54 protein-coding genes, 2 tRNA genes and 1 pseudogene (2 of these 57 only partly in view) are annotated in these 57029 nt (G+C 55.0%); 28 read left to right on the plus strand and 29 right to left on the minus strand.

The features are described 5' to 3' along the window. On the plus strand, positions 1-1057 hold the 3' portion of the coding sequence (locus GCE01_RS08490) for an ABC transporter permease subunit (RefSeq protein ID WP_099212429.1). The gene continues 590 nt to the left of window position 1, outside the view; the window shows 1057 of its 1647 coding nt (coding positions 591-1647); its start codon lies off the left edge, out of view; the stop codon is at positions 1055-1057. Then, on the plus strand, positions 1054-2367 hold the full coding sequence (locus tag GCE01_RS08495; RefSeq protein ID WP_099212431.1) for an ABC transporter ATP-binding protein: 1314 nt from the start codon (positions 1054-1056) through the stop codon (positions 2365-2367). Before GCE01_RS08490 ends, GCE01_RS08495 begins: the two co-directional genes overlap by 4 nt. Before the next feature lie 37 nt (positions 2368-2404). Here the strand turns inward: GCE01_RS08495 and msrA are convergent, their stop codons facing one another. Together msrA and GCE01_RS08505 are read right to left on the minus strand one after the other, a co-directional pair. Beyond that, positions 2405-2947: a peptide-methionine (S)-S-oxide reductase MsrA gene (msrA, locus tag GCE01_RS08500; protein ID WP_099212433.1), complete on the minus strand. Its 543-nt coding sequence runs from the start codon at positions 2945-2947 to the stop codon at positions 2405-2407. Between the two features lie 50 nt (positions 2948-2997). Then, positions 2998-4929 (minus strand): CocE/NonD family hydrolase, encoded by a 1932-nt coding sequence (locus tag GCE01_RS08505; protein WP_064273462.1) that lies wholly within the window; start codon positions 4927-4929, stop codon positions 2998-3000. Positions 4930-5082: 153 nt separating this feature from the next. On the opposite strand from GCE01_RS08505, the gene ilvD reads away from it, so the two are divergent. Next, positions 5083-6939: a dihydroxy-acid dehydratase gene (ilvD, locus tag GCE01_RS08510; protein WP_099212435.1), complete on the plus strand. Its 1857-nt coding sequence runs from the start codon at positions 5083-5085 to the stop codon at positions 6937-6939. Here ilvD and GCE01_RS08515 read toward each other — a convergent pair. The 4 genes from GCE01_RS08515 to GCE01_RS08530 are packed head-to-tail and all read right to left on the minus strand — an operon-like array spanning position 6917 to position 12464. Further along, a complete protein-coding gene (locus tag GCE01_RS08515) occupies positions 6917-7831 on the minus strand; it encodes a hypothetical protein (RefSeq protein WP_244591135.1) in 915 nt (304 codons plus the stop codon). The genes ilvD and GCE01_RS08515 overlap by 23 nt on opposite strands. Next, positions 7788-10454, minus strand: coding sequence for a valine--tRNA ligase (locus GCE01_RS08520; RefSeq protein ID WP_099212437.1), 2667 nt, complete (start codon positions 10452-10454; stop codon positions 7788-7790). The genes GCE01_RS08515 and GCE01_RS08520 overlap by 44 nt, the downstream gene beginning before the upstream one ends. A 45-nt stretch (positions 10455-10499) precedes the next feature. Next, complete coding sequence (locus GCE01_RS08525) at positions 10500-10970, minus strand: DUF2497 domain-containing protein (protein WP_099212439.1); 471 nt, start codon at positions 10968-10970, stop codon at positions 10500-10502. Between the two features lie 36 nt (positions 10971-11006). Continuing rightward, on the minus strand, positions 11007-12464 hold the full coding sequence (locus tag GCE01_RS08530) for a TolC family outer membrane protein (protein WP_099212441.1): 1458 nt from the start codon (positions 12462-12464) through the stop codon (positions 11007-11009). Positions 12465-12617: 153 nt separating this feature from the next. On the opposite strand from GCE01_RS08530, the gene GCE01_RS08535 reads away from it, so the two are divergent. After that, positions 12618-12691, plus strand: a tRNA-Cys gene (locus GCE01_RS08535). 152 nt (positions 12692-12843) lie between these two features. Here GCE01_RS08535 and glk read toward each other — a convergent pair. Further along, positions 12844-13812, minus strand: coding sequence for a glucokinase (glk, locus tag GCE01_RS08540; RefSeq protein WP_046901518.1), 969 nt, complete (start codon positions 13810-13812; stop codon positions 12844-12846). A 93-nt stretch (positions 13813-13905) separates the two neighbouring features. After that, positions 13906-14709 (minus strand): SDR family NAD(P)-dependent oxidoreductase, encoded by an 804-nt coding sequence (locus GCE01_RS08545; protein WP_174694823.1) that lies wholly within the window; start codon positions 14707-14709, stop codon positions 13906-13908. Between the two features lie 150 nt (positions 14710-14859). Here GCE01_RS08545 and GCE01_RS08550 point away from each other — a divergent pair, with 150 nt between their 5' ends. Next, positions 14860-16029 (plus strand): hypothetical protein, encoded by a 1170-nt coding sequence (locus tag GCE01_RS08550; RefSeq protein WP_099212443.1) that lies wholly within the window; start codon positions 14860-14862, stop codon positions 16027-16029. 21 nt (positions 16030-16050) lie between these two features. Here GCE01_RS08550 and thiL read toward each other — a convergent pair whose 3' ends face one another. Genes thiL through nrdR form a run of 3 tightly spaced genes read right to left on the minus strand, consistent with a single transcriptional unit; the run spans position 16051 to position 17984 of the window. Continuing rightward, positions 16051-16998: a thiamine-phosphate kinase gene (gene thiL / locus GCE01_RS08555; protein ID WP_099212445.1), complete on the minus strand. Its 948-nt coding sequence runs from the start codon at positions 16996-16998 to the stop codon at positions 16051-16053. A gap of 3 nt (positions 16999-17001) precedes the next feature. Beyond that, positions 17002-17484, minus strand: a complete 483-nt coding sequence (gene nusB / locus GCE01_RS08560) for a transcription antitermination factor NusB (RefSeq protein WP_046901521.1) — start codon at positions 17482-17484, stop codon at positions 17002-17004. Then, entirely contained in the window at positions 17481-17984 is a 504-nt protein-coding gene (gene nrdR / locus GCE01_RS08565) for a transcriptional regulator NrdR (protein ID WP_046901522.1), read from the minus strand. Before nrdR ends, nusB begins: the two co-directional genes overlap by 4 nt. 107 nt (positions 17985-18091) lie before the next feature. Between nrdR and GCE01_RS08570 the strand changes: the two genes are divergently transcribed. Then, entirely contained in the window at positions 18092-18559 is a 468-nt protein-coding gene (locus tag GCE01_RS08570; protein WP_099212706.1) for a copper chaperone PCu(A)C, read from the plus strand. A gap of 15 nt (positions 18560-18574) precedes the next feature. Here GCE01_RS08570 and recQ read toward each other — a convergent pair whose 3' ends face one another. The 8 genes from recQ to GCE01_RS08605 all read right to left on the minus strand — a co-directional run bounded on the left by recQ (position 18575) and on the right by GCE01_RS08605 (position 27797). After that, entirely contained in the window at positions 18575-20425 is a 1851-nt protein-coding gene (gene recQ, locus GCE01_RS08575) for a DNA helicase RecQ (protein ID WP_099212447.1), read from the minus strand. A 13-nt stretch (positions 20426-20438) separates the two neighbouring features. Beyond that, positions 20439-20846 (minus strand): OmpA family protein, encoded by a 408-nt coding sequence (locus GCE01_RS08580; protein ID WP_046901524.1) that lies wholly within the window; start codon positions 20844-20846, stop codon positions 20439-20441. A 59-nt stretch (positions 20847-20905) separates the two neighbouring features. After that, positions 20906-22579, minus strand: a complete 1674-nt coding sequence (cydC, locus tag GCE01_RS08585) for a thiol reductant ABC exporter subunit CydC (RefSeq protein WP_099212449.1) — start codon at positions 22577-22579, stop codon at positions 20906-20908. Further along, positions 22576-24267: a thiol reductant ABC exporter subunit CydD gene (gene cydD / locus GCE01_RS08590; RefSeq protein WP_099212451.1), complete on the minus strand. Its 1692-nt coding sequence runs from the start codon at positions 24265-24267 to the stop codon at positions 22576-22578. Before cydD ends, cydC begins: the two co-directional genes overlap by 4 nt. Before the next feature lie 84 nt (positions 24268-24351). Continuing rightward, positions 24352-26157 carry a sensor histidine kinase gene (locus GCE01_RS08595; protein WP_244591136.1) on the minus strand — a complete coding sequence of 602 codons (1806 nt, stop codon included), beginning with the start codon at positions 26155-26157 and terminating at the stop codon, positions 24352-24354. 91 nt (positions 26158-26248) lie between these two features. Continuing rightward, positions 26249-26422 (minus strand): NepR family anti-sigma factor, encoded by a 174-nt coding sequence (locus GCE01_RS16855; RefSeq protein ID WP_160298815.1) that lies wholly within the window; start codon positions 26420-26422, stop codon positions 26249-26251. Positions 26423-26630: 208 nt separating this feature from the next. Then, entirely contained in the window at positions 26631-27206 is a 576-nt protein-coding gene (locus tag GCE01_RS08600) for a sigma-70 family RNA polymerase sigma factor (protein ID WP_046901528.1), read from the minus strand. 114 nt (positions 27207-27320) lie between these two features. After that, on the minus strand, positions 27321-27797 hold the full coding sequence (locus GCE01_RS08605) for a sigma-70 family RNA polymerase sigma factor (RefSeq protein WP_244591137.1): 477 nt from the start codon (positions 27795-27797) through the stop codon (positions 27321-27323). A 232-nt stretch (positions 27798-28029) separates the two neighbouring features. On the opposite strand from GCE01_RS08605, the gene GCE01_RS08610 reads away from it, so the two are divergent. Together GCE01_RS08610 and GCE01_RS08615 are read left to right on the plus strand one after the other, a co-directional pair. Beyond that, complete coding sequence (locus tag GCE01_RS08610; protein ID WP_099212458.1) at positions 28030-28761, plus strand: response regulator; 732 nt, start codon at positions 28030-28032, stop codon at positions 28759-28761. A gap of 58 nt (positions 28762-28819) precedes the next feature. Beyond that, complete coding sequence (locus GCE01_RS08615) at positions 28820-30631, plus strand: ABC-F family ATP-binding cassette domain-containing protein (RefSeq protein ID WP_099212460.1); 1812 nt, start codon at positions 28820-28822, stop codon at positions 30629-30631. 12 nt (positions 30632-30643) lie between these two features. On the opposite strand, the gene GCE01_RS08620 is transcribed toward GCE01_RS08615, so the two are convergent. Then, positions 30644-31639, minus strand: coding sequence for a Gfo/Idh/MocA family protein (locus tag GCE01_RS08620; RefSeq protein ID WP_099212707.1), 996 nt, complete (start codon positions 31637-31639; stop codon positions 30644-30646). Between the two features lie 151 nt (positions 31640-31790). Between GCE01_RS08620 and secD the strand changes: the two genes are divergently transcribed. Beyond that, positions 31791-33332, plus strand: a complete 1542-nt coding sequence (gene secD / locus GCE01_RS08625; RefSeq protein WP_064273473.1) for a protein translocase subunit SecD — start codon at positions 31791-31793, stop codon at positions 33330-33332. A gap of 5 nt (positions 33333-33337) precedes the next feature. Continuing rightward, entirely contained in the window at positions 33338-34282 is a 945-nt protein-coding gene (gene secF, locus GCE01_RS08630; protein ID WP_099212463.1) for a protein translocase subunit SecF, read from the plus strand. A 76-nt stretch (positions 34283-34358) separates the two neighbouring features. On the opposite strand, the gene GCE01_RS08635 is transcribed toward secF, so the two are convergent. Both GCE01_RS08635 and mscL read right to left on the minus strand, forming a co-directional pair. Further along, the gene (locus tag GCE01_RS08635; RefSeq protein ID WP_099212465.1) at positions 34359-34691 is read right to left on the minus strand and encodes a hypothetical protein; all 333 of its coding nucleotides are present in this window, start codon (positions 34689-34691) and stop codon (positions 34359-34361) included. Next, positions 34691-35149, minus strand: coding sequence for a large-conductance mechanosensitive channel protein MscL (gene mscL, locus GCE01_RS08640; RefSeq protein ID WP_099212467.1), 459 nt, complete (start codon positions 35147-35149; stop codon positions 34691-34693). The genes GCE01_RS08635 and mscL overlap by 1 nt, the downstream gene beginning before the upstream one ends. 194 nt (positions 35150-35343) lie before the next feature. Between mscL and rpmE the strand changes: the two genes are divergently transcribed. The 6 genes from rpmE (at position 35344) to GCE01_RS08670 (ending at position 39013) form a co-directional block, all read left to right on the plus strand. After that, positions 35344-35568, plus strand: a complete 225-nt coding sequence (rpmE, locus tag GCE01_RS08645; protein WP_046901535.1) for a 50S ribosomal protein L31 — start codon at positions 35344-35346, stop codon at positions 35566-35568. Positions 35569-35722: 154 nt separating this feature from the next. Beyond that, on the plus strand, positions 35723-36205 hold the full coding sequence (locus GCE01_RS08650) for an Hsp20 family protein (protein WP_167386140.1): 483 nt from the start codon (positions 35723-35725) through the stop codon (positions 36203-36205). A 210-nt stretch (positions 36206-36415) separates the two neighbouring features. Further along, entirely contained in the window at positions 36416-37000 is a 585-nt protein-coding gene (locus GCE01_RS08655; RefSeq protein WP_046901536.1) for a DUF1013 domain-containing protein, read from the plus strand. A 161-nt stretch (positions 37001-37161) separates the two neighbouring features. Next, entirely contained in the window at positions 37162-37362 is a 201-nt protein-coding gene (locus tag GCE01_RS08660; RefSeq protein ID WP_046901537.1) for a YdcH family protein, read from the plus strand. Then, on the plus strand, positions 37362-37886 hold the full coding sequence (purE, locus tag GCE01_RS08665) for a 5-(carboxyamino)imidazole ribonucleotide mutase (protein ID WP_064273283.1): 525 nt from the start codon (positions 37362-37364) through the stop codon (positions 37884-37886). The genes GCE01_RS08660 and purE overlap by 1 nt, the downstream gene beginning before the upstream one ends. Then, complete coding sequence (locus tag GCE01_RS08670; protein WP_099212469.1) at positions 37883-39013, plus strand: 5-(carboxyamino)imidazole ribonucleotide synthase; 1131 nt, start codon at positions 37883-37885, stop codon at positions 39011-39013. Before purE ends, GCE01_RS08670 begins: the two co-directional genes overlap by 4 nt. Before the next feature lie 12 nt (positions 39014-39025). On the opposite strand, the gene radC is transcribed toward GCE01_RS08670, so the two are convergent. Next, positions 39026-39784 carry a RadC family protein gene (gene radC / locus GCE01_RS08675; protein ID WP_099212471.1) on the minus strand — a complete coding sequence of 253 codons (759 nt, stop codon included), beginning with the start codon at positions 39782-39784 and terminating at the stop codon, positions 39026-39028. Positions 39785-39862: 78 nt separating this feature from the next. Continuing rightward, positions 39863-40558, minus strand: a complete 696-nt coding sequence (locus GCE01_RS08680) for a JAB domain-containing protein (protein ID WP_099212473.1) — start codon at positions 40556-40558, stop codon at positions 39863-39865. 27 nt (positions 40559-40585) lie between these two features. Between GCE01_RS08680 and GCE01_RS08685 the strand changes: the two genes are divergently transcribed. The 5 genes from GCE01_RS08685 to GCE01_RS08705 are packed head-to-tail and all read left to right on the plus strand — an operon-like array spanning position 40586 to position 46915. Beyond that, on the plus strand, positions 40586-42814 hold the full coding sequence (locus GCE01_RS08685; RefSeq protein WP_099212475.1) for an ATP-dependent helicase: 2229 nt from the start codon (positions 40586-40588) through the stop codon (positions 42812-42814). Continuing rightward, complete coding sequence (locus tag GCE01_RS08690) at positions 42814-43719, plus strand: 50S ribosomal protein L11 methyltransferase (protein WP_046901543.1); 906 nt, start codon at positions 42814-42816, stop codon at positions 43717-43719. The genes GCE01_RS08685 and GCE01_RS08690 overlap by 1 nt, the downstream gene beginning before the upstream one ends. Before the next feature lies 1 nt (position 43720). After that, on the plus strand, positions 43721-44251 hold the full coding sequence (locus GCE01_RS08695) for a GNAT family N-acetyltransferase (protein WP_099212477.1): 531 nt from the start codon (positions 43721-43723) through the stop codon (positions 44249-44251). Next, the gene (locus GCE01_RS08700) at positions 44248-46047 is read left to right on the plus strand and encodes an aminopeptidase P family protein (protein WP_099212479.1); all 1800 of its coding nucleotides are present in this window, start codon (positions 44248-44250) and stop codon (positions 46045-46047) included. The genes GCE01_RS08695 and GCE01_RS08700 overlap by 4 nt, the downstream gene beginning before the upstream one ends. A gap of 34 nt (positions 46048-46081) precedes the next feature. After that, complete coding sequence (locus GCE01_RS08705) at positions 46082-46915, plus strand: transglycosylase SLT domain-containing protein (protein ID WP_099212481.1); 834 nt, start codon at positions 46082-46084, stop codon at positions 46913-46915. Positions 46916-46924: 9 nt separating this feature from the next. Here GCE01_RS08705 and GCE01_RS16860 read toward each other — a convergent pair whose 3' ends face one another. After that, positions 46925-47092: a hypothetical protein gene (locus GCE01_RS16860; RefSeq protein ID WP_167386141.1), complete on the minus strand. Its 168-nt coding sequence runs from the start codon at positions 47090-47092 to the stop codon at positions 46925-46927. 562 nt (positions 47093-47654) lie between these two features. Between GCE01_RS16860 and GCE01_RS08710 the strand changes: the two genes are divergently transcribed. Both GCE01_RS08710 and gloA2 read left to right on the plus strand, forming a co-directional pair. Further along, complete coding sequence (locus tag GCE01_RS08710) at positions 47655-48164, plus strand: hypothetical protein (protein ID WP_099212483.1); 510 nt, start codon at positions 47655-47657, stop codon at positions 48162-48164. A gap of 226 nt (positions 48165-48390) precedes the next feature. Further along, positions 48391-48789 carry an SMU1112c/YaeR family gloxylase I-like metalloprotein gene (gene gloA2 / locus GCE01_RS08715; protein ID WP_174694824.1) on the plus strand — a complete coding sequence of 133 codons (399 nt, stop codon included), beginning with the start codon at positions 48391-48393 and terminating at the stop codon, positions 48787-48789. A gap of 240 nt (positions 48790-49029) precedes the next feature. Here gloA2 and GCE01_RS08720 read toward each other — a convergent pair. After that, a tRNA-Val gene (locus GCE01_RS08720) sits at positions 49030-49104 on the minus strand. Between the two features lie 78 nt (positions 49105-49182). Here GCE01_RS08720 and GCE01_RS08725 point away from each other — a divergent pair. The 4 genes from GCE01_RS08725 (at position 49183) to GCE01_RS08745 (ending at position 54239) form a co-directional block, all read left to right on the plus strand. Further along, positions 49183-50055 (plus strand): N-formylglutamate amidohydrolase, encoded by an 873-nt coding sequence (locus GCE01_RS08725; protein ID WP_099212485.1) that lies wholly within the window; start codon positions 49183-49185, stop codon positions 50053-50055. Positions 50056-50173: 118 nt separating this feature from the next. Continuing rightward, positions 50174-51634, plus strand: coding sequence for a xylulokinase (gene xylB / locus GCE01_RS08730; protein ID WP_099212487.1), 1461 nt, complete (start codon positions 50174-50176; stop codon positions 51632-51634). Between the two features lie 66 nt (positions 51635-51700). Continuing rightward, complete coding sequence (locus tag GCE01_RS08735; RefSeq protein ID WP_064275402.1) at positions 51701-52300, plus strand: nucleoside 2-deoxyribosyltransferase; 600 nt, start codon at positions 51701-51703, stop codon at positions 52298-52300. Positions 52301-53042: 742 nt separating this feature from the next. Beyond that, on the plus strand, positions 53043-54239 hold the full coding sequence (locus GCE01_RS08745) for a sensor domain-containing diguanylate cyclase (RefSeq protein ID WP_244591138.1): 1197 nt from the start codon (positions 53043-53045) through the stop codon (positions 54237-54239). A gap of 99 nt (positions 54240-54338) precedes the next feature. Here the strand turns inward: GCE01_RS08745 and GCE01_RS08750 are convergent, their stop codons facing one another. The 3 genes from GCE01_RS08750 to GCE01_RS17130 all read right to left on the minus strand — a co-directional run bounded on the left by GCE01_RS08750 (position 54339) and on the right by GCE01_RS17130 (position 56503). Further along, the gene (locus tag GCE01_RS08750; RefSeq protein WP_174694825.1) at positions 54339-54572 is read right to left on the minus strand and encodes a hypothetical protein; all 234 of its coding nucleotides are present in this window, start codon (positions 54570-54572) and stop codon (positions 54339-54341) included. Positions 54573-54761: 189 nt separating this feature from the next. Next, the gene (locus GCE01_RS08755) at positions 54762-55385 is read right to left on the minus strand and encodes a CatB-related O-acetyltransferase (protein WP_099212492.1); all 624 of its coding nucleotides are present in this window, start codon (positions 55383-55385) and stop codon (positions 54762-54764) included. Between the two features lie 536 nt (positions 55386-55921). Next, on the minus strand, positions 55922-56503 hold the full coding sequence (locus GCE01_RS17130; protein ID WP_244591139.1) for a LysR family transcriptional regulator: 582 nt from the start codon (positions 56501-56503) through the stop codon (positions 55922-55924). A gap of 251 nt (positions 56504-56754) precedes the next feature. On the opposite strand from GCE01_RS17130, the pseudogene GCE01_RS08765 reads away from it, so the two are divergent. Beyond that, a pseudogene (locus tag GCE01_RS08765) lies at positions 56755-57029 on the plus strand (SDR family NAD(P)-dependent oxidoreductase); it runs 461 nt beyond the window's last position.

Raw genomic sequence — 57029 nt, forward strand, 5'->3', positions numbered from 1 at the left:
GTGTGTGGAGGGTCTTATGACTCTTCTGATGCGGCGTGACGTCGGAGGGTGCGGGGCGCAGGCACTGGTGGCGCTTGAAACCCATCATCTGAGCTGGTTTCTGGAGGCTGGTGTCTGCGCGGTTCTTCTGATCGTAATCATGGACCAGTGTCTGATCAGGCCTATGACCGGATGGGCGCAGCGGTACAGGCTGGATGGTCCTCAGCCACAAAAAAAACGTACGCACTCCTGGATGCTTCAGTTCTGGAGAGAAACAGGTCTACTGAATGGTGTTAGCGTGAGCTTGCACACGCTCATTAGCGGGGTTGGTAACTGCCGGATCGGCCGGACGATGCGTTACGTTCAACCTTCCTCCCCGAAATCCCTGCCGGTGCCTGGCTGGCTTATTCCCGTGGCCTCCCTGATCTTTCTGGGTGTCGCCGTTGCGCAGAGCCATCTGGCGACACGTTTGCCGTATGATGTGCTTGAGAGTGTTTTGACGCTTCTGCATGTTTGCGGGGCTCTTATCCTCTGCATCGTGCTCTGGTTACCGCTGGCTCTATTTTTCTTTGATGCTGGAGCCGGTATTTTTCGGGGCAGTAGGATGATTATTCTGGCAGGCTCGCTTTTCCCGGCCGTTCTTCTTTATCCTGCCTTCCGTGGGCTGGATGTCGTTCCCACCGCTGTTCTTCTGTTCCTTGGTGCGCATTGGCTCACGGGTGGGACGGTACTGGATGCCATTCAGGCTATTCCGGCGCCGTTCAGGCAGGTTGCGCGCGGACTGCGGCTTAAAGGCGTTCTGCTGTGGAAGCGTCTGATCTTACCAGCAATTGCACCTGATCTGTGTGGAGGCCTGCTTTTGGCCGCTGTTCCGATCTGGGATGCCGTGATGGTGGCTGAGGCGTTTGTGCCTTCTGATAGCGGACTGGGTGCGACGCTGCTGGCCGATATGCTTCAGGGGCAAATCGGCGCACAGATCGTTATTCTTATGCTTCTCACGCTTCTTTCCATGCTGCTTGATCGTCTTGTCCTTCAGCCCCTCGCGGTTTACGCCGCACAGAAATATGCAATCCGATGATCTATTCCCTGCTTAGCCTTCAGGACTGTCGCCAGATTTACCAGAAGGACAGCAATGCTGATCTTGTGGTGCTTGATCAGGTCAGTTTCGATGTGCGTCCTGGTGAAATCCTTGGGCTTCTTGGCCGGTCTGGTTCCGGAAAGTCTTCCCTCCTGCGGATTATGTCCGGACAAACGCCTCCTGTAGAGGGAAAGGTCTATTGGGAAGGCAAGCCGGTAGCTGGCCCACTGGAAAAGGTGGCGACAGTTTTTCAGTCGGGGGCAATGTTTCCATGGCTGACCCTTCGACAGAATGTGTTGCTGGGGCTGGAAGCGCAGCGCTTATCCCGTTCTGAGCGGGAAACGCGTGCCAGTGCCGCGATTGAGGTCATGGGGCTTGAGGGATACGAAAACGCCTATCCCAAGGAGTTGTCTGAAGCCCTCAGCCAACGTGCCTCGTTTGCACGAGCACTGGCGCTTCAACCTTCTCTTCTCATGCTGGATGAGCCTTTTTCTGCCCTTGATGTTCTGAGTGCGGAAAATCTAAGAACAGACCTGATTGAACTCTGGGCTGAGAAACGCCTCTCCTCGCTCAATGCGATGATACTCGCGACGCATGGCATTGAAGAAGCCGTGCTGATGTGTGACCGGATCCTAATTTTCTCGTCCAGCCCAGGACGGGTGACGCACGAAATTTCCGTTCCGTTTCCCCATCCGCGGAATCGGGAGGGCGCTGATTTTCGGAGTTTCGTGGACCAGATCTACACCCTCATGACACGACGTGCGCCGATCGTCTCGGAAGTCGATACTACGGTCGGTGTGTCGGCTGCTGCGTTGCCGCCTCTGTCCATTGTATTGCCGGACCTTCAGATTGAAGTGTTGGTTGGCCTTATGGAGGTTCTGAGCGGAGAGCCGCTTTCAGGACGCGCTGATCTACCGGAACTTGGTCAGCGTTTGCAGATGACGCTCGATGATCTTCTGCCGCTGGGAGAGTCCCTGCAACTGCTTGATCTTGCAGAACTGGAAGATGGAGACATTCTTCTCACGGATGATGGGCGATCATTCGTCGAGGGGGACGCCGATGCCCGCAGGGATATTATGCGCACGGCGCTCCTGCATTATCTGCCGCTCCTTCGCGTCATTCGAAGCACGTTGGATGAGCGGCCGAACCATGTGGTGGATGCCAATCGCTTCCGCAAAGCTCTCGAAGAGAACATGTCTCCCGATTATGCCCAGCAGACACTGACAACAGCTATCGGCTGGGCACGATATGCCGAACTGTTCGATTATGATGAAGAGTCAGACCGCTTCCATCTGGAAACGGAAGAATAGGATCTGCTTCTGCCCTTCAGCAGAAGCAGAAAACCCTTCAGGCCGGTGTCTTAAGACGGTCCCGGTATAGCTTGCGTGCCTTGGCAACCTTGGGCGCGACAACAGCCGCACAATAGGCCGTTTCCGGATTGCGGGCGAAATAGTCGAGGTGCTTTTCCTCGGCGCGCCAGAAATGCGCCGGGCCTTCAATAGACGTGACAATCGGTGCGGGCCAGATTTGCTCTGCAGTGATCTCGGCCTTTACCTCCTGTGCAACACGCTGTTGGTCGGCATCTCCGAAAATAACAGAGCGATACTGCGTCCCGACATCATTGCCCTGCCGATTGAACTGCGTGGGGTCATGGGTCGTGAAAAAGACCCGCAGGACATCTGCCAGAGAAATTTCCGCTGGATCAAACACGACCTTCACGACCTCTGCATGTCCGGTGTTCCCGGTGCAAACAGCTTCGTAGGACGGATTATCGACATGACCGCCTGCATAGCCCGGGTCTGCCGAGATAATGCCGCGCAGGCCGGTATAGACGGCTTCCACGCACCAGAAACAGCCTGCACCAAGAAGAATGGAAGAGTGTGCACTCATAAACTGAGTCTCCTGAGACGATAGCCTCTTCATATGGGGAGGCCTCTTCCTTATTTCACCACTGGTAACCAGATTGCGCTGGCAGCATTACCACCGCGATGAATAGTCTGGGTTGCAGAGTGATAGTCCGATGCTTTCGCGTCGAAGATATTCTGAACGAAGCTCTGAGGGTTGCGGTCATAAAGCGGGAACCAGCTGGACTGGATCTGGATTTGAATCCGATGGCCCTTCTGGAAAACATGGTTCACCGCCGGCAGCGTGAACTTGTATTCCTGAATCTGTCCTGCGGGTATGGCCGATGGGTGCGCGAAGTCATTGCGATAGCGCCCACGGAAGATGTCCATCGAAACTGGAAGCTCATACCCGCCCATTTCCGGACGATCCGGCGTAACGCCAGGCTGTACGTCGATGATTTTTACAACCCAGTCGGCGTCCGTGCCGGTCGTGGAAGCAAAAATATCGGCGGTCGGGACACCTGACACGCGCACAGGCGCGTCCAGAACGGGAGTTTCGTAAGTCAGAACGTCCGGGCGGCTCTCGGCAAAGCGCTGGTCCGTAACAAGCCATGCTTTCCAGCGGGAATCCCCTGCGTTGTAGGGGCGCGGCATGAAAGGAACAGGATGCGCAGGATCAGAGATATAAGCATCCGTGCCGGGGAGCGTCCGCTTGAATGACAGGCCGTGGTCAGGCTGAAGATACAGACGCTCTCCACGCATCATGCAGGTCGTGTCACACTCTGCGAGCCAGTTGCGGAAATGATCCCAGTGGTTTTCGCCCGTGTTGTAGATAATCGCTTCATCAAGATGCGGGTCAGCGCCATCTTTCAGATAGTGATCGAAGAATGGCCGCATGACGTTGGAGCGGTACCAAAGGGCCGTGTCACCTTCAAAGTGCAGTGGACCCAGCGTCGATCCATCATAATTGACGCCACTATGGCGCCATGGTCCCATAACGAGAACATTCGGGACCTGTGTGTGGTGAGCCTTGAGGTTCATCCAGGAATGGATCGCGCCCCACATGTCTTCCTGATCCCACAGGCCCTGTTCCCAGATTGTCGGGACCTTCAAAGGCTTACGGACCAGGATCTGGTCAAGCGCCTGTTCCTGCCAAAACGCATCGTAGGATGGGTGTGCTTTCAGGCGGTTCCACCACGGATACTGGTTCAGCCCTGCTTTGGTTGCAAATGCCCCCGTTGAGCCAGCCTGCAGGAAATTGGTGTAATCGTCGGCATCTGCGCGAGGAATTGTCGGCCCCTCGCCGGCTTCGCTCATCTGCATGGTGAAATAGTCGAGGCCAGGCTGACGGAACGCGCCGTAGTGGAACCAGTCGTCACCCATCCAGCCATCCACCATCGGGCTTTCCGGAGCGGCCACTTTGAGGGCTGGATGCGGGTCCAGCAACGCCATCACAACGGTCCAGCCTTCATACGAAGAGCCAGTCATGCCAACGCGGCCATTGCTTTCGGGAAGGTTTTTCACGAGCCAGTCGATCGTGTCCCACGCATCGGTGGTATCGTCTGTCTTGGTTGGGTTGAGGGGCCCGATCGGCGGGCGGGTCATGATGTAGTCGCCCTGAGACCCGTACTTTCCACGAATATCTTGGAAAACGCGGATATATCCTTCCTCGACGAAGACCCCATCGCCCTGAGGGCAAATTTCACGCATGGTTGGCGCGTTGGGAATTCGGTTCAGGCGCTCACTGGCATGATATGGTGTGCGCGTGAGCAGGATTGGTGCGTTTTTTGCTCCCTTGGGAATGACAATCACGGTATGGAGCTTCACTCCGTCCCGCATGGGAATCATGATGTCACGCTTGATGTAGTCCTGCTGATCAGTTGGCAGGGCGGCATGAGCTGGAATGTCGTTTCCGGTCTGGATCATGTCTGGCGTTACGGCGGGTCCAGCAGATGCCGGGGCAGCCAGTGCGGCAGGGATACAGGCAATGGAAAGAGCCGTTCCAAGGCTGAGAAGATAACGTTTCACAAAAGGCTCCTGATCTTTGGATGGATTTTGGCCTTGTGTGTTCCCATCTAGCAAGAGCGGGAGAGAATGCTTTTCATATCTTTCCTGCGCTGGTCTTTTTTTGTTTGATTCGCTATGGAGCATGGCTCCTTCTGTTATGAAAGTTCTGTTCTGATGCCTGCCTATCGTTCCCGCACTACGACCCATGGCCGCAACATGGCTGGCGCGCGTGCGCTCTGGCGCGCAACGGGGATGAAGGACGGTGACTTCGGAAAGCCTATTATCGCGATTGCCAACTCTTTTACCCAGTTTGTTCCCGGGCATGTGCATCTGAAAGATATGGGCTCTCTCGTAGCTTCCGCCATTGAGGAAGCCGGTGGCGTCGCTAAAGAATTCAACACGATCGCTGTGGACGACGGCATCGCCATGGGACACGGCGGAATGCTGTATTCCCTGCCCTCACGAGAGCTGATTGCTGACTCCGTTGAGTATATGGTGAACGCGCACTGTGCGGATGCCATCGTCTGCATCAGCAACTGCGACAAGATCACGCCAGGTATGCTGATGGCCTCCCTGCGACTGAACATTCCTGTTGTGTTCGTGTCTGGTGGCCCCATGGAAGCGGGCAAGCTCAATGGCCCAGGTGTTGAGCGTAAGCTGGACCTCGTAGATTCGATGGTTGCTGCGGCGAACCCGAACGTGACGGACAGTGAATCTGAACAGATCGAGCGCTCAGCCTGCCCGACCTGTGGCTCATGCTCCGGCATGTTTACGGCCAATTCCATGAATTGCCTTGTGGAAGCGCTGGGCCTTGCGCTGCCTGGTAACGGGTCTCTGCTGGCAACCCACGCTGACCGTCGCGATCTGTTCCTGAGGGCCGGTCGTCTCTCAGTTGAGCTGGCACGTCGCTGGTATGAGCAGGACGATGCCTCTGTGCTGCCGCGGAGCATCGCAACCCGGAGTGCGTTTGAAAATGCCATGGCGCTGGATATTGCCATGGGTGGATCAACGAATACCGTATTGCATCTGCTGGCTGCTGCCCGTGAAGGTGAAGTGGATTTCCACATGGCAGACATTGATCGTCTGTCCCGCAAGGTGCCGCATCTTTGCAAAGTCGCGCCTGCCAAAGCAGACGTTCACATGGAAGACGTGCATCGTGCAGGTGGTGTTCCAGCCATTCTGGGCGAACTCGATCGCGCAGGTCTGCTGCAAACATCTCTTCCAACCGTTCATGCTCCCACATTGGCTGATGCCCTTCAGAAGTGGGACATCATGAATGGTGGCGAAGAAGCGGTTAAAATGTTCAAGGCCGCTCCTGGTGGAGTGCGCACCGTGCATGCCTTCTCACAGTCCAGCCAGTACCATGAACTGGATACGGATCGTGAGAAGGGCGTCCTGCGAAGCCGTGCTCATGCCTTCTCGCAGGATGGTGGGCTGGCCGTTCTGTACGGCAACCTCGCGGAAGACGGCGCGATTGTGAAAACCGCCAGCGTAGCCAAAGACATTCTGACCTTCACGGGTACGGCTCGCGTGTTTGAAAGTCAGGACGATGCTGTTGCCGCTGTTCTTGGGAACAAGATCGTTGCTGGCGATGTCGTTGTTATCCGCTACGAGGGGCCGCGCGGTGGTCCAGGGATGCAGGAAATGCTGTACCCGACCAGCTATCTGAAATCCAAAGGGTTGGCTGAAGTCTGCGCTCTGGTGACGGATGGCCGTTTCTCGGGTGGTAGCTCAGGCCTCTCCATTGGGCATGTCTCGCCGGAGGCTGCTGAAGGTGGTGTGATCGGCTTGGTAGAAGATGGTGATCGCATCGTGATCGACATTCCAAACCGGACGATGCGTCTTGATATTTCAGATGCGGAAATCTCGAGCCGTCGTGAAGCCATGAATGGCCGTGGCGAAAATGCCTGGAAGCCGAACCGTACGCGTGTCGTATCCCGCGCCCTGCAGGCTTACGCGGCGATGACAACAAGCGCTGCCAACGGTGCTGTTCGTGATCTGTCTCAGATTATTGTGAAGACACGCGGCTGATCACGCGCTCTACGGCCTCTCTCAACTCGGGAGAGGCCAGCATTTTTGGTCCGTCATGCCCCGTGTTGGGCACGATATCGATGTCCCAGTTAAAAGGGACATCAAGCCTGTAGGCTTCTTCTCTGGCTTGGGCATAGGCCCACTGCCCTCTCTCCAGGCGATTGCGGCCTTGTCCCATGGCTTGGGCAATGCGGCCTGCCTCGAGAGTAGTTTCCACATCGTCCGAACCAAGCAGGATGGTGAGATGTTCAGCCAAATAACGCTTGATGGATTGCTGCTGGGTATTCTCCGGCCAACCATTGAACCCATAAGGGACTGGACTGTCAGTCTCTGGCTCCACGTATGTTGCCGGGTTCATGAGGATAATTTCGACCTCATTTGCCGGAGCATATGCCGCCACGCGGTCCAGAAACTGCGCGCCAGCTGAGTGGCCAATCAGAATAATGGGAAGATCTGGCTGCTGGGTTTCCTCCCATGCCCATTGTTCCATGGGCTTGATCAGTGTCGCAGCCGGGATTTCGTCCTGACGTACAGGAAAACCGCCGCGCTGATATTGCCAGGTTGGAAACTGCTTCAGAGGAAACGACGGTGAAAAGACCACCCCGCAAACAGCGCGTGCAAGCGGGATGCTTTGATCGCGGTATGCCTCGTTATCACGGTCTTTTGCCGCCAACACGAACAGGATAGCTCGTAAACGACAGCCGGAAGGTCGAAACGCGTCAATATCCAGCGACCGACCATACAGAATGGCTTTCTGGGAGCTGGGTCCGACAGGAAGCTCTGTGGCCCTGGCAACTGATGTCTGTGAAAGCATCATTGCCAGGGCAATCAGGAAAAGCTTGGGAGGCTTAGCCAAGCCGCGCAAGTGCAGCCTTGAGGCGTTCGAGATCATGCTCGAAGGTTTCAAGGCGCTGACGGTTTTCTTCAACCACTTCCGGCTTTGCACGTGCAACAAAATCAGCGTTGTCCAGTTTGCGACGGACCTTGATGATCTCACTGTCGTTCTTGCTGATCTCTTTTGCAAGACGTCCCCGTTCTGCATCGAGATCGATCAGACCCTCCAGCGGGATAAAGATCGTCGCTTCATCAAGAACGATCTGAGCGGCGTTTTTGGGAATTTCGCCTTGGAAAACATCAACGTCCGAGACGCGTGCCATGCGGCCAATGGCTTCAGCCCATGTTTTTGCACGAGTGAGGTTTTCTGGCGAAACATCGCGGAAAATCAGCGGTGCTTTCTGCGCTGGGGGGATATTCATCTCAGAGCGAAGCGTACGAAGTTCGCTGATCAGACGTACGACCCAATCCAGTTCTGCACGGGCTTCTTCTGCGTTCTGTACCGGCATTTTTTCCGGCCAGCGAATTGCTGTGAAGTCACCGGAATAGCCCAGTTCTTTCCAAAGTGTAGCTGTTACAAATGGTGTCACAGGCTGCATGAGGCGCAGAATCAGTCCTAAAACATGGGCACTGACCGCGCGAAGTTCGATGGTCTCGTCATTTTCCGCCGCGAAAACGGGTTTGGAAAACTCTACGAACCAGTCACAGAAGCAGCTCCACACGAAACGATAGCAGCAGTTAGCGTACTCATCGAACCGATAGTTCGAGAGTGCCTGCTGTGCATCCGCAATGGCGGTGTTGGCTTCCGAGAGGATCCAGCGCCCCAGACTGCTTTGAACGTTCGCCGGATCGAAGCCCTCTACGGGCTGTGCGCCATTCATTTCAAGGAAACGGGACGCGTTCCAGAGTTTCGTGACGAATGCACGATGCTCTTCAACGCGCTTGCGACCGAGCTTGATGTCGCGGCCTGAACCTGTACCCGCGCAGATTGCCAGACGCGTTGCATCAGCACCAAACTCTGCAATCAGGTCCAGAGGGTCCAGCCCATTCCCCTTGGACTTGGACATTTTTTGCCCTTTTTCGTCCCTGACAAGGCCGTGGATCAGGACCGTTCGGAAAGGCACGTCGTCCATGAAATGCAGGCCCATCATCATCATCCGGGCGACCCAGAAGAAGATAATATCAAAGCCTGTGACGAGGACGCTCGTCGGGTAATAGTGCGCAAGCTCGGGCGTCTTGTCCGGCCAGCCGAGAGTTGTGAAAGGCCAGAGGCCGGAACTGAACCACGTGTCGAGAACATCTTCGTCCTGCGTCAGTGGAACGCCATCACCGGCCTGGGCCTGGGCCTCAGCTTCTGTATTAGCGACATAAACACTGCCATCCGGGCCATACCAGGCCGGAATACGATGCCCCCACCAGAGCTGGCGGCTGATGCACCATGGCTGAATGTCTCGCATCCAGGCGAAGAACGTGTTCTGCCATTGTCTGGGCTCAAAAACGATTTTACCACTTTCCACGGCCTCTACTGCTGGGCCTGAAAGCTTTTTTGCATCGCAGTACCACTGCAGGGTCAGGCGCGGTTCGACAACCGCGCCACCGCGCTCGGCATAAGGAACCTGAAGCTTATGTGGTTCAATTTTTTCAAGCCACTCAAGACGCTCGAGTTCGGCGACGATGCGCTTGCGTCCTTCTTCCCGGCTTAGGCCAGCAAGCGCTTCCACAAACGCTACTGACGACAGGCCGTCGACATCAGCCAACTCGGCACGGATTTCGTCGAGCCAGATATGGGCTGTCTCATCCAGCATCGTGGGCGCAGACAGATTGTGTCTTTTACCCACTTCAAAGTCATTGAAGTCGTGAGCAGGCGTAATTTTTACGGCGCCTGTTCCCTTTTCAGGGTCGGAATAGAGATCTGCCACAATAGGAATACGGCGACCCGTTAGCGGGAGCGTGACAAACTTGCCCACCATGTCGGCGTAGCGTTCATCTTCAGGGTGAACGGCAACGGCAACGTCTGCCAGCATCGTTTCAGGGCGCGTGGTTGCAACCGTTATCGTACGTCCATCTCCAAGTGGATAACGGATGTACCACATGGATCCCTTGGTTTCACGGTTCTCAACCTCAAGGTCGGAAATCGCGGAACGGAAGTTCGGATCCCAGTTTACCAGGCGGCGATCACGATAAATGATCCCTTCCTCGTGTAACTGTACAAAGACCTTGCGGACGGCGCGTGAAAGCCCCTCGTCCATGGTGAAGCGTTCGCGGTCCCAGTCTGCCGAAGCACCAAGTTTGCGAAGCTGCTGGACGATCTCCCCGCCGGACTGCTCTTTCCACTCCCACACCCGCTCAAGAAAGCCTTCACGACCTAAAGCGGTTCTGCTGACGCCTTCTTTATCCAGCGAGCGTTCGACAACCATTTGCGTGGCGATGCCAGCATGGTCAGTTCCTGGCTGCCACAAGACATTGCAGCCCTCCTGACGCTTCCAGCGGATCAGAATGTCCTGCAGCGTAAATGTCAGGGCATGGCCGAGATGCAGTGTCCCTGTGACATTTGGTGGAGGAAACATGATCGAAAATGGCGTTCCCGGTGCACTCGGGTCGGCACGGAAAGCCCCGTTGTTCTCCCAGCTTTCGTAGAGAGACGTTTCATGATCAGCGGGAACAAAACTTTTTTCGAGCATGATAATCCAGAAAGTTCAGCGGCAAATGTTGGTAAAAGAAGGCAATCAGTTATTCGGGCGCAGGCGCGCAATCTCGGCGCGCACCAGAATTTCTACAAGCGAAGGCAGGTGAGCATCCAGCCACGTCCGTACCATGGAGCGCACTTCAGTGCGAACCATGTCTTCAATCGTCATGCCGCTGCTTCCGCTCACGACGGTATCGGACGGGATTGATTTTCCGTTATTGCTGAATGCGGTCTGCAGGTTATTGAGCGAGTGCTCTGCAGCAGCAATGGTTTGTGCGCCCATGAGATCATCCTGCGGCGCGGAGTTGCCGTGCTCTGTTTTTGCAGGCGACACCATCATGGATGGTTCAAGGGTCAGTTCGTCATTTTCAATAGCTGACGTCACGAGTGTGCTCTCCACTGTTTTGTTCAAAGTCTTGTCGTCCTTCAGGATCCGGCGGATCGAGCTAAGGACGGTGTCGATTGTATCGTCAGCGGAGCCACGCTGCGGCTCCGGAGATGGAGAGGTCATGACGTATGGGGCATCTTAAGCATTACAGGAAAAGCATCAGCGTCCAGGCTGATTGATCGCGTAGTCGCTCGTGCCCCACAGTCTGTTCTTGACCGCATTGTAATAGGCTTTTTCATCGTAGAGCGGGACACCCAGCTTGAGGTCAGATGCCGTCAGTCTTCCGATCGACGCTGCCACCGCATACGAGGAGATGACCAGGTTAGACAGGTGCTGAACCAGTGTCTGCTGGGCCTGCAGGAGTGTCTGCTGCTGCTGGAGAACGGCCAGTGTTGTGCTGGTCCCGACCAGAGCCTGACGTTCCACACCATCTAACGCAATTACGTTGGCGGAAATGGCCACGCGGTCACTGTTGATGGATTGCTTGAAGGCAACCATCTGTTGCCAGCTCGCCGCTCCTTTCTGAAGGGCTGTACGGCGCTGCACATCCACTTCACGATGGGCTGCCTGGGCCTGCTGGCGTGCACCGCGGATGGCAGAATATTCAGAACCGCCCTGATAGATCGGAATCTGGAAGGCCAGCATTCCATATTTATTATCTGTCAGAGAGCGGCTGTAACCCTGATTTATGGAGTGCTGAAAGGCAAGCTCAGCGGAAACCTTGGGCATAATCGCCGAGATCTGCACAGACACATTGTCTTTTTGCTGCGCTTCAGTGAAGAGCGCATTCACAACGTCTGGATTGTTCTGAACTGCAAGGGCCACGACTTCGCGCTCACTTTGAACGGGCAGCTTGAGTGGCTGTGGCGCTTCAATGTTTGGAGGCGCGGCAATCCCCACGACCTGCATATAGGTTGCCTGTGCTCCCTGAAGAGTTCCTTCCGCCTGCTGTCGCTGCGCTGTTGCGCTTGCAAGAGCTGCCTGCGCCTGAGCGACGTCAGTTCTGGTAATTTCGCCGACGTGGAAGCGTTCTTGCGTGGCCTGGACCTGCTGCTGGAGAACGCGCTCGTTATTGATGGCGAGCTGCAAAAGCTGCTCGTCCTGAACGACGCCTACATAGGCATTGACGACATTTGTGAAGACTGTCTGCTCTGTCGAGATCAGTTTGGCGCGTTCAGCCATGACCTGATTTGTCGCTGCGTGAATGCCAGCAACAGTTTTGCCGCCTTCATACAAAGGCTGGGTAATATTAACACCGCCGCTGTATCCAGGCGTCTGATAGCGCTGGTTCGTCCCCAGATTACCGCTGCCGGCTGCATAGTTGGTCTGACCGTCGTAGTAGGTCAGGTTCATTGTTGTCTGGATGGTCGGGTGCCAGCCCGCCATTGCGGTCGGAACCTGCTCATCTGTTGCACGCAGGCGGGCACGCTCCTCTCGGAGAGTGGGGTTTGTCAGATAGGCAGTGGAAAGAGCTTCCTGCAAAGTATGTGGGACGAAGGTCGGGGACCCGCTCCCGTCATACTTCTGAGCCAGGGCTGTTCCGCTCAGGAGAAAGCTCAGAAGACCCAGTCCCAAGGGACCAGATAGAGCCTTTGTGCCGTTGCATCCTGAAGTCATGAGATATCCTGCCATCTGAACACTGTATCGCAGCGTTTCGTGAATCAGCCCTTAATAGCCTGATCCCTCTCAGAAGAAAAATCCTCATCGAGGCTGAAATATCTCTCTTGACCAAAATGTCCTGAAAGACGATATAGCCCCTGTCTCCTCCGAGGTCCGGTGGCAGAATGGTGATGTAGCGGACTGCAAATCCGCGAATGTGGGTTCGATTCCCGCCCGGACCTCCAGAGAGACTACTTCCCCCGCAGAAAATAGCCGTTTTTCCTGATATTCTAAAAATCAGAAATTCGATTTTACCATTTTCAAATAAAGCATTGGCTTTTTTGATCGGCTGGCTGTGTGTATCGCGTCGCGTTAGCCAGCCGTCTTGCTCAGTCTGTCAGGAGTGAGCCTCTGCATAGGCTGCGGCTGCCCCAAAGAGGCCAGGCTGGGGATGCGTGATGATTTTGACAGGCATTTCGCTCATCATGGTCTCAAAGCGCCCTTTTGCGACGAAACGTTCGGCAAAGCCGGATTCACCGAGAATATTCGCCAGGCGCAGTCCTAGGCCGCCGGCAATCACAACGGCATGGGCGCCGTGTGCCAGTGCCAGATCACCAGAAACGGCACCAAGGCTCAGACAGAAACGCTCCAGAGCTGCGGCTGCAATCGTGTCGGAGCCTTCCATGGCGTTCTGCCAGAGCGTTCTGTTATCGCGTAGCGTAATGGGCAGGCCCTGCTGTTCAGCAATGACTTCGTAAAGGTTGGTCAGGCCGGGGCCAGACACGATGCGTTCTGCTGAAACGCGCCGGAAACGCTGGCGGAGCGCCTTGAGGATGTTGTCCTCAACTTCGTCGAGTGGTGGGTAGTCGAGGTGGCCGCCCTCGGTCTCCATGACAAAGTATTTTTCTCCACGGCGTAGCAGGCAGGCTGCTCCCAGACCTGTGCCTGGACCGACAATCGTGATGGTTCCCTGCGATGGCAGGTCCACATCAGGGCCGCACAGATGTCTCATGTATGATGAATCAACCTGAGCGACCGCATGAGCCACGGCACCGAAATCGTTGACCAGAACGAAGTTGTCGAGATGCAGACGGCTGGCAAGCTGCGTCGGATGGATGACCCAGGGATTATTGGTCATCTTCAGGATTTCACCTGTAACCGGACAAGCTACGGCAATCCCGGCTTCCCTGGGTAAAGGGCGGTCCAATGTTCTGCCAAAAGCTTCCCAGGCCAGAGCCAGGCTTGCGTGTTCCGCGCATTTCAGGGTGACGGCTTCACCCAGTTCAGCGACGGTTCCGTTTTCGATGCTTGCGATTGCAAAACGGGCATGGGTGCCGCCGATATCGACCGCAACGATTTCCCTCATGACAACTATCCTCTGGCCTGTCTGGCATCTGTTGAATGTGGAAGCAGTCGCCTACCGGCAGCATGCCGTCAAGTTAGTGAGAGGCGGCTTTTCTTAATTTGCAGCACGTTGTCGCACTTCGGCGGAACGCAGCAGGCGATGAACGATTGGCCGCGGCACCAGCATCTCCAGAAGTCGGGCCAGAGCGAAGGGCCATGGAAACAGAAGATGCGCCCGTCCTTGGCCGATGGCGCGTGCGATGAGGCGCGCTGCTTTGGTGGAGGACACCAGGAGCGGTCGAGCCCCTTCCAGACGCTGGCTCATGGGGGTGTCGACATATCCCGGAGAGACAAGCGTCACATGTACATTGTGCGGTGTCATGGCGGCATGAAGCGCTGTGCTGAAACGGGCAAGGCCAGCTTTTGAGCCGCTATAGGCCGTTGCGACAGGAAGATCATGGAATGCAGCAACAGAACCGATGAGGGCGATATTTCCGCCTCCTCGTGGAGCCATGCGCCGTGCCATTTCGGTGGCCAGGGTCACGGGCGTCGTGAAGTTGACGAGCGAAATGGTTTTTACCTGCTCCGGGAGTTCCGTGAGTTCATTTTCCGGGCGGATGTCTCCCAGCCCTGCACCGAGAACGAGAATATCAATCGGGCTGACGTCGTCGGCTTTTCGTAAGGCAACAAGGGCCGCGTCTGTGTCACACAGATCAAGAGCGAGAGTTTCTGTCGTGGCGCCGTGGCGTTGGGCCTGCGCTGCGACCTTATCCAGTCGCTCTTGGTTGCGGCCCCATAGAACAAGATGTGTTCCTGCCCGCGCATAGTGAAGTGCGAGTGCCTCACCGATGCCGCTCGAGGCTCCGGTGATCAGAATTCGTGACTGAGGGCCGCGTCTGGAAAGCGGAAAGGTTGCCATGCGAGAGATATCCACGTTGAAAGTCATGGTCGGATTGGTAATGGGAGGGTATAGCCTTCCGGTGCGAAAAAATGCGACCCTGTGCTGTTAAGGCATATTACTCCATTAGCTCTGAAAAATTTTTCAACCAGAGGTGCAAGGCCCGACCCTATGACATCGCCCGCTCCGCAAGATGATCTAGTAGTCCGTCCGGTTACGACGCGGGCACATTTGAAGCTCTTTATTACCCTGCCCCGCCGTATTTACGCTGGAATGCCCGGGTTTGTTCCACCACTGGACATGGAACAGAATGACCTTCTGAACCCCAAGAAAGCTGCCATTTTCCGTCATGCCAGCATTCGCTATTTTCTGGCTTGGCGTGGTGACACCCCTGTCGGGCGTATTGCTGCGATTGTTGATCATCGTGCGATTGAATTCTGGGGTGAGAAAACAGGGTCTTTTGGCGCACTGGATGCTGTGCCGGAGGCGTCCGTTGTTGCAGCTCTCCTGAGTGCTGCCCGTCACTGGCTTCGCCTTCAGGGCATGGATCGCGTGCGTGGTCCGGTTACGCTGAGCGGGAATGGTGAATCCGGGCTCATGATCGAGGGGCAGGATCAGCCACTCATGATTGCGATGCCCTGGCACCCCAAACTTCTGGGGCAGCTGGTTGAAGGCGCTGGCTACGAACGAAGCGAAGACCTTCTGAGCTACCGTTTCGATCTGACGGAAGAAAACAGGGCCAACTTTCGCGTTCCGGGTGATTTGAAAATCGGGGAAGGTCGTCTCGGATCCATTTCCGTGACGCGTCTTTCCAAGAAGCAGATCGCAGCGCAGGGTGAAGTCCTGCGGACGCTCTACAACGATGCCTGGAGTGGAAAGTACAATTTCGTGCCTTTGCAGGACTACGAAATGAAGGCGATGATCAATCAGCTCAAGCCGCTGCTGAGACCCGAGCACTATGTTCAGATTGATCAGGACGGTGAGCCGGTGGCCATGGCTCTGGTTGTACCCAATCTTTACGATATTGCAGGCGATCTCGGTGGTGATCCTACCCCGCTCGGTTGGATCAAGCTTGCTGCCCGTCTGGGACTGCATCGCTTCCATTCTGCGCGTGTCATTCTGTTGGGCGTCACGCGCAAGCTTCAGGGTACGATGCTGGGCTCCCTCCTGCCCTCTTTGGCAATCTCGGAACTGCTGCGTCGCGGGCGCTCTTTACCCTATTCCTGGGTAGAACTTGGGTGGATTCAGGAATCTGACACAAGAATGAAGAATTTGGCGGAAGCTGTAGTTCCGCATCCGTACAAGCGTTATCGCCTGTATGAACGCTCAGTCCAGGATTGAGCTCTGAAAGGGGTGCCAGCTTTAGAAGTGCTGCCACCCTTTTTTTTGTATTCCCATAACCTGTCCCTCGGCATTTAGAACGTGCACTCCCGCTCCTGAGCGGATGGCCCCGATACGAGTGACGGGCACGTTTCTTTGAGAGCACGCCTGAACCAGCATGCTCTCGTTTTCAGGGGCACAGCTTAAAAGAAGCTCGTAATCATCGCCGCCTGTGAGACGTTGTTCGAGCCATTGTGACCCAAGGGTATTGGCGGCCGAAGACGCCGGAACTGTGTCTGCCAAAATATCTATGGCCACACCGGATTCTGCCGCGATATGACCGCAGTCCTGTATCAGGCCGTCGGAAATATCCATCGCCGCATGCACAAGCCCATTCAGGTTCAAACCCGTTCGTGGACGGGGCAAACGGTATCTCTCTGACAGGAAACCTGTTGGATCAGAAATTTTCCCTTGGAGGGCTAACAGGCCAAGCGCGGCATCACCGATTGTTCCGGTAACCCACAGGCTGTCACCAGCTTTGGCTCCGCTCCGGCGAAGAGCAGTGTCTTTTTTCAGCCGTCCAAAAACTGTTGCAGACAGAACAAGTGGACCCGCCGTCGAGGTCGTGTCTCCCCCGAGCAGCGTTACGCCGTAGAGCTTCTGATCCTCCGCCAAACCCGCAGCAAACGAACTGAACCACACGTCATCGTAGCGAGATGCATGTGGGATGGTGACGTTCAGGGTGTAGGCATAGGGCTCTGCGCCCATGGCGGCGAGATCTGAGAGATTGCAGCGGAGAAGCTTGCGTCCCACTGTTTCAGGGGGATCTTCCGTCAGAAAATGGACGTTCTCGACCATAGTGTCGGTAGAAATGGCCATCTCCTGCCCCGAGGGGCAGGAGATCAGCGCGCAGTCGTCTCGAAGGTCGAGACTTTCCGGGCCAGCGAGCTGCCGGAAATGTCGGGCGATGAAACTGAATTCGCCCGACATGCTTCAGGTGTTGCTTTCGTTGCGCCGGCTGACGGCATCAAGAATGCCGTTCACCATCTTTGGCTCATCCCCGAAGAAAAAGCCGTGCGCAACATCCATATATTCATTGATCACGATACGGTCGGGTGTATCGGTATCAGCGATTTCGAATGTTGCGGCCCGGAGCAGTCCGCGAAGAACGGGATCGAGGCGCGTCATGGGCCACTGCTCGGGCAGCAGATCACTTAGCGTGTGGTCGATCTTGTCCTGATCGAGCGTTACGCCACGAACAATTTCCTGCATCAGAGTCAGGTCGGCATCAGGAATGTGGCCGTCTTCGAAGGATGCTGTCGGGCTGACGCGGCGGTGACGGAGAAACTGGCCGAGAACGGTCTCCGCATTGTCGCCGGACTGTTCGCACTGGAACAGAGCCTGAACGGCTGCAACACGGGCAATTGTCCGGCTGCGGCGCGTTGGTCGGCTGTTGGGCGCGTCTGATGCGGTCATGGTGTCTCCTGGGAGTCGTTTTTTCCGGGAGACGCGTCTGCGTCCCCGGTTATGGGGTTCATGTCGGCGAGGATCTTCGAGAAAGCCTCGACCTCGCGGAAGTCGCGATAAACGCTGGCGAAGCGGACATAAGCCACACCGTCCACCTCGCGCAATGCGTCCATCGCAAGTTCGCCGATACGATGTGAAGAAATATCCTGCTCTCCGGACGCTTCAAGCTGCCGGACAAGCCCATTGACCAGGCGTTCCTGTCGCTCTTCTTCAACGGGGCGTTTGCGCAAAGCGACGCGGATCGAACGGCTGAGCTTGTCCCGATCGAAGGGGACACGCCGGCCATCTGCCTTGATAACGTTCAACTCGCGAAGCTGGACACGCTCTACAGTTGTGAAGCGCTGTGTGCAGACCGAGCAGACGCGCCGACGTCTGATCGCGGTCCCGTCTTCACTGGACCGGCTGTCCTTTACCTGAGTGTCGTCGTGTCCGCAGAAAGGGCAACGCATGAACAGTCCTGATCGTTCGGGCCTTGTCGGGGCCAGGAAAATAGGAGCAGTTTACCGGATCATCCGTTCTGGCCCAAATGGGCCTGTCCGTTACCGGGAGACTATCGTTGAAACGGGTATCTGCGGCTTTTGCTGTCTTATTATCGCTCTCTGCTGTTCCTGCTTTTGCGCAGGACACTGGCGCTCTGCCAGTTGCACAGCATAATCGCCAAAAAATTGTCGTTCTGGATGGAACACTTGCCCCGTCGAAGCATGATGACACACGGGCCAATGCGTATTTCACGATTCGCAATGATGATGACAGTGATCATCTGTTGAAGGGCATCACGTCACCGGCCTGCTCCACCATCACGGCGCATCACACGAACCAGGAGCAGACGCAGGCGACGAATGATCTGTTTTCGCATCTGGCCCTGCCCCATAACTCAGACATGATATTTCCGGTTTCCGGTTATCATCTGCTGTGCGGTGGTGTGCAGCAGGGTCTTCAGATCGGACAGAAAGTACCGTTTACCTTCGAGTTCCTCGATGGTGACAGCATAACGATCGGTTTTACGGTCGAAGCGGCCAAATAAACTGATTTGGAGATCTCAGGCCATGATGGTGGCTGAGATCTCCTTGATAACGGCCAGAACCGATTCGCCGTACCGGTCGAGTTTCGAGGCCCCGACCCCTTTGATACTGCCGAGTTCTTGATGGCTGACGGGGTGTTCTCTTGCGATGTCCCGAAGAACCGAATCGTGGAAAATGACGTAAGGGGGAATTTCCTGCTCCCGCGCTTCTGAAAGGCGCCATTGTCGCAGCGCATCGAAAACAGATTTTTCTTCTGCGGAAAGATTGTCGTTTTCCGGATTGGTGGTCGGAGACCGAGCAATAAGGCTCTGCTTGGCGTCCAGTCGCAAAGAGACCCTTTCTTCCCCACGAAGGATTGGCCGCGCAATCTCGCTCTGAAGCGCAAGGCTTCCATGTTCGCCGTGCGTTCGGATTGCACCGCGCGCAATGAGCTGTCTGACTACGGCACGCCACCAGTTCTCGGTCTGATCCTTCCCGATCCCGAACACTGAAAGGTGCTGATAGGCGTGACGTTCGATGGTTTCGTTGGTTTTGCCGCGTAAGACGTTGGTGAGCTGGACGGCGCCGAGGCGTTGCCCTGTGCGATAAATGGCTGACAAAACTTTCTGCGCGGCCTCGGTGCCATCGAATGTGGACACGGGATTGATGCAGTTGTCGCAATGGCCACAGGGAGAGGACAGATTTTCTCCAAAGCAGGCAAGAAGCGCTTGTGTCCGGCAGCCTGTGGTTTCCGTGAGGGCAATCATGCTCTCCAGACGGGACTGCATGACGCGCTTTTCGTTGTCAGGCGCGCTTGACTGCTCCAGCCAGTGTCGCGCGCGAGCCATATCCTCACCGCCATAAAGCAGGAGCGTGTCTGACTTCTCACCATCACGCCCTGCCCGTCCAATCTGCTGGTAATAGGCTTCCGGAGAGGATGGCATGTCCAAGTGTACAACACAGCGGACGTCCGGGCGATCAATGCCCATTCCGAACGCTACTGTGGCAACAATGACCATGTCTTCGCCAGAGCGGAACCGCATAAGGGTCGCGCGTTTTTCAATGGGAGACAGACCTGCGTGAAACGGAAGCGCAGTCAGGCCTTTGCCCCGCAGCATTGTTGCTACACGTTCGGTCTTGTTACGGCTTCCACAGTAGACGATGGCAGCACCGCTCCGATGGCTTTCCAGTGCCTCGGTCAGCTGCTTGCTTTCGCCTCCCTTTGGGCGGGCTTCCATGAAAAGATTAGGCCTGTGAAAGCTCGCCATCAGGACGCGTGCATCGGGCATCCCGAGAACATTCAGGATATCGTCGCGTGTGCGTGGGTCAGCCGTTGCCGTTAGAGCAATACGGGGGACGTTCGGGAAGAGTTCAGGAAGCGACGCAAGGGCTCGATATTCCGGTCGGAATTCGTGCCCCCATGCAGAAACGCAGTGAGCCTCGTCAATCGCGATCAGGGAAATACGGCGCTTGGAGAGAAAGTTGCTGGTCGCGGGCTGTAAAAGCCGTTCCGGCGAAATGTACAGGATGTCGATCTGATTATTGCGAAGATCCTGATGCAGGATGTCGCGCTCTTCAGCGTCCAGCTCGGAATGAAGGGCTGCGGCACGGATACCGAGCTGCCTCAGGCCGGCTACCTGATCGTCCATCAGGGCAATCAGGGGAGAAATAACGAGACCCATGCCGTCCCGACATAATGCGGGAACCTGATAGCAGAGGCTTTTTCCTCCACCTGTGGGCATCAGGACGAGAACGTCTTCGCCCCGCATGACAGTTTCAACGGCCTCTCCCTGGAGGCCGCGAAATCCTGGAAACCCGAACACGTCTGCAAGGACCTGTTCGGGAGATTGGCCCGGTCTGGCCGCAGGGTGGTTTTGTCCCTCCGTCACTCCGGGCTCCGGCTCAAAGACCCGGTGTGATCGTGATGGAGACGCGACGCAGCGCAACGTGGGAGGCGTCGATGGTTGTCTCTGGTTCTGGCTTGATCTCGATTTTCGCACCATTCACGCCGTCATTGGCAAGCTGTGTTGCAACGGCCTGCGCGCGGCTGTCTGCAAGCTCCTTAAGAACGGCCGGATCACCGTTCATGCCAGCAGAACCGGAAACGCGGATGCTCTGAGCGTGCTCATTGCGTGCTGCTGTGGCAGCTTTTGTGACAACTGCCTGAGCAACCGGGCTCAGTGAGACGGAATCACGGTCGAAAAAAACAACGTAGCTGTCGCGTGTCGGCTGGTCGGCACAACCGGCCAGAGCGGCGGTCAGGACGAAAGCCGGAGCCGCAATACGGATGGAAGAAAGGATACGAACCATGGCGTTACGTCCTGAGAGAAAGAATTGAGGCTCCTAGGTGCCTTGTCGGCAGAGTCTGGTCAACCTGCGCTTGAAACTACCTGTCCGTTCTCAAGGCGCCAGATGCGATCCAGCCTTTCAACGCCTGTCAGGCGATGAGCTATCAGCAGAACGCTGCGGCCTTCTGCAACGTTGTTCAGGGTCTCCAGGAACGCCTTCTCGGTATCCGCATCGAGGCCTGTTGCAGGTTCATCGAGGATCAGTATCGGGGCGTCTGACAGCAGGACACGGGCGAGTGCTATGCGCCGTCCCTGCCCGCCGGAGAGTTTCGATCCGCTTTCACCAATCCATGTATCCAGACCTTCAGGAAGGCTGTGCACCAGATCCGCGACTTTCGCCTGATCGAGAGCATTCCAGAGTGCGGCTTCTGGAATATCGGTGCGACCGAGAAGAAGGTTATTGCGGATCGTATCATCAAAAAGGTGGCTGGACTGCGAGAGCCACGCGACCTGAGAGCGCAATGCGTCGTTGTTCAGATTGGCAATATTTTCGCCACCCAGACGAATTTCTCCGCGTTCAGGTGCAACAACTTTCAGAATCAGCGCTGCAAGACTACTTTTTCCGGCACCTGAGGGGCCAATCAGCGCTGCGCGCTCGCCCTGCCGAAGAGAGAGGGTGAGATCGCGAAAAACTGGTTCCCGATTCGGAGTCCATCGAAAGGTTACCCTATCGACTTTGATGTCTCGTCCAGATGGAAGCGGCGTTGTTCCCTCGGCGACAGTCGGGGTCTTCTCGGCCACTTCCATGATGCGTTCAGCACCGTACGAAACCTGGCCATATAACAGGCCTGCACGAGAGAGGCCCGTCACGCCTTCCAGGGCGGTAATGGCGACAAAAAGTGCTGCGATTCCAGCAACTGGTGCGGCCTGCTGGAAAATCAGACCTGCGACTGCACAGAGAATGATAGCGATACCTGCTTTGGCGACCAGACCAGCCACCAGATTTGTCAGCGCCATGCGGATGGCCTGTCTGCGCTGGGCAGAGAACAGGGCTTCCTGGCGTTCAGTCACCGCGTTTGCAAGGACGTCTTCGGCGCCAAAAGCACGAGCTTCTCGGAGACCTGACGTCAGATCAAGAGCTGCTACGCGCAGATCCGCCTCAGCGTGAAGAATGTCCGGGCCAAAACGCCGTGACACTCGGGTTGCCACCCAAGGCATGGCGAAAGCAAGGACCGCGAATAGTACTGTTGTGAGCAAGCCGGGGAGTGTTCCAGCTTTAAGCCAGACAAACGCGGCAACTGGCAGCGTCAGAACAGCGGACGCCATCGGGACTAGAATGCGCAGGTAGAGATTGTCGAGCGTCTGGACGTCCGAGACCAGACGAGACAGGAGATCTCCAGAGCGTTGGAAGCCAAGGCCTGCTGCTGCGCCTTTTGCGAGACGGCGATAGAACCACACGCGCAGGTCTGACAGGGCGCGGAACATCGCATCATGCGTATATAGGCGTTCCAGATATCGCAGGACGATCTGGGAGGCACCGGCTGCCTGTAACAGCATCGACCCAGCAGCAATCCCTACGGCTGCAGCCGCAACGCGACTACCGGCCTGCCCCATCAGAGCCAGACTGGAACATACAGCCAGTTCTGCAATGACGATGCCTGTAATCAGGCGGCCGTAATGTGGCTTCCAGACGCGGATAATACGCGAAAGAGCCGTGCTGTTCTCCGGGCGCTGCGATTGAAGAGAAGCGCTCATGCTGCTTGCTCCGTATAGGAGATAACGCGACCCTTGCTGAGAACAAGGTGGCGACCATGGAACTTCTGGGCCTGCGCAGAATGTGTACAGAGAACCACTGTTCGCCCCTCAGCCAGACGATGAAGGCTGGTCAGGATGTCTGCCTCTGTCGCCGGGTCCAGATGTGATGTGGGTTCGTCCAGAAGCAGAAGTGGCGCGTTCTTGAGGAAAGCTCTGGCAATCGCAATGCGCTGGGCCTGTCCGCCTGAAAGACCAAACCCGCCTTCTCCGATCCGCGTTTCCAAGCCTTCGGGAAGATGCGGGATATAGCTATCCATTGCTGCGTGAGAAATTGCTGACTGCAACTCCTGGTCGGAAGCCTCAGGTTTAGCGAAAAGAATGTTCTCGCGAATTGTTCCTGCAAAAAGGACCGGTTTCTGCCCGATCCAGCTAATGCGGGATGAAATCTGTCGTGGCGTCAGGGTGGCCATGTTTGTGCCGTCCAGAAGGATGCGGCCCTGTGTCGGGTCTACAAAACCCAGAAGAAGTTCGAGAAGTGTGGATTTGCCCGCGCCCGATGGCCCTTCCAAAATCAATGTCTCGCCGGCCGGGAGCGTGAAGCTCACGTTTTCGATCACGGGACCGCGTTCTTCGTTCCAGGAAAACGACAGGTTTTCAGCGGTCACGGTGAGGCCACGACCATTCTGTACAGCAGCAAGTGCGGGCGTTGACGACAGTTCTTCAGGAAGGTCAGCCAACTCATGCATAGCCTCGGCGGCTGCTGTCGCATGGGCGCGATCCTGATAAGCCGCAGACAAGGCACGAAAAGAGGCGAATGCTTCTGGCACAAGAAGAATGGCGTAAAGGGCTCGTGTCAGGGCAATTTCAGGCGTCGCGCTGCTAAGGCTATGGCTCTGGGTGATGACGATCAACACCAGCGCTACGACCATGGCGATATCTGTCGTAGCGGATGCAATGAAGGCAATACGCAGGACCTTCATGGTCCGTAGGCGGAGATCATCGGCACTCGCTGCCAGCGCCTGGGCTTCACGTTCCGTGCTGCCAGACAGAACAATCGTAGCAATTCCCTTAACGCGATCCAGAAAGCGCGTCTGCAGACGTGTCATCGCCAGAAACTGACGGCGGGACGCAACGGCAGTGGCGATCCCGAAGAATGCCTGAAAGACCGGAAGGGACGCGCAGCAGATTGCGAGGATGATGCCCGCACGATGGTTCTGCCAAAAGACAGCCGCAACAACGATCCATTGTGAGACGAGCCAAAGCGCAGATGCCGGGAGCCAACGTGCGAAATACCCATCCAGCGCTTCCACGCGATCCACAAGGGTGGAGGCGATTGCCGAGCTGTGTTGCCGACGCAGAAGCGCAGGACCTTCGCCAATAATGCGGGCCATGATTTCAGAACGAAGTCGGCGGCGGGCTGAAAGACTTGCGGACGATGCTCTGATGTCCTGCACTGCCGTCAGGCCTACGCGGATCACGCTCACGGCAATGAACATTCCGATAGCCGGAGGTGCGTTGCCCGGATGTCCGGTCAGAATGGCGGCAAGTGTCCGGGCCAGAGCCCATGCCTGCAGAAGACCCAGGAGAGTCGAGAGCAGTCCGAGGATCACTATAACGGAGGTCAGGGAACGGCTGGCACGCCCCTGAGCTTTTATCCACGCTTTTGCGATTGTCTTGTCGGCCTTCATGATCCCTGCATATAGGTCGCAAAGTCGCCACAAGACAGTCTTTGACGCATTTCTTGCTGCTTATTTAGATTTTAAGTGGTTATTTCAGGAGTCGGACGGGCTGCCGGAGCCTGCGGACGATGGCGACTCTTCGCTGTGGATTGCTTTATGGGCAATCGCGACAGCTGTTGGCGACGGATCTGCGGGTACGAACTTCATGTTGTACCATGTGCCGTCCTCATTTGAGATGAGAAGATCCGCATTGATCTGGCGGGCAAATCCCCGGATCAACTGAATGCCAATCCCTTCCCGTCTGTTCCGTGATTCGGTCGCGCGGGACGCTTCGAGCCCGATCCCGTCATCTCCGAGCTCAAATTCTACCAACCCGGATTTGTCGGCAGGCGGATTTTTGACGCGATGAAGCGAAATGCGAACGACGCCCGCACGATTTTCTGGAAAAGCATAACGGAGAGCATTGCTGACAACTTCAGTCACGATCAGAGCAACAGGGACTGCTTGATCGGGTGAAATCAGGACATGTTCGATGTCCAGCTCCAGCCGAATGCGTGTCTGTGTATTCATGCTGTGGGCGGAGAAGAGAATGGAACACAGCTCTTCCAGAAAACTCTGAACATCCAGCGCGGAAAGGCCGTTTTCGGAATACAGATAACGATGCAGCGTGGCGAGCGCGCGGACCCTGTCCCGCACTAGTCTGAATTCTTCGCGGGCCTCATGGGACCGGATGCGACTGGCTTGAAGATTCAGGAGAGATGCAATGACCTGAAGATTGTTTTTAACCCGATGATGAATTTCCCGGATGAGCATGTCCTGATGGTGTGCGGACTTCTCAAGGGCGCGTTCATGTCGCGTGAGCCGGCGCGTTGCTCTCAGAAAGGCACGCTCAAGATGACGGATTTCCAGAGGGATAGAACGATTGATACGCGGGTCGAATGGCGCCCCTCGCCGCCACTCCGCTACGGCCAGGGCAAGCCTTTCCAAGGGTTCTACAAGGAAAGTCCGTGCAGCCCACGCGACGATCAACAGCTCCAAGACTAGGAGCGTCGCAATCAGACCCACGCGGATCAGAAAAATATTAAGTGCCCGACTTTCTTCGCGGGTCCGCTCGGTAGCAACAAGAAGGCTGACCGGGCCATAGGCGTTTTGCAGAACGTAAGTCGTGCCGTGAAACGTGAACGAGTCATGCAAAGCATGATTCGCAATATCTCTTTTCAGCCGATCATGAACAGCCGTGGGAAGTTCTGGAATATTGGGTCGATCTGGAAAAAGCGAAAAGATCGATCCATCCCCCATCATGAGGAGGTTTCTCGCATTGTCGTTGACACCGAGGAGCAGTCTTCCATCACCAGCTGGGAGATGGCTGCGCTGCCAGCCCAGTGTCCTTACCGCGATGATATAGCCTGCGATCGTACCCTGATTCATCAGGGGAACGACGAATCTTATGAGAGGGCCACGCCCCCCCTTGATGACGTCAACACCGATATTAGGGCGTGCGCCATTCTGGTTCAATGTCGTAAGGAGTTGCCCGGACGGACAGATCGCCGGGTCTTGAGACGACGGTGGAGGAAGCACAACTGACGGATGCCCCTGCGCGTCAGTCAGCATTAGCGAGCAATAATGATGCTGGGAAATCGTCTGGACGAGGCCGAATTCACGGAGAGCCGTTTCCGCGGTGATGTCCCTGTCAGCCAGCATGTCCAGCACGCTGTGGGTCTGGTCCAGATCGCTTGATAATTCGGAAAGCGCTGCCTGAGCGTCGCGCTCGGTTCTGGCCAAAGCGTTGCCAACGTTTTCCTGGTAGCTATGCCACGCCAGAAGACCCGCGATTGTCGCAAGGGGAAGCGTTGTCGCGACGATCAGGGCCATAACGCGAGCCCCAACCGTATCGAACATGCGAACGCTGCGAAAAACCATTCTGCGATAAGGAATGACGAGACCCTTTATGACCTGCTGCCCAGGATCTCAGGCCAGGTTTCCTGTGCAATCACTTTTTCCGGTCTTCTTCGATCAGCTTTAAAAGCTCTTCAGGGATAGGTTCGCTCGCAACATCGTCAAAGAGCTGATGAAGTCCGCGGCTCAGCCAGATACCAAAGGGAGAATCCTGATCATCGCCTTTGGATTTTCCGGATGAGGATTGGGACTTGTCTCCTCCGGTCATTGTCTAGTCCTGAGCCTCTCTGTGACAACGCAGAATAATCGCCTCTGCTCCCTGCAGATCGCCGTGAGGTTCTGAGGCTGTTCGAAAGCTACAGACCTGCACGGCGGTAAAGAACTGTTTACAAAAACGGCTCAGTTACCGCAATCGCTTCAATTCCAAAATGGGCGAAATACGAACGTTTCCGAGAGGCTAAAAGTTCAATCCAGGCTTACGAGAAAAGCAGATCATCTGCTGACTGTCCGGCACGATGGCGCACATCGATAGCATCACGCAGGGCCTTCACCTTCACGCGCAGCTTGTCGTTGCTCGGCATATCGCCTGTCATCCATGCTTCAAGCTGGCGGCGAGCACGGAAAACGCGGCTTTTAGCTGTACCAACAGCGCAGTCAGTTGCTTCAGCCAGAGCTTCGTAGCTCATGCCCTGAATAACGACCATAACGAGTGCCTCGCGCTGGTCAGCCGGCAAGCGAGAGAGTGCCAGCGACAGATCCTTCAAAGCGAGACGATCTTCATGTGTTGCCGGGCTTGCGAATGTTGATGCTGGCACATCGTCAATGTCGGTCGTCTCACGACGCTTGCGCAGGTCGGAGATGAAGCGGTTACGCAGGATACGATGCATCCACGCTGAGAAATTCGTGCCGGGAATGAAGCTGTTCTGGGCGGCTAGAGCATTGCACACGGCGTCCTGAACAAGGTCCTCCGCAGCAGCGCGGTTACGCGTCAGGGACAGGGCCTGCACACGCAGCTTCGGTAGGATTGCGATGACCTGATCATGGAACGTCATGGAAGTACTCCTGGTTTCGTCCTGTTTCATGGGATCAATGAACGGAGTTCCAGGATCGTTGCATCAAAAAGAGATTTTTTTGATATTTTTTAAAAATTATTATTTGTCAGTTGGTTAGAGAGTCATTTCCTGATGATTTTTTCCTTCGGCCAACATGGAAAGTTGGCTTCTTGCTCGTGAGACGCGTGCTTTCATGGTTCCCGATGGAACATTGCAGATGCAGGCGGCTTCTTCATAAGACAGCTCCTGTGCGCCCACGAGGATGATAGCTTCGCGCAGAAGGTCCGGAAGTTTCCAGATAAGTTCTCCGAGATCCGTTACGGCATCTCGGGCACTTTGCATGGAGGGGATTTCGGACGACAGGGGCATGTCCATTTCGACGTTCTGCATGATCTCCTGTTCGCGGGAAGATCGTCTGCGCTGCTCATAGAAGGCATTTCTCTGAATTGTGAACAGCCACGCTTTCAGCGTCGTTCCTGCCTGGAACTGTGCTTGCGCAGCGAGTGCGCGAACAACTGTGTCCTGCACCAGATCGTCTGCTGCGACGGCATCACGTGTCAGGAACCGTGCGAAACCACGGAGGTCTGGCAACGTCTTCAGGAGTTCCTGATGAAAGGAAACGCCTCTTTTCTCCTGTGGAGCCGTTTCAGGCTCGGAAACAGGTGCCGTCAGAGGGAGGTCCTTTCAGGAAGGTGAAGTCTGCGGATGCAGACAGACACTAGGCGTATCCGGTCGCTCGTGTCATGATTATTCAATCGCCACAAACGGATAGTCCTTCATAAGGTTTCCGCGCGGCTGTCCAATATTAAGAGGCTGAGGATCCATGGCTGACACGTCACGTCACGAACTCATTGCGGCGCTACCCTATGCTCGCCGTTTTGCCCGTGCCCTGACTGGAGATCAGGCTCAGGGAGACCGGTTGGTAGCCGGTGCCCTGAAGGATTTTCTGGCAGCAGAGAAATCAGATCTCCCTCCCCGGCTGGCACTATACGGCAAGCTCGTGCAGGAGTTCTCGAAGGAGAATGCTGATCGGCCAGACATGACTCTTGTTCAAAGGGCTCTCATGCTTCTGACCTCGCTTGAGGAGCAGTCGCTGGCGTCGGCCGCTCGGGCTCTCTCCATTACTGAAGAGGATGCCGCTGCAAATCTGGCGGTAGCTCGGCAGGCTCTTCAGGGCATTGCGCAGACGACGGTTCTTATCATTGAAGATGAGCCGATCATTGCCATGGATATTCAGGATCTGGTCGAGCGCTGTGGCCATAAAATCGCGGGTGTTGCGTACACGGAGGCTGATGCCGTGAAGCTGGCTGCCGAGACAAAGCCAGGTCTTATTCTGGCTGATATCAATCTTGGCGGCGGCGGTGATGGAATGCACGCTGTTGGGCGTATTCTGAAAACACATGAAACGCCTGTGATTTTCGTCACGGCTTATCCGGAGCGCTTGTTAACCGGAGAAGCGCATGAGCCTTCCTTCGTGATTACGAAACCATTCGAGCCGATGGCGCTGGCCGTAGCGACCTATCAGGCCGTAACGGGTGGCATAAAATCCGTCTGAGAGAAAATCCGTCTTTGGGTGCCTTGCGGGCAAACGTTCCCTGCGACACATAGGGGATATGTCGGCACCCATTCTTCTTCTTCAGAATATTACTTACACTCTTGGCGGACGCCCGCTCCTTAATGGCGCCGAGCTCGGCGTTCTTCCGGGCGAACGCATCTGCCTTGTGGGGCGGAATGGCTCCGGTAAGTCTACACTCCTCAAAATAGCGGCTGGCGACATCGTTGCTGACGACGGGACCCGGTTTGTACAGCCGGGCGTCAAGGTGCATTACCTTGCGCAGGAGCCTGATCTGACGGCCTACTCCTCCACCTTCGATTATGTCGCAGATGGGCTGGATGAGACGGAGCACTATCGGGCCCGATCCATGCTCGCTGAACTTGGCATGACGGGTGACGAAGGGTGCGAACGGTTATCTGGCGGCGAGGTTCGCCGCTGCGCCCTCGCCCGCGCCTTGGCTGCGGAGCCAGATCTTCTGCTGCTGGACGAGCCGACAAACCATCTGGATCTTCCGACGATTACCTGGCTGGAAAAAGAGCTGGCCGCGTCGCGCTGCGCCATGATTGTCATCAGCCATGATCGACGCCTTCTTGAGACGTTATCCCGAAGTGTGGTGTGGCTTGAGCAGGGCAAGACGCGGCGTCTGGACCAAGGCTTTTCGCGCTATGAGACTTGGCGGGACGAAGTGCTGGAGCAGGAAGAACGTGATGCCCACAAGCTGGATCGTCAGATCGCTCGGGAAGAGGACTGGATGCGCTATGGCGTGACAGCGCGCCGGAAGCGTAACGTGCGCCGTGTTGCTGAACTGGCGTCCTTGAGGAATAACCGTCGAGAAATCTCCGCGCGCGGCACCAGCACGCTGCGCATGTCTGCGACAGAAGCAGATGGCGGCGGCAAGATTACGATCGGTACGGAAAGCCTGGGGTGGGCATATGGGGATCGCACGATTGTAAAAAATCTCGATCTCAAAATTCTGCGCGGAGACCGTTTGGGATTGGTTGGCGCCAATGGTGCAGGAAAGACCACTCTTATTCGTCTTCTGACCGGTCGCATGCCCCCGCAGGAAGGATCTGTTTATATCGGACCGTCTGTTGCCATGGTGACGCTGGATCAGCAGCGTGAAAGTCTGGACCCTACCAAGAGCCTTTCTGACACGCTTACAGGCGGCAGTGGGGATATGGTTCAGGTCGGGAATGAGAAGCGTCACGTTATCGGATATATGAAGGACTTCATGTTCCGTCCGGAACAGGCACGTACGCCCGTTGGAAAATTATCTGGTGGTGAGCGGGGGCGTCTTGCTCTTGCGTGCGCGCTGGCCAAGCCATCCAGCTTGATGGTGCTCGATGAGCCCACCAATGACCTTGATCTGGAAACGTTGGATCTGTTGCAGGAAATGCTGGCGGACTATGCGGGAACCGTTCTTCTGGTCAGCCATGATCGTGATTTTCTTGATCGTGTAGCGGGGTCTGTTCTCGTGTCCGAGGGGGATGGACAGTGGATCGAGTACGCCGGCGGCTACTCGGACATGCTGGTTCAGAGGCGCGGTGAAGCTCCTGCCGAGCGTTATTCAGAAGATCGGGGTGAGAATGACCTTGTATCGAAAAATACTGTAAAATCAGAAAAGAAGCAGACGAAGCTTAGTTATAATGACAAGCGGGCCCTTGACCTTCTTCCCGGAAAAATGACTAAACTGGAAAAGGCTATTGTCACGTATCGCGAGGCATTGTCTGACCCCGTGCTTTACAGCAAGGACCCAGCAAAATTCACCAAAATCAGTGATGCCCTTCAGGCGGCAGAGCGTGAATTGACTGATGCTGAAGAGCAATGGCTTGAACTGGAAGCCAAAAAAGAAGAGCTGGAAAGCCAGTAAAAAATAAGGCTCTCAGGCCTTATCTGCTACCGGGATAAGGCCTGAGAGCTCCATTGCCTTGCGAGACGCATGGATGCTTTCGGTGACGCGGATTGCCGCATCGAGCGCTCGGATTCCAGCTTGGGCATCAACCAGCACTGGTGCACCGTTAAGGCATGATTCAGCAAAAGCTTCGTGCTCTACGGCAAGGTTGTCGTGGTCATGCCAGCTGATGGCTTCGCGTTTGAAGCCTCCAGTTCCCGGTAGAAAGAGGCCACGTTCTCTGCCAATGAAGCTGAGTTTGCGCTCCATGAAGTCTGCTGACAGGTAGCCTTCCTGTGAGAAAAGTCTCATACGGCGTTCTGTTTTAAGGGAAATTCTGCTTGCCGTGATTGTGGCGACGCATCCGTTCTCAAAGCGGACCCGCGCGTTCGCGATGTCTTCGTGTTCGCTTGAAACGGCTGCTCCAATGGCATCGATGTCCGTAATCGGGCTGTCTACAATTGCAAGAACCAGATCCAGGTCATGGATCATCAGGTCCAGAATGACAGACACATCTGTCCCTCTCGGCTTGAAAGGCGCGATGCGTGTGGCTTCAATGTAAAGCGGCTTATCGATGCGCTCTGTGATTGCCCTGTGCTCTGCGGAGTAGCGCAGCAGATGGCCCACCTGAAGAACTTTGCCCGTCCGGGATGCGAGATCCGCCAGATTGCGAGCTTCATCCAAAGTGGCTGCGATCGGCTTCTCAACGAGAACATGGCGGTCCGCGTTAAGGGCCTCGCTGGCAAGTCGGAAATGATGTTCGGCTGGAGCCGCAATGATCACAGCCTCGACCGAATTCAGCAGAGCCTCGTAAGTTTCTGCAACGGCACAACGTGCCTCACGCGCGACTGTTGTCGCACGTGCCGGATCAGGGTCGAAAAGCGCCACCAGATTTTCAGCCGGATTTGCGGCTGATTTGAGGGCGTGAAATCGCCCGAAGTGACCGGCACCGACGATGCCGACCCGAAGCTGTCGCCGAGTGTTCATGGGTGACAGGATTACCAGTCCATCACGGCTTCGCAAAGCCGTCAGGGGCGGAATGTTGGTGAAAGGTTGCATCGGCATTGCGGAAGCGGCATGGTCCCGCGCAAGAAACTCGAACCGTCCAAACCCGCCGAGGACATCTCGACCCGTTATGATGTATTATAGCCGGCTCAGACTGCTGGGCGTCGCAGGCATCTGCCTGATCGGCCTCCTGTTCTGTCTGCCCAATTTCATGCGTGCCCCCACGCAGTCCCTGCCCTGGCGGCAGATCCACCTTGGCCTTGATCTCCGTGGTGGTTCTTATCTGCTGCTGCAGCTTGACCTGAAGTCCCTGGAGCATGACCGCCTGCAGTCCTTGCAGGATCAGGCACGTCAGACCCTTCTGGACAAATCTCTTGGTTACCGTGATTTCCAGAAGGATGATCAAACGGCCAGCCTGAGCTTTGAGCCACGTTCCGATGCGGAGCGCGCTGTTGCCCTGAAGACAATGCAGGATCTTCCTGTCGTTGTGCCTGATGAATTTCATGTCACTGAGGCCAATGGTCGTATTGTGCTTACGCTTCAGCATGATGCCATGTTGGCGCGTGCCCGGGACGCTGTTGCTCAGTCCATTGAGATCGTTCGCCGCCGTATTGATGCCACGGGTGCCATTGATCCAAGCATTGCCCGTGAGGGCGATGACCGGATCGTGGTGGAACTGCCTGGTGTCAGTGATCCAGAGCGGATCAAGACTCTTCTGGGAACAACTGCCCGTCTGACATTCCGTCTACTGGCGCCAAACCCAAGTGTTGCCAGCCCCGGTTCGGCGATGCTGGAAGACATCAGCACTCATTCTCAGGTCGCCGTACAGGACCATGTGGATGTTGATGGTACGGATCTGACGAACGCAGGTGCGGTGATCGATCAGCAGAGCGGTGGCTGGGCCGTGACGTTCCAGCTCAATAGCGCTGGTGCAACAGCTTTTGCCAATACGACCCGCGCCAACGTGGGTAAGCGGTTTGCGATCGTGCTTGATAACAAGGTTATCGAAGCGCCGAACATTATTAATCCGATTACGGCAGGGAGTGGTCAGATCACAGGTGGCTTTGATGCCCACAGTGCGTCCGATCTCGCGCTTCTGCTGCGTGCTGGTGCTCTGCCCGCTCCATTGGCTGTTATCGAGCAGCGCACGATTGGTCCGAGCCTTGGCGCTGCGTCCATCCATGCTGGCATTCTTAGCCTTGCGGCCGGATTTGTTTTGGTCGTGGTGTTCATGGTGCTCTTCTACGGTCGCTTCGGCCTGTATGCGGATATTGCGCTGTTCGCCAACCTGATCCTGATGGTCGCGATCCTGTCTCTTTTCCAGGCGACGCTGACGCTGCCAGGTATGGCGGGTATGCTGTTGACGCTTGGTATGGCTGTGGATGCCAATATCCTCATCAATGAGCGCATCCGAGAAGAAGTGAAGCGCGGGCGTGCGCCGCTTCAGGCACTGCAAGCTGGCTTCGAGCGCGCAACCAGCACAATCGTTGACAGTAATGCGACGGCGTTTCTCGCCCATGTCATGCTGTTCGTGTTCGGCACGGGTCCCGTGCGGAACTTCGCCCTGACGATTACCATCGGCATCGTGACGACCCTCTTCACGACCCTGCTGCTGTCACGCTTCCTTGTCGTGCGGTGGTATGCCCTTGCCCGTCCTAAAGAACTGCCGGTCTGAACGTCATGCTGTCACGTCCCCTTCTCCGTTTTGTCCGTGACGATCGGCGCATCAACTTCATGCGCGGCCGTCATATGGGGCTTATCGTTTCGGCGGTTCTCTCCATTGCTTCTGTCATCCTGTTTTTCGAGCCGGGCCTGAAACTCGGCCTCGATTTCCGGGGTGGTATCATCGTCGAAGCCCAGACGCCGGGAGCCGCAGATTTTGGCAAGCTGCGCTCTGCTTTGGAAAAGGCAGACATTCATCCGGATGCTGTTCAGGCCTTCGGTTCTCCGCGGGATGTCCGCATCTCAATCAATGCGCCGGAAGGTGCGGATCGTGAAGCGCAGACACAGAAGCTCGTCGATGGCGTAAAGACCGCCATCTCAGCGGCCGAACCCGGTACGCAGGTTCTGCGGGCTGATGCTGTCGGTGCGTCGGTATCTTCCGAGCTTTTCCGTGATGGCCTGTTGGCACTCGGTTTCAGTCTGGCCATGATTCTGGCTTACATCTGGATCCGCTTTGAGCGTGAGTTCGCCATTAGTGCTGTGGTGACACTTATTCTGGATCTGACGAAAACCGTGGGCTTCCTCGCCATTACGCGTTTTGAGTTTGATCTGGTGATGGTTGCCGCATTGCTGACGATCCTCGGATATTCCACCAATGACAAGGTGGTTGTTTATGATCGTATCCGTGAGAATCTTCGCAAATACCGTACGATGCCGCTGCGGGAGCTTCTGGATCTCTCCATTAATGAGACCCTGAATCGTACGCTCGGCACCTCCATGACCGTCTTTCTGGCGGCCCTGCCGCTGGCTTTGTTTGGTGGCAGCACGCTGACCGGGTTCGCAACGGTCATGCTGTTCGGTATCGTTGTTGGTACATCGTCTTCCATCTTCATCGCTGCTCCCCTGCTGCTTTTGATGGGTGAAAAGCGACTTCGGAAAACTCCTTCCTCCGATACGGAATGATGCTCTGAAGACTTTATCATGCACAAAAAAACCGGCTCAGTTAGAGCCGGTTTTTTTGTGCCGTGAGGCGGAATGTCTAGCTATCGAAGCTGGTCAGAAATGCTGCGATTGCGGCGTCTGCCTGACTATTTTTCGATGATGTCTGAAGTCTTGTAGCGTTCAGAACTGCTTTTTGAGCATCATGGTCGAGGCTTATGAGCTTTTGAACATTCTGAGGGGTAACTTTTCCCCTCATTAACGCCCCTCGTGCCATGCCGTGAGCAATCAGATACGCATAAAGTCTGGCATTCGGAGATGGGGGCACGCCTTCGAAAGGACGTGCCACGCATCCACAGAGCAGGCTCCCCACCAAAACAAAACCTGTCAGTTTGCGGGTGAAGGTTGCTCCGAAAGGAGCCTGCCGTGACATCAGGAAGCCTTGGTGGCCAGAATGTCGCGGATCTCTGTCAGGAGAACTTCTTCCTTGGTTGGTGCTGGCGGCGCTGCTGGTGCAGCTTCTTCCTTGCGGTGAAGCTTGCCGATGAGGCGCACAACCCAGAAAATGAAGAATGCCACGATCAGGAACTGAATGACAGCATTCAGGAAAACACCAAGATTGACGGTAACCGCACCGGCCTTCTGTGCTTCTGCAAGGGTATCCTTGACCGGGCCCTTCAGGGTGATGAAGAGGTTAGAGAAATCCACACCACCTGTCAGGAGGCCGATGAAAGGCGTCAGGACGTCTTTGACGGCGCTGTTCACAATTGTGGTGAAGGCCGCACCGATGATGACACCGACGGCGAGATCCAGCACGTTTCCGCGCATAATGAATTTCTGGAAGTCGCTCAGCCAGCCCGGAGTATGCAGGGCATGTTTCGTTTCGCTCATATTTCGAACCTCTCTTGGGGGAACCCGCATCACTGCGGTTGCAGGCCGGAAAAGCGCTACCTGCATCGCCCAAGGGATAAACGGACTCATGCGATCCCGTAAAGTGTACTTTCATCCTTGAGCGGTTTCCGTTATACGCGCCTCATGATTCGCTCCGGTCGGTATCGGAGCTTTTTTCCTGGAGTAGAGAATTCATGAAATCCGGCATTCATCCCGACTACCACGAAATCAACGTCATCATGACCGATGGCACCGAGTACAAGACCCGCTCCTGCTATGGTCAGCCTGGTGCTACGCTGCGTCTCGACGTTGATCCGAAGTCCCATCCGGCCTGGACTGGCGTGCAGCGTATGCTCGACACAGGAGGCCAGGTTGCCAAGTTCAACAAGCGCTTCGCTGGTATCGGTACCCGCAAGTAAGCTTGTCTGCCTCCACGCTCCCCTCTTGAAGGGGCGCAGGACAGGTACCATCTGGAATATCGGTCATGATGCCTTCGGGGTCATGGCCGGTAAACCAAGAGCAGTCTGCCAATTGGGGATTGCATCAGATGAACCCTGCCTTGAGGAGGTTTTCATGACATACGATTTTACGCCGCTGTTTCGCAGCGCAATTGGCTTTGATCGCCTTGCCCGTATGGCTGGCAACGCTGCCAATGCTCAGGCTATGCCGAGCTACCCCCCCTACAATATCGAAAAAACTGCCGAGACAGACTACGCCCTGACCATGGCTCTTGCCGGTTTTGGCCCCGATGATGTCGAGGTTCTCCAGGAAGACAATACGCTCGTCATTCGTGGCAGCGTTCCCGAAAATACCCGGGATCGTGAGTGGCTTCATCGCGGTATTGCGACGAGAGCTTTTGAGCGGCGCTTCGTGCTTGCCGATCACACAGAAATTGATCAGGCCGAGCTTCAGAATGGTCTGTTGACCATCGTAGTGCGGCAGGTTGTTCCTGAAGCTGTCCGGCCGCGCCGTATTCCGATTGTTACAGGGAATGGTGTTCCTGGTCATCAGAACGTAGCGGCATCCACATACGCTGGCACGCAGCACGCTGCATGACGGAGGATCGGCAGGGCGGTTTTTGGATTTGCCCTGCCGTTTCGACCTTGACCAGATGTGTGATGGTGCCCCATACCGTTTCTCATTATCGCCGTGCATCCAGCAGGTGCCGCGATCATATCCCGAGCGGCCTTTCGTTCCTCTCCGGGTACGCCAATCGGTGCCTGCGCTCTCGCCGGCCCCTTAGCGCCCCAAAAGGAACGCACTGACATGACCCTGCCTTTGATGCCCAAGGCCACGGCCGTCTGGCTAATCGAGAAAACCGGCCTGACCTTTACTCAAATTGCTGAATTCTGTGGCATGCATCCGCTTGAAGTTCAGGCAATTGCTGATGGTGAAGTTGCAGCCGGAATCAACGGTTACGATCCCGTCAAAAATCATCAGCTGTCTGACGCCGAGATCAAGCGCTGCGAAGCGAACCCGGACTCCAAGCTGAAGATCCTGTCATCTGGCAGTCCGGTGAAGCGTCGCGCCAAGGGCGCGCGTTATACGCCTGTTGCAAAGCGCAATGACCGCCCTGACGCCATTGCGTTTGTTCTTCGTCAGTTCCCGCATCTGACGGAAGCTCAGATCGTAAAGCTGCTGGGCACGACGAAGGACACCATCATTAAGGTGCGTGACCGCCAGCATTGGAACAGCGCCAATATCAAGCCGCGCGATCCCGTCATTCTCGGTCTTTGCACCCAGATGGATCTGAACGCAGCGGTCTCAGCCGCCAACGACCGTCTTGCCCGTGAAGGTCAGACGCTTCCTGTGGTGAGTGCTTACGACGCTCATGAAGACAGCGCTCACTGAGCTGAGATCAAGGATGTAGCTTTTCACGAAGCTGCATCCTTTTTTTATTGGTGCGGGCCTGACTGGTTTAGGCCGCCTCAGCCGTGATATGGATTCATGACGATGGACGGAATGAATTCTGTTCGTCATCATGCCGTGACAGAGTTCCGGGACCGATAGCAATGATGACCGATAACAATGCCATGCTCCGCCGCCTCCACGAACTCCGGAGCGAGCATCGCGATCTTGATACGGTTATTGAGCGCCTGGTGGACCATCCCCTCAATCAGCTCCAGATCCTGCGCCTTAAAAAGCGCAAGCTGCAGCTAAAAGACGAGATTTCCTGGATCGAGACCCGTCTGATTCCGGATAACATTGCCTGATGAGCCAGATTCTTTCTCCGAGCGAGACCATTCAAGCAGAAGACGCTGTGCGCGTTGGTGTCATTATGGGGAGCCAGTCTGACTGGGAAACCATGCGGCATGCCTGTGACATTCTGGACGAACTGGGCATTGCCCATGAACGTCGGATTGTCTCTGCGCACCGGACGCCAGATCGTCTTGCGGACTATGCGCGTACGGCCCGCAGTCGTGGATTGCATGTCGTTATCGCTGGCGCGGGTGGTGCTGCCCATTTGCCCGGCATGTGCGCGGCGTGGACGTCCCTTCCCGTTCTTGGTGTTCCGGTGGAAAGTCATGCCCTGAAGGGACAGGATAGCCTGCTGTCCATCGTTCAGATGCCAGGTGGCGTGCCTGTTGGAACGCTGGCGATTGGCAAGGCTGGGGCCAAGAATGCTGGCCTGTTGGCGGCTTCCATTCTCTCTTTGGCCGATCCGGAGCTGGCTGCACGTCTTGATGCGTGGCGCGGTACTCAGACGGCAGCTGTTGCGGACATTCCTGTCGAATGACGGCTCAGAATAATCAGGTTTTTGCACCTGGAAGTACAATCGGGATTATTGGTGGCGGCCAGTTGGGACGCATGTCAGCAATGGCTGCGGCCAAGCTTGGTTATCGTGTTCATATCCTGAATCCGGCAGCCACGAGCCCGGCTATTGAAGTTTCAGCCTCCGCGACGGTCGGATTTTACGATGATCCCGTAGCGCTGGAAGATTTTGCTTCTCGCTGTGACGTTGTGACGTTCGAGTTCGAGAATATCAGCGTCGAGGGGCTGTCACTGCTCGAAAAACGTCGCCCCGTCCGTCCAGGTGGCGAGATCCTCAGGATCAGTCAGGATCGTGTTCTGGAAAAGACCCGGCTGGCTCAGGCTGGGGTGGAGCTTGCCCCGTGGAAAGAAGTATCCGGACCGGCTGATCTTTCTGCTGTGGGAGAGCTGGGTTTCCCTCTCATCCTGAAGACAACCCGTTTTGGTTATGACGGGAAAGGACAGTTTCGGGTTGAGAATGCGGAAGCTCTCTCGGCTTTGACGGATCTGCCGTATCCGCTTGTTGCGGAAAAGATGATCGACTTTCAGCGTGAGCTGAGCGTGATGGTTGTTCGCGGAAGTGACGGAACGGTACGGTGTTTCGACGCGGTGGAAAATCGCCATCGTGACGGCATTCTGGACATCACCCTTGCTCCCGCGCGCGTCATGCCAGAGGTTGCAGAACGCGCTCAGGCCATTGCAATGCGTATTGCGACAGATCTTGGGCTGGTTGGCATCATGGGGGTGGAGATGTTCCATGCCGCTGATGGTCAGTTACTGGTCAATGAAATTGCTCCCCGGCCCCACAATTCAGGGCACTGGACGATGGACGCCTGTCTGATCGACCAGTTTGAAATGCATATTCGGGCTGTAGCGGGGCTGCCCCTTCCACCCGCGCGCCGTCATTCGGACGCTGTCATGCATAATCTTGTCGGGCCGGAAGATATGGCGCGGGTTCCTGCCATACTGGCCACGGACGGTGCATCACTGCATCTCTACGGCAAGCACGAGGCGCGTCCGGGCCGGAAGATGGGGCACGTCAACACGCTCTTTCCGCGGGGTGCATTGCCGGGAGAACTGGCCCTTGAAGGTTTACTGCCTCCGCGGGGCTGAGAGTGGCTTGTGCTAGATCAGGCCAAGCCGCTGGAAACTGGTATGTTTGCCGTTACCGATGATGAGGTGATCCGTGAGTTGGACGCCCACAACGTCCAGAGCGGCCTGAACCTGCTGGGTCATCTGGATGTCGGCTTGTGAGGGCGTTGGGTCACCGCTTGGGTGGTTGTGCACCAAGATGAGGGATGCAGCTTCAATTTCGATTGCGCGGCGGGCGACCTCCCTGGGGTACACAGGGGTGTGGTTGACCGTACCGCGCGCCTGAGCTTCATCAGCGATCAGGCTGTTTTTCTCATTGAGGAAAAGAATACGGAATTGCTCGATGTTTTCTCGGGCAAGTCTGGCCGTCAGATAGTCGAGAAGCTTCTGCTCGCTATCGAGAATATCAATTTTGGGTAGCCGCTCACGATTATAGCGAAGTGCAGCTTCATGCAGGACCCGGATCATTGGGATCATGTGTGATCCCATATCCTTTATGCTGGCCAATTCCCGGTTTGTGGCTGCCAGGATGCCCGCCAGTGATCCAAATCGCTCCAGCAGTAACGGGCTTAGGGTCTCTGCTTTTGCTTCGTGGCTGGTGAAAAGAGTGACGACCATTCTGAGAAGAGTATCGTCATCCAGATGACGACCTCGTCCGCTCAGTAAGGCCCGGGGCGGTTCGGGGAGCTCGACCGATTGCTGCGTGGCTACAGCTACGGACTTTATGGTCTGAAGCAGTTCACTATTCAGAACTTCAGAAAATCCGTCTTCGGTAGCCAGGGTATCGTCCATGCGTTTTTGTGGCATTTCCCAAGTGTTGTTATCAAGCCAACGGATATGAGCCTATGCCTCTTAGGCCACCTTGCAAAGTTACAGCAGGCCTTCCTGACGAAAGCTGCGAACTGCTGTGTTGGGCGTATCTAACAGAATGTCATGCAGAACAATCGAGAGCGGCCTGAGCGCTGTTTCCAGCGTTCGGGCTGCGGTTGAAAGCGCGACGGGCTTCAAAGCTGGTTGAACATGAAGTCCAATGACGGCGGTGGCGTGCAGGGCGAGTGCGCGGATTGCGATAGCGCGATTCAGGAAGGTAATATCTTCGAGTTCTGGAGCTGCTTCATCGGATAAAAGACGATTGCGATTGTCTAGGTAAAAAAGGCGGAATTGCCCGCGGATGGCTCCCGTCAGGGCGGTCTCAAGATATTTCATCAGCTGAGGCCAATCCCCCAAAACGGGTCGTTCGCGGTGCTCGGCAGATGCCAGTCGTTCTGCCGCAACGGCTGGCAGTCTCAGTGCACGAATGGTGTCGTCGTTGAGGCCTGCGCTTCTCAAATCCTGTGTGGGCGCGCGGAAGACGTCGATCAGGCTTCCGAAATGGCTGATGAGGCCTTTTGCGAGCGGCTTGGTATCCTTACGCGGGATGCCCAAGAACAGCAGCATTTCCAGAATTTCGTAATCTGCAAGGGTTTCTGCGCCGTTGGTTTCAACGCGTGTTCGCATTCTGGCGCGATGTCCCTGCGGGCCTGTGCCGCGTGTCAGGTCGATCCGGGGAGATGATGTGTTGGCCATAGGGCCATCACACTCTATATCGGGAGTGTGCCGCAAGACCCTCTCATCCCCACCCCCGAGTATCTCTCCCGCTTGAACCCGGAGCAGAGACGTGCCATCGAGACAACCGAAGGCCCGTTGCTGATTCTTGCCGGTGCAGGAACGGGAAAGACGCGCGTGTTGACGACGCGCTTTGCCCACCTCCTTCTGACCGGACGGGCTTACCCCAGTCAGATTCTGGCCGTGACATTCACCAACAAGGCTGCGCGTGAAATGCGCGAGCGTGTTGGTGCTCTTCTGGGGGAGCCTGCTGAAGGGCTCTGGCTTGGCACATTCCACGCCATTTGCGCGCGGATGCTGCGGCGTCATGCGGAATATGTGGGCCTGACGAGCGGATTCAATATTCTGGATACGGATGATCAGCTTCGTTTGTTGAAGCAGATCATGGAACCCTTCCGGCTGGATACGAAGCGTTGGCCGCCTAACCAGCTCATGGGCATCATCCAGCGCTGGAAAGATCGTGGCCTGACGCCGGATCGCGTGACGCCTGCCGAAGATACGGATTTTGCCAATGGGCAGGCCTTGGCCATCTATCGCGGATACCAGCAGCGGCTACGCGAACTGAATACCTGCGATTTCGGCGATCTGATGCTGCACATGGTGGAGATTCTGCGGTCCCAGCCGAATGTGCTGGCGCAGTATCATCGGATCTTCCGCTATATTCTGGTGGACGAGTATCAGGATACCAACACGATCCAGCATCTGTGGTTGCGTTTGCTAGCGAAGCGCGAGCAGGGTCCATCCAACATTGCCTGCGTGGGGGACGACGATCAGTCGATCTACTCCTGGCGCGGTGCCGAAGTTGAAAATATTCTCCGGTTTGAGAAGGATTTTCCCGGTGCCGCTGTTGTCCGGCTGGAGCAGAATTATCGTTCGACGGCGCAAATCCTGGCGGCGGCGGCGGGATTGATTGCTCACAATGAAGGACGGTTAGGCAAGACGCTCCGTCCCGGCCGCGAAGATGCGCAGGGCGAGAAGGTTCAGATTATCGGGGTTCGGGATTCCGATGAGGAGGCCCGGATTGTTGGTGGCGCGATTGAACGCCTTCATGCCGATGGTCATCCGCTGTCTGAAATGGCCATCCTGATGCGTGCAGGCTTCCAGACGCGGCCATTTGAAGAGCGCCTGATGACGATAGGCATACCCTATCGGATTGTTGGCGGTCTGCGGTTTTATGAACGCTCGGAAATCCGGGACTGTCTGGCTTACATGCGCGTTCTGTCGCAGCCTTCGGACGATCTGGCGTTCGAACGGATCATTAATGTTCCGAAGCGCGGCGTAGGGGCTGTGGCTGTGCAGAAGCTACATGGTGTAGCGCGCACCCTGCCCGGCCCGTTAACTGCTGGTGTTTTGACGCAGATTGAACAAGGTGCGCTCAAGGGAAAGTCCAAAGAGGCCCTGACCAGTCTGATGGAAGCGTTTCAGCGCGCGAAAGCGACGCTTGAGACGGAAGGTCAGGTGGTGGCTGTTGAGCAGCTTCTGGAAGACAGCGGCTATCTGCAAATGTGGCGTGATGACCGCTCTGTGGAAGCTCCGGGCCGACTTGATAACATCCGTGAGCTTTTGCGGGCGATTGGCGAGTTCGCGACGCTCGAAGGTTTTCTGGAACACGTCGCGCTTGTCATGGATACGGAAAGCGAGACGAGCGACGACAAAGTTAGCCTCATGACGTTGCACGGCTCCAAAGGGCTGGAGTTCGATACTGTGTTCCTTCCTGGGTGGGAGGAAGGCGTTTTCCCGTCTCAGCGGTCCCTGGACGAAGGCGGCAACCGGGCGCTGGAGGAAGAACGGCGTCTGGCTTATGTCGGGCTGACACGGGCAAGGCTTCGGGCGATCGTTGTTCATGCGGCCAGCCGCCGCATTTATGCGAACTGGCAAGCCTCGATGCCGAGCCGGTTTATTGAGGAAATTCCGTCCGAATACGTTCAGACGAGCGGGCAGTCTCTTGAGAGCCGGAGGCAGGCTGCGGCAGCGCCTTCCATGTTTGCATCCGGCCCGTTTACGAGTACGCGTCGTTCTTCAGGGGGGCCTCAGACCCCTCGCCCGCGCGTTACGGACGTGCAGCCGCAGGCGAATGTTCCGGTTGGCGCGACGGTTTTTCATCAGAAGTTTGGCGAAGGCACCGTGGTTGCGGTGGATGGCAGCCGACTGGAAATCAACTTTGAAAATGGCGGCATCAAGCGCGTCATGGCAAATTTCGTGGAGATCAGATCGTGATGGCACCCCGCAGCATTGGCCGACGCCATGCCAGTGCGCTTGAAACCCTGTCCATTACGGTAGAGGAGGAATTTGTTCCTCTTTTCGAGCAGGCCCTGATGTGTGTCTGTGAGACTGTCGGGATTTTTGAGGCTGATGATGCGCAGAAATACTGGCGCATCGAAGGTGTCAAAGACACTGGTTACAAGGAAGACGAGCTTGAAAGTGCGTTGTCCGTTGCGCGTCTTCTGACGGGCTGTGAGGCAGAACTGCTTCGTGAGGCAACGGAAGCCGAAGGCTGGCTGGCACGAACCTATGAATCCTTCCCGCAGCAGGACGTTGGCAAACGTTTTGCCATCCGAGGGACCCATCTGCATGGAGAGCCTGACCGCTCTCGCCTGACCATTACCCTTGATGCCGGTATTGCCTTTGGGTCGGGTGAACACGGATCAACGCGAGGATGCCTGCGAGCACTGGAAATGGTGGCATATCGCAAACCTCATCATATTCTGGATATGGGGTGTGGCTCGGGTATTCTGGCAATGGCTGCAGCGAAGCTGTTGCATCGCCCGGTTCTGGCTGTCGATATTGAGCCATGGTCTGTGCGGACAGCTAAAGCCAATGCCCGTCTGAACGGACAGGGCAACCTGCTGGACTGTCGCTTCGGAAATGGCTGGAACACGGCTCAGGTGCGCGTCAAGGCGCCGTATGATCTTGTGTTTGCCAATATCCTGGCGCGTCCCCTCTGCCGGATGGCGCAGTCTCTCGCCATCAATCTGGCACCGAACGGCACGGCCATTCTTGCTGGGCTGTTATACACACAGGCGAATATGGTTCTGGCTGCGCATCGCCGTCAGGGGCTGGTTCTTGAGCGTCTGTTGCGTGAAGGCGACTGGGCGACCCTGATTTTGCGTAAAAGAGGCTAAGATGTCTGTCGTAATCCGCGAGGTTCAGGAGGCCGACCTTCCCACAATTCTGCGGATTACGAACGATGCCATCGAGCGTACCGATGCACTCTGGATCAGCACGCCGTTCACGATGGAGCAGCGTCGAAAATGGGTTGCTGATCGACAGGCCCAGAATTTTCCGGTTTTCGTGGCCGTTGATGGCAATGGCGTGGTCTGTGGGTACGCATCCTATGGGCCGTTCCGGGCTTTCGAATGTTACGCAGGCACGGTCGAACACTCCGTATATGTTTCATCCGAGTGCCAGGGACGCGGACTAGGCAGGCTTTTGCTAAATCAGTTGATCCAGCACGCAAAACGGGCCGGATTTCATGTGATGGTGGCCGGGATTACGGCTGGCAACGAGGCCTCCATCGCGCTGCATCATCGCTTAGGCTTTCAAAATAACGGTATTTTGCCTCAGGTTGGACGAAAGGGTGGCCGTTGGCTGGATCTTTTGTTCATGACGCTCTGCCTTGAGGCTGTTTCCAAACCGGAAAAGGACTTTCCATGACCCTTTCCTCCATTCCGCTCAAAGAGCGCCCTACTCTTGTTCGCAAGGCGTGTGAGGCGCTGGGCGTTGCAGGTTTCATCATCCCGCGGGGGGATGAATATCTTGGGGAATATGTTGCCCCCTGCTCTGACCGTCTGGCCTGGCTGACTGGCTTTACGGGGAGCGCGGGTCTGGCGGTTATTCTTCAGGACGCTGCTGCCGTCTTCTCGGATGGACGATATACCGTTCAGATGGAGGAACAGGTTCCCCATGATCTCTGGGAGCGGCGACATGTGAGCATGGAGCCTGCGTCCGACTGGCTGGAAAAAAATGCGCAGGGTGCGCGCGTTGGATATGACCCGAAACTGGTTAGCCGTTCCATGCTGGCATCCTGGAGTGCTCCCGGGGTTGAACTGGTGCCGCTGGCATCTAACCCGATCGATCAGGCATGGCTCGACCGCCCTGCTGCGCCGGCTAATCCCGTCATTAATCACGGTGTGGAACTGGCGGGGGAAGCAAGCTCAAGTAAGCGCCATCGCCTCGCTGCCGGGGTACGGAAAGCTGGACAGGATGCTGTGGTGCTGGCGGACTGCACGTCTGTCGCCTGGCTCCTGAATATTCGCGGTAGTGATGTCCCGCTAACGCCTGTGGCCCATGGCTATGGCCTGCTGCATGCTGATGGTCAGGCAGAGCTGTTTGTGGACCCCGCCCGCCTTGAAAGCGGATTGGCTGCAGCGCTTGGTGAAGAGGTCACTGTTCAGGCACCAAGTGCATTGGAAAGACGCCTTGCTGCGCTGGGTGGCAAAGTCGTACGGCTTGATCCTGTGACGACGCCAGTCTGGTTCGAAACGACCCTGAAAGCCGCTGGCGCTTCGGTGGTTGATGGGAATGATCCCTGCACGCTTCCCAAGGCTGTCAAAAACCTGACCGAACAGGCTGGTGCACGTCAGGCGCACCAGCGCGACGGTATTGCGATGGCACGTTTCCTCCATTCCGTTTCGATGTCTGCTGCGGGACAACGGGAGACGGATCTTGTGGAGCGTCTTGGGATGTTCCGCCAACGCTCTGCCGACTATCGGGAACAGAGTTTTGATGCGATTTCGGCCTCGGGACCGAATGGGGCATATCCGCATTATCGTGCAGAAGTCGGGAAGGACCGCGTGCTTCCGGCCAATAGCGTTTATCTAATTGATAGTGGTGGACAGTATCCGTTCGGGACGACTGACATCACACGGACGCTCTGGGTTGGGCCGGAGTCAGCTCCTCAGGACGTCAAGGAAGCGTTCACGCGTGTTCTAAAGGGAAATATTGCGTTGTCGCGCGTGCGTTTCCCCTCGGGGACCACAGGGCATCGTCTGGATGTTCTGGCGCGTGCTGCTCTTTGGCAGGTTGGGCTGGATTATGATCATGGGACCGGACACGGCATTGGCAGTTATCTGTCCGTGCATGAGGGCCCGCAGAATATTTCCCCTGCGCCGCGTCCAACAGCCTTGGAAGCGGGGATGATTGTCTCCAATGAACCTGGGTATTACGAGCCCGGGGCTTATGGCATCCGAATTGAAAATCTGATGCTTGTTAAGCCTTCCTCCTATCAAGGGGCGAAGGGCGTATTTCTCGAATTTGAAATCCTGAGTTACACGCCGATTGATCGAGAGCTCATTGATGTGACGCTACTCGATGATGCTGAACTCGCATGGCTTAATGCGTATCACGCAGAGGTTTTGACGCGCGTAGGACCGGTTGTTGAGTCTGATGTGCAGGAGTGGCTTGAGAAGGTCTGTGCGCCGATGATGCGCGAAACGCCCGGTATTCAGTAAGCGTTTATTCATTTTTCCCGGTCATAAGGTTGGTATGACCGGGAAACTCCTGTTTTTTCTATTCTGCATAAGTGTTGCCACCTCATCGGCAGGCGCCAATGACTGGGATATGGCGCGGGCATGTAGCGAGGCCGTGTCTGTTGCAGAGCCACAGGCTGGTATTCCGAACGGTCTTTTGGGGGCTATCAGCCGTGTAGAGAGTGGTCGTCGTGACCCTTTATCGGGCCGGACGGTCGCTTGGCCATGGACTGTGAATGCTGCCGGAAAAGGATATTTTTATCCCTCAAAAGTCGAGGCTGTTGCTGCGGTCGAGGCATTTCAGAGTGCAGGTATCACATCGATTGACGTCGGTTGCATGCAGGTTAATCTTCATCACCACCCGAATGCATTTCTCTCGTTAGAAGAGGCTTTCGACCCCCTCACCAATGTCAGATATGGGGCTTCTTTTCTAAAGAATCTTTTTACGCAATTGCGTGGCTGGAGTGCGGCAACGGCTGCCTATCATTCTTTAACGCCCGCTTTGGGTGCGGAATATGAAGAGCATGTCATGGCAGTCTGGAATGGGAAGAATGACATTTACAGGCCGCCAGACTTCCTGCCTCAGGTAGTCATGACTGGTTCCGGTCTGCGGGTTATTGTGCCGCAGTCTGATGAACGAATAGCAGCCAATGTGCCAAGAAGTTCCTTGTCGGCGAGAACGACTACTTCTAGCAGCTTTCCGCCATCAACTGTGAGCCATACTGCTTACGCTCCTCCTCCGCGCATTATTCACCATGTGATAAGTAACGGAGGAGGAACTGAAAGCCATGGCCGCGATCTAATGTCTTATCGTGCAAGTCCAGTCAGGATGGCCTGGCGACAGAACTGACGTGGCTTATTACCTGCCGGGTGCTGTCCAGTTATTATGTTTGTATCCAGAATATGGACCTGGCGTGTCGCCCTGACGCCAATGGGTGCGATCAACACGATCGGAGTGATGGTCGTGGGCGCAGGATGTTAGCCCAAGGACCAACAGAACAGGCCCCAGAAGAAAGCGGAACCTCATAATTTCTCTCCACGATATAGCCAGCCTAGCAGCAGGAGGCTGACGACAACGCGTTAGAGGGGATCAATGTTGCGGGGAGAAACCTGTCAAAAGATGATAGAGATACAGCATAAGCCAGTAGAGTTCTTTCAGGAGCACCCAGAAAGCACGGAAGACCTCAAATGGATCAAAATTTGCGCTAACTGACAGATGGCTGTTCCTTCGGGCTTCAAAGTTGCTTTTCGATAAACGAAAAATATCTCCCTAAGAAGCCTGCGTATGATTTCAAAGCGTTCTGAAAGATTTCATGAACGTAACAACGGATTGAGATTTTTTGGAGGGCTTGAGGTCAGTAGCTACCCGATAGTCTTTTCCCGTTGCCTCGCTTCACATAGTGTTTGGAGTTTTGCTCAAAATGCCTTTTCGAGCAGTTGCTGCGCGCAGGCGAATTTCGCTACGGCATACAACTCAGGAGTAAATTCCCTGATATATCTAAACGGCATCAGGCCAGAATTATCTTGGCAATTCCTTATATTCAACCGCCCCAGAGGGCGGTTTTTTTATGTCTGGAGACTTGTATTCTATGCGTATTTTTAATCGCCTTGCAGCTCTTGGTCTTTCATTTTTCTTGATGGCTACCACGGTAGCATGTTCTACCAACGGCAATATCACCACGTTCGATACCGCGGCCCTCAATAAAGATGCCACGGCAATTGCCTATGCCGTACAGGTTATCGAAACGATGCCGGGTGTGGTTGATCACCTTTCGGCTGATGACAAGGCCAAGTTCGATAGTCTTGTTGCTCAGATCAAGAGTGTTACGGCCTCTATTGACGCCAGTTCGGACGGTGCCGTCACGGTTGATACTGGCAAAGACTGGGCTAAGTCCCTTGGGGCGGATCTGAATACGCTCTTGAGCCTCGCCAGCCCGATTGTACAAACTTATTATCCATCTGCCAGTTCATATATACAGACCGTTCAGTCTATGATCCCTCTGGTAGAAATGCTGGCTGGTCTGGTTGCAGCTCCGTATGAGAATATGTCCCCAGATAATGCGGATTCGATTAGGGCTCGTGTTTATCGCGGGGTTTGATCAGACATTTGAGGCCTACCATAAAGGAGAGCAGGCCTACCTGTTCTCTTTTATGGTTTTTGGAAATGCTGGCAAACTTATAAAGGCGCTGGTGAACCGGGCTATATGTTCACGATTTGCGATGTTTCGCGTTGGGTAGGGCGGCCGTTTTTATTATGGAGGCCAGCGCAGTTCCGGCAATGTGGCTTAGAGTGTTCTAGTCGATAAATGAGAGGCATGGAGCCTAATGAAAGAAAGCAAAGCCAATATTTCTGGTTTTCATCACGTAGCAATCATTGCTTCGGATTATCAGCGCTCCCGAGCTTTTTATGTCGATGTGTTGGGGGGCACTGTTGTTGCTGAAAATTTTCGGGAAGAGCGGAATTCTTGGAAATGCGATTTGCAGGTTGGTGATGCGCAAATCGAGCTCTTTTCTTTTCCGCACGCACCGCCAAGAGTTTCTCGTCCAGAAGCCTGTGGTCTGCGCCATCTTGCATTTCGTGTTCAAGATATTGCTGCGACTGTCGGACATTTGGAGAAGCATGGCGTTGCCTCCGAACCAATCCGAATGGACCCTTATACAGGGCGGCAGTTCACTTTTTTTGCCGACCCGGATGATCTTCCGCTCGAACTATACGAAATATAGTTGAATATGGGTTTTCTTAAGTTTTCAAATCCTGAAGAAGCCTTGTGTCATTTATTTAAAGCGAAATGAAACGAGAATGGCGCGAAATCTACTCATTTGGATGGCGTTACTGAGGTGCCTTGTCTCCACTGGGCACAAGGAATACATGCCGTGAATTCAGGTCGAATTAGGCTAGCCCTATATCAGTCAGGATAATGAGCACTAAGTATTTTTTTAGGGGAGATTTCTGACCGGATCGGGTGGTGGGCGCAACAGGGATTGAACCTGTGACCCCTACCATGTCAAGGTAGTGCTCTACCGCTGAGCTATGCGCCCCCGATCCGGTGAGGCGGTGTTTAGCTGTCTCGAATGGGCGTGACAACCCCCCTTTGAACAAAAAAATGCACTGAGGTTATGACCACCCCTACCCCCTATCCTGCTGTAATCATTCAAAAGCCTCAGAAAACGGCCATTCCTCTGGTGGTTTCCTCTCCGCATTCCGGGCAGAAATATTTTCAGGACTTTTTGCAGAGCAGTCGTCTCTCGTTATGGGAGCTGCAACAGACGGAAGATCGATTTGTCGATCAGTTGTTTGGGTGTGTTCCGGTCACGGGGGGCGCATTGCTTTCAACAGAATTTCCCCGGATCTGGTGTGACGTAAACCGGGACTGTCGAGAACTGGATTCGGGAATGTTCAAACCTCCCCTTCCTCCTTCTGGTCTTCTGCAGACTTCCAAAGTTCGTGCGGGTTTTGGTGTTATTCCCCGTTGTGCCACGCAGGGTCGGCCAATTTACACGCATTGCCTGCCATTGGATGAGGTCCAAAGGCGGCTGGTTACGTCTTGGGTGCCTTATCATGAGGCCCTGCATAATCTTTTGCGCGAAATGAAGGAGCAGTTTGGCTCGGTCATTCTTCTTGAGGCTCACTCCATGCCTCGCCTGCATCAGGCGAAAAGCTGCGACATGGTTTTGGGAGACTTGCATGGGAAATCCTGTTCCCCTGCCCTGACGGACTTTGTGGAGCAGTATCTTTCAGGGCAAGGTTATGCTGTTCGCAGAAATGTGCCCTATGCGGGTGGTTACATCACGCGGCATTACGGTCGGCCATCTGATGGAATCCATGTTCTTCAACTGGAAATCTGCCGATCCCGGTATTTGAATCCAGCGACGCTCCAGCCGTCGCGCGGTTTTGAGCAGGTTAAAGCGGATATGGAAGGTCTCGTTCGGGAATTGGCTGACTTCGTATGTCACTCTTTTGAGGCGGCCGAAGTAGAAGCAGCCGAATGATCCTAATGGCTTTTTTATGGTTTTCTGCTGAGAAACGCGGTCACTAAATTGTGCCCTGATTATTCTCCAAAACTATGCGCTAAGCTCCAGATTTTAAACTCGGGTTTGGGACATAGGCATGTTTCTGGGAATTGATGTCGGAACTTCCGGAATCAAGGTTCTGTTAGTGGACGAAAACCAGCAGGAAGTTGCGTCCCATACAGAGGGATTGACGGTTAGCCGGCTGCACGATGGCTGGAGTGAACAGAACCCTGAAGACTGGTGGACTGCGACCTGTCGCGGCATCGACGTTTTAAAGTCCAGAGTTCCGGACGCTGTTGCTGCGATCCGGGGAATTGGTCTTTCTGGCCAGCAGCATGGTGCGGTTTTACTGGATTCTGCGGGAGAGGTGCTGCGGCCTTGCATTCTATGGAATGATACCCGTGCAGAAGCTGAATGCGTCCTTTTTGAAGAGCGTTTCCCAGGGAGCAGGGAAATTACAGGCAATGTGGCAATGCCAGGCTTTACCGCTCCAAAAATTCTTTGGGTCGCACGACATGAACCTGAAATCTTCGAACGTCTTCAGCATGTTCTGCTACCCAAGGCCTGGTTGCGCTACAAAATGACGGGCCAGATGATTGAAGACATGTCTGATGCGTCAGGCACTCTCTGGCTGGACGTGGGAAAGCGTGAATGGTCAGTTGAGGCCTTGAAAGCAACGGGTCTGACGCGCGCGAACGTGCCGGAGCTCCGTGAAGGAACCGTGGCCGCGGGGTATCTGAACGACGAGCTAACAAAACGGTGGGGAATGGCCGCCTCTCCTGTCTTCGCTGGAAGCGCTGGCGATAATGCTGCGGGTGCTGTCGGGTTGGGTGCAATTCGCAATGGCGATGCGTTCATTTCGCTGGGAACGTCCGGTGTGGTTTGGGTCACGACCAACGTATTTCGTCCCGAGCACCAATCTGCCATCCATGCGTTCTGTCATGCGGTTCCTGAGACGTGGCATCAGATGGGTGTCACCCTCTCTGCTGCGGCCTCACTAGCCTGGTGGGCGAGAACATGCGGAATGAAGGAGGTTGATTTGCTGGCCGAACTGCCTGAAAAGCCTGCTCACCCTTCGCCTGTCTTGTTTGCGCCTTATCTCTCTGGCGAAAGAACGCCTCATAACGATGGTACTATTCGTGGGGCCTTTATCGGACTTTCACAAGATACAAGCCGTGCTGAACTGACCCAGGCTGTGCTGGAAGGAGTAGCATTCTCCTTTCGGGACGCTCTTGAGGGCCTGAAAGTGTCAGGATCTTCCATTCAGGAAGCTGATGTGATTGGCGGAGGTTCACGAAGCCCATTCTGGATTTCCATTCTGGCGTCCGTGTTGGGACTAAGGCTCCATTGTCTGGCACATGGTGAGCATGGTGGAGCATTCGGCGCCGCTAGGCTGGCTCGTATCGCGGCAACGGGTGAAAGCGTGGAGAGCGTTTGCACGTCTCCGGAGCGTGTTTCGGCGACAGACCCTGATTCACATCTTCAAAATGAGTATGCGACGGCATATCGCAGATACCGAAGGATATATCCTGCACTTCGTAATATTCAGGATGCGTGAATTAATTTTGGCGCTGCGAGAAGAAGAGGTTTTTTCTGCTGCAAACGCGTGATAGGGCCCATGTCTATGCAGACAAAACTTCCTTCCGTCTATCTTGCTGGGGATTTGGTCTTCCGACCTGAGGCCCTCTCCATATTTGAGCGTCTCAAAGCCATTTGCGCAGACTATGGGCTTGAAGGAGTTGCTCCGTTCGACGGGCAGGCAGAGGCTCGCCTGATGCCGCCAGGGCGGGAGACCATTCTGGCATTTGTTCGCGCTGACCGTGCCCTGATGGATCAGTGCGATGCAGGCTTGTTCTGTGTGGATCCTTTTCGCCGTGCGGCGGATATGGATCCAGGGACTGCCGTAGAGATCGGGTATATGCACGGTCTGGGGAAGCCGATGGAGGGCTATACGGTTGATGGACGGCTGTATCCCGAAAAAGTTGAAGCCTATTGGGGGAAATCCTGGAAACAGACACTTCGCCCACGGGTAGAGGATGGTGCGCCAGCATCAGGAAGTCAGGAAGATCCGGATGGAATGCTGGTTCATTCTGAAGGCCTTTTTCAGAATGGGATGGTCGATGGATTTATTGGTTTCTCGGGTGGAGAAATTTCTGTGGATCCAGATTTTTATGAAGCATTTCGAAAAGCAGCAAAACGTCTCTCAGAGCGCCTTGGGAGTTAAAGTGTATTCCACTCTTTGGTACAGGATCTGAACAGGCTCGCCAGCAGGCTTTAAGATCAAAAGCGGTGCGCCTATCATTCTGAGAGGTTACCGCCTTGCAATTTCACAGACTGACCATTGTCTGTTTCAGCATCCTATCCGGGTGTGCTTCTTCACCTCAGAAAGATGCCCGCGGGGATCTTTTGAAGCCTGTTCATTCTGCATCTCCAGAGAGTAATGCGATGAATGAGTTGAAGGATGGCAAAGTTCATGGCTCCATGTCGATGAGTACGGGTTTTGGAGCCGGTCGCGCCCCTAATGGAGTGGGGAACGCTGGGCCGTTGGGTGGCTGGTAAAAGACACAATTATTAAAAGTGATTTTGTTGTTTTTCTATTTCGGGAAACATGACAATTTGTGTTTGTAGGTCTTTATCAGGGTATTTACGTACGCCCATAAGCGCTTCTTAATGGTTTGGAAAACATGTTTGATGCAGACTTCAAGAGGTCGGCTTATTGTAAATCTGGGATAGTTTGATTTTTCATGCTTTTACGTCTGACAAAAAAATGTCCACCATTTCTTTTTGTCGGCGTCGTTGTATTTGTTGCAGCAACGATTGGCATATCTTCCCGCTACATCGGGCAGCTTGCCCAGATCTGGCCAGCAAACGCTTTGTTGCTCTGGCTGATGATCACTTACCCGCGCTTTAGCCAAAAAAGCTGCTGGATTAGCGCATCTGTCGGTTTTTTGCTTGCCGGGTGGATAATGTCGGATCCACTTTTCGTAAATATTTGGCTGGCCATGGCTAATCTAGCTGGCGTCAGTGTAGGGTATGCTCTGTTTCGACGATTGGAGCGACAAGAAAAAGAGCTGGATGGCCCTCAGTCTGTTCTTGCTTTGCTTCTCGTTTGTTCTGGTGCAGCCGGGGCGGCCGCGTTAGTAGGAACTGGAATAGCATTTTCCCTTCCCGGTAGTACGCCGTGGGGCCGTTTCATTCTGTGGTTCAGTAGCGAACTGAACCGATATCTCGTTTTGCTCCCTGTCTGTTTTGCAGGGAAAAAATGGTTTTCAGATCTCGTACATGCGGGCTGGCGCAGCGTCCTGTCAGCGCAAAGCTTCAATATTGCTCCGATTGTAAGTTTGGCAGCCTCAGTTGTTCTTGCGACCCTTACCGGAGGCCCCGGTGCTATTGCCTTTCCCGTCCCTGCCCTGCTGTGGTGTGCCCTCACTTATAGCGTGTTGCCAATGTGCCTTGTCGTTCTGATTTTCAACGTCACGGTGATGGGAATTGTAGAAGCTGGCCTGCTGAATTTTCATCAAACGAACGAGACTATTGGCGTCACTGTTTCTTTTCGGCTTGGGCTCTCTTTTTTAGTGCTTGGCCCACTGACAGTGGCCGCCATTATGAATACCCAGCGTGCTCTGGTCGCTCGGCTGAATCAGTCCATAACCTGGGATAGTTTGACGCACGTTCTGAGTCGCCAAGCTTATCTGGAGAGAAGTGCGGATCTGATAAAAAATGTTAGGGAAACGCGGAAGGATGAGGGCGTCGCCATACTGATGCTGGACCTCGATCGCTTCAAGGATATCAATGACACGTATGGCCATTTCACCGGAGACGCAGCACTTGTTGCTGTAAGTGCGGCTATTTCTGATGCTTTGTGTGCCGAGCAAATATTTGGTCGAGTGGGTGGAGAAGAATTCGCAATTACTATTGCTGCCATTGATGAAAACATGGTTCTCCATCTGGCTGAAAAAATCCGCCAGACCGTAGAGAATGTTTCGTGCTTTATCTCTGACGTAGGCTTGCAAATGACGGTGAGTATAGGCGTTGTTTATCGAAAGGAGGCGGACGTTATAGATTTTCAGTCTCTTCTGACGCAAGCCGATGCAGCTCTGTATGCGGCCAAGACTGCTGGCCGTAATTGTGTTGTGAAGTACTCGACTTTAAATGGAAATTGATTTTTTAACTGTTTTTAAAGTATTATTTTTTGAAATTTAAAAAATTTTTGTAAATTAACACTTGTTAAAAAGAAACCCAGCCGAAGCTGGGGTTCCAAATTACATGCCGCCGTTGGGACCGTTGCCGCCGCCCATTCCGCCGCCACGGCCTCCACCTTGGTTGTATCCACCACCGCCATTGCCGCCCGGCCCATTACCATAACTGCCTTGGCCGCCCCCGTGATGATGGCCACCACCATGACGGCCGCCCATACCATCAGGTCCGGGACCCCAGCAGGCTGACAGAGCAAGTGCCAAGCTGATGCCTGTACCAATTTTTACAATCTTGTTCATAGGTTCCTCCTGACGCCATTAACGCACGAACTTTGGAGCAGAGGGATGGCGAACTTGAAACAAAAAGAAACTGAGGCACTGCCTTTATCATGCTGAATCTATTGAAATAGATAGGCTTCTTGTATGTATGGACAAACGTCTAATGCTATTTTCTTGGATAGCTACATAAAATGGCCTTATGAAATTCTTCTAAATCACTTTGCTCGGATTAAAGGAGGATTTTCCAACTTTAAATGCTCGCAAAAAGCCCTCTATATCGTCGTTCATCAAGAGTTTCATTCTTGTTCGGATAACGTCTTCAGGCCAATCCCACCACGCAATTTCCAAAAGCTGTTCTATTACTTCTTCAGGAAATCGATATTTTATAACACGTGCCGGGTTTCCCCCAACAATGGCGTAGGGGGGAACATTTTTGGTCACCACTGCAGCAGTGGCAACGATTGCACCAGAACCAATGGTGACACCGGACATTATATTAGCGCGCGCTCCAACCCAAACATCATTTCCAATAATGATATCTCCTTTTGTGGAGTGGTCATCAACTGCATCGGCAGCTTCTGGCCATGAAAATGAAATATCTTTGAATGGATATGTAGTAATAGTATCGTATCTATGATTTCCTAAAATCATTAAAACTTCACTGGCGATGGAGCAATATTTTCCTACGTGAAGTCTGGCATATTTTTCCTCTATAATTATAGGAGACCCTTTGGCTCCATATGAATGCTCGCCAATTTCCCACCCCCATTCTTCAATCTCATATGCGAGAGAATGCCGGAGGAGTAGTGAGAAGATATTGTTACGGCGTAGCATGGATTTTTGTTCCTCCGGGTAAGAGTTTACAAAACCTATAATCGTCTTTCTATCGTCTCACAGATATCTTTTTACTGAGAAATTGGAATGATCTCAATTGTGCAAATGGGGCATCTAATTCTGAATGTTTCACCACGTGTTGAGTATCGAGATGATTGAGAAGAGCTTTTAATCGGATGACATGAAGTTCATTATGTCGCGCATTCATCGTGCGACGATGACATCCCCGCGAGAAGCGGGGCATGGGCAGCAAGCCTTCGGGATATAAATTCGGTGAACAATCGCACGCGTTTTGTCTTGCGTGCCTCTCCTTGTGTCAGAAGCCACAGTGCTCCGTGCCCGTACAACTCGGTGTTAGGAACCCTGACGAGCGAGGGGTCCACATCCCCCACGAAGCATGGGAGTTTCGTCATCCCAATCCCCTGCTGAACTGCAACAATTTGCGTTTCTGCATCCGGAGTTCTGAACAAAGCCCCAGTGGTACGCACCTCTCCCTCGCGCGCCCACCCCGGTTGCCCTTCGGTGTTTGCGACGATTCAGCGCATGGGGGGCGGCCTATCAGAGCGCCACGCCACCAGAAGATCGCGAGACATGTAGATACCGCTGGATACAACAGGGCCGATCAGACCGTGAAGATTAAGTGGCAACGTGTCACGGTTCAGCACGATGCGGATGGCGACATCGGCGTCCCGGTTGGTCAGATTCGCGACTGCACCTGTTGGGACGACATTCATCTCGATGTCCGGATGCAATCGTGAAAACTCGGCGAGATCCGGCATCAGGAGATGTGTCGCCAGAAACGGCGGCAACGTCACGCGTAAGAGGCCTCGTACGGTCTGATCACGTCCCAGAACGCGCGTCTCGAGTTGATGAGATGATGCCTCCATCTGGGCTGCAAACTCGATGATTTCCCGACCGGCCAAAGTCAGGCGGTAGCCTGCAGGCAGCTTTTCGAATATTTGCGCCCCAAGGCGTTCTTCAAGCTGGGCGATGCGGCGCAGTACCGTCGAGTGATTAACCTTCAGACAGTTGGCTGCAGATCGCACGGAAACACCCCGTGCTACCGCAAGAAAGTAACGAACGTCATCCCAGTCAATCATGGTGCACTCGGGCACCACGAAGCGGCTCTTTCAAAACCATATTCGACATTTTTTTCTCCTGACCATCATTTGACCTTAGCGGCCCCAGACAGCCGTCGCTGGGTCTTTCGCGAGTAAGGTCTAGGGACTCGATTTGCGTCAAACGGAAGTCCGGATCGATTTTGCACCACCAATATGCACGGTTGCGCACTCACAGGTCCATGAACAGCAGCCCAATTTGAGTGGCACGGGGCAGTCCCGGACAACCAAAGACAAAGTGGAAAAAACTCATGGGAAAGCTTGAAGGTAAGGTCGCCGTCATCACAGGTGGATCAAGCGGCATGGCGCTGGCGAGCGCACAACTGTTTTGTTGAAGAAGGCGCCTATGTTTTTATCACGGGCCGAAGGCAGGAGACCCTGGACGAGGCTGTTAGGCAGATCGGCCGAAACGTGACGGGCGTACGTGGAGATGCCGCCACTCTTGATGACCTTGACCGTCTCTTTGAGACGGTCAAACGCGAAAAAGGCACGATCGACATCCTTTACGCCAGTGCAGGTACTGGTG

The organism is Gluconobacter cerinus, from assembly GCF_002723935.1.
Classification (GTDB): Bacteria; Pseudomonadota; Alphaproteobacteria; order Acetobacterales; family Acetobacteraceae; genus Gluconobacter; species Gluconobacter cerinus.

Coding starts and splice junctions, on each gene's coding strand:
- GCE01_RS08495 (WP_099212431.1), top strand. CDS start 1,054: ATGATCTATTCCCTGCTTAGCCTTCAGGACTGTCGCCAGATTTACCAG.
- msrA (WP_099212433.1), bottom strand. CDS start 2,947: ATGAGTGCACACTCTTCCATTCTTCTTGGTGCAGGCTGTTTCTGGTGC.
- ilvD (WP_099212435.1), top strand. CDS start 5,083: ATGCCTGCCTATCGTTCCCGCACTACGACCCATGGCCGCAACATGGCT.
- GCE01_RS08515 (WP_244591135.1), bottom strand. CDS start 7,831: ATGATCTCGAACGCCTCAAGGCTGCACTTGCGCGGCTTGGCTAAGCCT.
- GCE01_RS08520 (WP_099212437.1), bottom strand. CDS start 10,454: ATGCTCGAAAAAAGTTTTGTTCCCGCTGATCATGAAACGTCTCTCTAC.
- GCE01_RS08525 (WP_099212439.1), bottom strand. CDS start 10,970: ATGACCTCTCCATCTCCGGAGCCGCAGCGTGGCTCCGCTGACGATACA.
- GCE01_RS08530 (WP_099212441.1), bottom strand. CDS start 12,464: ATGACTTCAGGATGCAACGGCACAAAGGCTCTATCTGGTCCCTTGGGA.
- glk (WP_046901518.1), bottom strand. CDS start 13,812: ATGAGGGAAATCGTTGCGGTCGATATCGGCGGCACCCATGCCCGTTTT.
- GCE01_RS08545 (WP_174694823.1), bottom strand. CDS start 14,709: ATGGCAACCTTTCCGCTTTCCAGACGCGGCCCTCAGTCACGAATTCTG.
- GCE01_RS08550 (WP_099212443.1), top strand. CDS start 14,860: ATGACATCGCCCGCTCCGCAAGATGATCTAGTAGTCCGTCCGGTTACG.
- thiL (WP_099212445.1), bottom strand. CDS start 16,998: ATGTCGGGCGAATTCAGTTTCATCGCCCGACATTTCCGGCAGCTCGCT.
- nusB (WP_046901521.1), bottom strand. CDS start 17,484: ATGACCGCATCAGACGCGCCCAACAGCCGACCAACGCGCCGCAGCCGG.
- nrdR (WP_046901522.1), bottom strand. CDS start 17,984: ATGCGTTGCCCTTTCTGCGGACACGACGACACTCAGGTAAAGGACAGC.
- GCE01_RS08580 (WP_046901524.1), bottom strand. CDS start 20,846: ATGGTTCGTATCCTTTCTTCCATCCGTATTGCGGCTCCGGCTTTCGTC.
- cydC (WP_099212449.1), bottom strand. CDS start 22,579: ATGAGCGCTTCTCTTCAATCGCAGCGCCCGGAGAACAGCACGGCTCTT.
- cydD (WP_099212451.1), bottom strand. CDS start 24,267: ATGAAGGCCGACAAGACAATCGCAAAAGCGTGGATAAAAGCTCAGGGG.
- GCE01_RS08595 (WP_244591136.1), bottom strand. CDS start 26,157: ATGTTCGATACGGTTGGGGCTCGCGTTATGGCCCTGATCGTCGCGACA.
- GCE01_RS16855 (WP_160298815.1), bottom strand. CDS start 26,422: ATGACCGGAGGAGACAAGTCCCAATCCTCATCCGGAAAATCCAAAGGC.
- GCE01_RS08600 (WP_046901528.1), bottom strand. CDS start 27,206: ATGACGTTCCATGATCAGGTCATCGCAATCCTACCGAAGCTGCGTGTG.
- GCE01_RS08610 (WP_099212458.1), top strand. CDS start 28,030: ATGGCTGACACGTCACGTCACGAACTCATTGCGGCGCTACCCTATGCT.
- GCE01_RS08615 (WP_099212460.1), top strand. CDS start 28,820: ATGTCGGCACCCATTCTTCTTCTTCAGAATATTACTTACACTCTTGGC.
- GCE01_RS08620 (WP_099212707.1), bottom strand. CDS start 31,639: ATGAACACTCGGCGACAGCTTCGGGTCGGCATCGTCGGTGCCGGTCAC.
- secD (WP_064273473.1), top strand. CDS start 31,791: ATGTATTATAGCCGGCTCAGACTGCTGGGCGTCGCAGGCATCTGCCTG.
- secF (WP_099212463.1), top strand. CDS start 33,338: ATGCTGTCACGTCCCCTTCTCCGTTTTGTCCGTGACGATCGGCGCATC.
- GCE01_RS08635 (WP_099212465.1), bottom strand. CDS start 34,691: ATGTCACGGCAGGCTCCTTTCGGAGCAACCTTCACCCGCAAACTGACA.
- mscL (WP_099212467.1), bottom strand. CDS start 35,149: ATGAGCGAAACGAAACATGCCCTGCATACTCCGGGCTGGCTGAGCGAC.
- rpmE (WP_046901535.1), top strand. CDS start 35,344: ATGAAATCCGGCATTCATCCCGACTACCACGAAATCAACGTCATCATG.
- GCE01_RS08650 (WP_167386140.1), top strand. CDS start 35,723: ATGACATACGATTTTACGCCGCTGTTTCGCAGCGCAATTGGCTTTGAT.
- GCE01_RS08655 (WP_046901536.1), top strand. CDS start 36,416: ATGACCCTGCCTTTGATGCCCAAGGCCACGGCCGTCTGGCTAATCGAG.
- GCE01_RS08660 (WP_046901537.1), top strand. CDS start 37,162: ATGATGACCGATAACAATGCCATGCTCCGCCGCCTCCACGAACTCCGG.
- purE (WP_064273283.1), top strand. CDS start 37,362: ATGAGCCAGATTCTTTCTCCGAGCGAGACCATTCAAGCAGAAGACGCT.
- GCE01_RS08670 (WP_099212469.1), top strand. CDS start 37,883: ATGACGGCTCAGAATAATCAGGTTTTTGCACCTGGAAGTACAATCGGG.
- radC (WP_099212471.1), bottom strand. CDS start 39,784: ATGGACGATACCCTGGCTACCGAAGACGGATTTTCTGAAGTTCTGAAT.
- GCE01_RS08680 (WP_099212473.1), bottom strand. CDS start 40,558: ATGGCCAACACATCATCTCCCCGGATCGACCTGACACGCGGCACAGGC.
- GCE01_RS08690 (WP_046901543.1), top strand. CDS start 42,814: ATGGCACCCCGCAGCATTGGCCGACGCCATGCCAGTGCGCTTGAAACC.
- GCE01_RS08695 (WP_099212477.1), top strand. CDS start 43,721: ATGTCTGTCGTAATCCGCGAGGTTCAGGAGGCCGACCTTCCCACAATT.
- GCE01_RS08700 (WP_099212479.1), top strand. CDS start 44,248: ATGACCCTTTCCTCCATTCCGCTCAAAGAGCGCCCTACTCTTGTTCGC.
- GCE01_RS08705 (WP_099212481.1), top strand. CDS start 46,082: ATGACCGGGAAACTCCTGTTTTTTCTATTCTGCATAAGTGTTGCCACC.
- GCE01_RS16860 (WP_167386141.1), bottom strand. CDS start 47,092: ATGAGGTTCCGCTTTCTTCTGGGGCCTGTTCTGTTGGTCCTTGGGCTA.
- GCE01_RS08710 (WP_099212483.1), top strand. CDS start 47,655: ATGCGTATTTTTAATCGCCTTGCAGCTCTTGGTCTTTCATTTTTCTTG.
- gloA2 (WP_174694824.1), top strand. CDS start 48,391: ATGAAAGAAAGCAAAGCCAATATTTCTGGTTTTCATCACGTAGCAATC.
- GCE01_RS08725 (WP_099212485.1), top strand. CDS start 49,183: ATGACCACCCCTACCCCCTATCCTGCTGTAATCATTCAAAAGCCTCAG.
- xylB (WP_099212487.1), top strand. CDS start 50,174: ATGTTTCTGGGAATTGATGTCGGAACTTCCGGAATCAAGGTTCTGTTA.
- GCE01_RS08735 (WP_064275402.1), top strand. CDS start 51,701: ATGCAGACAAAACTTCCTTCCGTCTATCTTGCTGGGGATTTGGTCTTC.
- GCE01_RS08745 (WP_244591138.1), top strand. CDS start 53,043: ATGTCGGATCCACTTTTCGTAAATATTTGGCTGGCCATGGCTAATCTA.
- GCE01_RS08750 (WP_174694825.1), bottom strand. CDS start 54,572: ATGAACAAGATTGTAAAAATTGGTACAGGCATCAGCTTGGCACTTGCT.
- GCE01_RS08755 (WP_099212492.1), bottom strand. CDS start 55,385: ATGCTACGCCGTAACAATATCTTCTCACTACTCCTCCGGCATTCTCTC.